The organism is Terriglobus roseus, assembly GCF_900102185.1.
Lineage (GTDB): Bacteria > Acidobacteriota > Terriglobia > Terriglobales > Acidobacteriaceae > Terriglobus > Terriglobus roseus_A.
Map to the genome: position 1 here is coordinate 4316403 of NZ_LT629690.1, position 57671 is coordinate 4374073.

The following is a 57671-nucleotide window of genomic DNA, read 5'->3' on the forward strand; positions in this document are numbered from 1 at the left end:
GCGTCCGGAACGAATCGTTCTGGTGATCCTCGGCGCGCTGTGCGACACATGGGGTGTGATGGCTCCGGCACTGTGGGTGCTCGCATTCCTCAGCACCGTCACTGTGATCCACCGAATCCGTTTCACCTACACAGAAACCGAACGTCGCAAGCTGCAGCCCGCACGCTAACTTACCAATCCGTTAGCGTGCCATCCAGCAGCCGCGCCACGGGTAGATACGCGCGTTGGTACGGATACTTCGCAGCGAGTTCCTCATCAATGGTTATGCCCAAGCCTGGCGCATCGCCGGGGTGCATGTAGCCATTCTCAAACTTGTAGGCATGGGGAAACACTTCGTCTGTCAGCGCGGTGTGCGGCATGTGTTCCTGGATGCCGAAGTTATGAACCGCTAAACCAACATGCAACGCCGCGGCCATCGTCACGGGCGAAAGATCCGTTGCACCGTGATAGCCCGTCTTCACCTGGTACAGGTCGCAGAAGTCGGCGGTCTTCTTCGCAGACGTGATGCCGCCTCCGTGCGATACCGTCATGCGCAAATAGTCGATCCATTGATTGCGTACAAGATCATGCGCATCCCACACAGAGTTGAACACTTCGCCCACAGCCAGAGGTGTGGTGGTGTGCTGGCGAATGATCTTGAAGCCTTCCTGATATTCCGCCGGTGTTGCATCTTCCATCCAGAACAGATCGTAGGGCTCCAGTGATTTGCCAAGGCGTGCGGCCTGAATCGGTGTCAGCCGATGATGCACGTCATGCAACAGATGAACATCTTCGCCAACAGCGTTACGCACTGCGTCGAAAAGCTTCGGCGCAAACCGCAGATACTTTTCTGTGGACCAAAGACTTTCAGAAGGCAGACCACGTTCGGCTGGTTCGTATGGCTTGCCCTTCTTCGGCACACCATAGCTCGAAGCAATCCCTGGAACGCCAGCCTGTGCACGGACGGCAATGTAGCCCTCCGCAAGATGTTTCTGCACGGAGTCTACGGCTTCGGCAATGTCCGCACCATTGGCATGCGTGTACACCATGCATCCATTGCGGCTCGCACCGCCAAGCAGGTTGTAGACAGGCGTGTTCAGCGCCTTGCCCTTGATGTCCCATAGAGCCACGTCGACCGCTGCAATCGCCGCCATCGTAACCGGCCCGCGACGCCAGTACGCACCGCGATAGAGATACTGCCAGATGTCCTCTGTCTGAAATGGATCGCGACCAATCAGGCACGGAATCACGTGCTCCGTCAGATAGCTGGCAACGGCGAGTTCGCGCCCGTTGACCGTGCCATCGCCAAGACCGTAGATGCCTTCATCGGTATCAATGCGCAGCGTGATGAAGTTGCGGTCGGGCGAAGTGATGATGAGGCGTGCGCCTGTGATCTTCATTTGGGCTTCCTATTTTCTGTGAGTTTCTAAACGCGGACGAACCTCAATTTGTACAGGACATTCTCGGTCTTCTTGCAGTCTCTCGATTATCGTTGTGAAGCGTGATGCGGTTTCCTGAGCATCTGGTCCGATGAGATGGGCATTGAAGATAACGATGCGATACGGAACTTCAATGGCATTAATCCCCCCGGTTGAGATGCTGTCTATCAATGCATTGAAATTTCGCCCGTGCCAAGGGGGAGCGCCTACTGCGGCGAAAACAGAGTCATAGAAATCATCTGGCTTGAACCAGTTAGCTCCATCCAGCAAAAGTTCTCGCAATACACTATCTCCCGAAACAATGTCCCTAAATCACTGCGGTGTGATCAGGCCAGCGGGGCCAATCGCGATATAGTCTACCGGCGCAAATTCACGATAGTCGCGCGCGCGGAGCTGGCTGTTGGCTTCGGCAGACGGCATCACGTTCTGCAACTCCGGCCGCATATCTGGAACGGCATGTAGTGTGATGACGGCACCAGGATGCAGCGCCACGTTGTATGCAGTGAAGCGAGTCGCGGTTTGCCCATCGGGGTTTGGATCAAACTGCGCAGGCGGCAACTTGTCATCGGCTGCAAAGGTTGCAATGCTCTTGCCGTCAACCAGTAACTCATACTTTGAAACACCGTTCCACATGTCGTGATAGTTCACGGCAATGTTGTAATGGCCTGCCGCCTGCTGCGCAGTCATCGTAAGCGTGCAGCCCGTGGCTACGTGGCAGTTCACAGCCTTGCCACCCGATGCCGTCTCCCACGGATTCACATCAATGATTTCGAAGCCGGTGAGTTGTGAAGCTTCTGCCTCCACGCGGCCCTTGTCATGCCCCACGCGACCCAGCGCATCTGCAATACCAGAGATGCGCTGGAACCAGTTGTTAATCGCATCGCGCCACACAAGCGCATGGCCTGCCTGAAATTGAAACAGCTTCAATGTCTGTGCATATCGATCTGCATCAACCTTGTCCTTCAACGCACTCCACTGTGGCACGTATTCTGCTGCTGCCAATGCGCTGGCGTAATGCGTGTCGTAAATCGATTGCACGAGTGTCTTGCTGTTGTGCAGTTTGTAGTCGTACGGGACATGGTGAAAGAACAGCAGCAGATCGTCCCCCGTGGCGGCAGGGTTCTCATACTTCGCGGCAAGCTCCGGCGCATACTGTTGCGCGTAGCCGGTTCCGTGCGATGTGCGATCCATACCGATGCCATCCTTCTCACCGCGGAACCACTGTCCCCATCCATTGCGCTCAGCCGATTCAATGCCCGGGCCAAAGTGATAACCAAGAATGTTGGTGAGCGTGCCCATACCGTTCGGGCCGGTATATCCCTCGTACACGCCCCAACTCTTGCCCAGCATTGACGTGATGGTGCCCACCACCAGCGGATCGTTACCCCATGTCATCCGCGTCCATGTGTCAGTGATTTGGCTCAATGGCGTATCGGGGTTCCATGCCAGCTTGCCAAAGCCATACAGATTGGCAAGCGCCATGGGATGATGCAGCCAGTTCGCTTCACTACCTACATTGGTGACCGAAACAAAGCCACTCAAACGTGGCGAGCCATCGGCATTGGGAAACGTATGGCCCGTGACGATCTGCTTTACTGGCGTCGTTTTGCCATTCGCGCGCAGATCGGTATCCAGTACCCACTTCCACATGCTCGGAAGAAACACCATGTGTCGCTGCTGACCTGTGTACTCCTGCGCAGTCTGCAACTCAATCGCGACGTTGCTCTTCTTCAATGCGCTGAAGAGCGGACTCACCGCTTCACGCGCCTGAAAATCGATGGGACCTTCTTTGATTTGAATGACGACGTTCGATTCAAACGTGCCATCGTTCTTCACAAAGTTGTCCACACCCGCTCGTGCGCGGTCCGCCTTCTTATCGTTCCAATCAAGATGGTTGTTGTAAACAAAGCCGCGATACAGAACCACACCGCCATGCGGCTTCAATGCACGCGCAAGAACATTCGCTGCATCGGCAGGCATGCGTCCATATTGCGATGGTCCTTTACGCCCTTCGCTATCGGCCTTCACCGTGAAGCCTGCAAAGTCGGGGATCAGTTTGTAAATCTCATCCACCTTCGATTGCCACCATGCGGCAACCTTCGGATCAAGCGGATCGAAAGTATCGAGTCCACCCACAACCTGCGGACTCGTGAGGTCGACACTCAACGCCAGCTTCACACCCCACGGACGAAACACCTCTGCAACACGTGCAAAGTCACGCAGATTCTGCTCTGACAGCGTTTGCAGATTCGCGTTGACGTTGTTCACATTGCATCCGTTGATGCCCACAGAGGCAAGCAGCCGAGCGTACTCGCCAGCACGCGTAAGGTCCTGCTTTACGTGGCCATTCTCAAAGAAGATGGACGGCCCCGCATAGCCGCGTTCCACCGTGCCATCCATGTTGTCCCACTCGTCACTCCAGCGAATCTGCGCAGCGGGCGATTGTGTTTCGTTGACGATGGGCTTCTGCGACGCGACACGTTCAAGGAAATGAAACACGCCATAGAGTTCTGCTGCGGCCGACGAACCTTCAATGTGTAAGCCGTCCATGCCACGTCTGATGCGGTAAGTCTCGCGTGGCAGAAGGGCGTTGGAGCTGAGCACAATGATCGCTCCGGTGCCAGCATTTGAAACTACAAAGTTTCTGCCAAGCATGGATGTCAGGCCGCGTCGAAGTTCTTCCGCAGCGGCGCTCCCCGTAGGCGAATTGTCCATGGACACAATCCGCGTCGGCAATGTCGCATACAGCTTTGAATCTGTGAGCGGTGCATAACGCAGCCATGCTGCGGCGCCGTCTTCCGCGATGGCACTCAGTGAACTGCAGAATGTTAGAGCAGCAAAACAGATAGTTTTGCGGACGAACTGTTTCGTCATGGCTGCACCGGAAGCGGTCCTGCGGCGCGCCACTTATCGGCCCATTCAATAAAGTACGGAACATTCGGCAAGTCAGTGTGGCCGCCATCATGCTGTCGCCATGCAAGCTGACCATCAAGCAGTCCATGCAGCACCGGTGGCATCTGTACCTTGTCTGCGTGATAGTCGTTGGGAACACCAAGAGTCTTTGCGCCCAGCAGTTGATACACAGGCTGCGCAGCCACTGTGGCCATGAAGCTGCCCTTCTGATCCAACCACTTCGCATCGCCCTTTTCAGGCACGCCATAGCTGATGAACAACAGCCGTGGTGCTGCGAGCGCAATCAAATCATGTGCGTCGACGGGGTTATCGCCCGGTGTCTTGCGACCGAACTTTCCATCCTCCGCGCCATACTTCATGAAGTTGCCAGCCATCCAGTAATACTCGCCACCCGTGAGGCTTTCGACAGCTTCACCAAAGTTGCGACGGCTAAGTTTCGCGCCGCCCTCACCGGATGATCCAATCAATCCCATCGCAAAGCGAGGCTCAAACGCCATTGTCACCAGCGCGGCTTTGCCATAGCGCGAGACACCTTCAATGCCCACCTGCCTTGCATTCACCGAAGGGTCGGTCTCAAGATAATCCAGCACACGAGCCGCTCCCCACGCCCACGCGCGCAACGCTCCCCACTGCTCCGGTGTGCGCGGTTGGCCATGATTTGTAAGGCCAATGATGCCGCGCGTAATGCCCTGGCCGTTGTCGGCCTGAATGCTCGTCGTACTCAGCGCAACATAACCCCATCCCGCCGCAACAAGTTCATTCGTCGCAGGAAGTGTGTCTGCGGTATATGCGGGCAACCCCGGCGCACGACCTGTGAATGGATTCACTGCCTGCGATGCAATCGGGTTGTAAGCCGGATATTTGTCGAAGATTTCCTTAAGTGACGGATCCTGTTGCGCCAGCAGTTTGCGCAACGCTTCATTCACACGTTCCAGTTCCGGCGGAGTAGGCTGCGCAGGCGATGGCAGAACACTTTGCCCAAACATCACCAGCACCGGCACCGGACCTTTCACGTTTACCGGAATCACTTCGGTCGCTTCAATGTCGACGCTGATCGCGGGATATGCAGAGTTATCCACGTGTCCCACAAGCCGCTTTGCGATGACCGGAGTGCGGCCCACAAACTCCTTGTCCGTAAGCACCACGCGCCACGTCACACCGGGAATGTTTTTCGGAAGACGGCCATACATCTCGCGTTCCACATCTTCCACAATCTGCGGACGCCGCTCCGTCCACCACTGCTGCGGTGTGGTCACCTTCTTGCCATTCTTCAGAGTCAACGGATCAGGAAGATCGGGATACGGATTCGCCTTCGACTCATCGTAGTTCGCGTGGTTTGGTGCTTTCTCATCACCGCTCGGGCCGGGACGCAGCGTCTTGATGCCAAGCTGATCCATCATGTTCTGATGGTCCTGTTCGGCGGTGAACGTCACAGGAGCCTGCGCACGCGCAACTGCGCAACCGGTGACCAGCAAGGCAAGTGCGGCCAGACAACGAATCGTCTTCACGAATTTTCTCCTAGGCGTGCTGCGGCATGAATGCGTATTTGGCGCGCTGCGGACGCGAGAGCCACTTGTTCGCCGCGTCGTTATTCAGGAAGCGCTCGTTCACCGGATCCCAGTGCAGATGCTCATTCGGCATGTGCATCGCAATCTGATGCACCAGGCATGTGGAACACGCGCGGTGCCCCATCTCGACGGGCGAAATATTCAACTGCCGTGTGTGAATGCAATCCAGCCAGTTGCCGTGCTGGTCCTCGCTCACATAAAGATGAATCTCATCCGGCCCAATAACCGATGTGAGGATCGCGGGATCACTCGCTTCCAGTCCGGTCGCCTTCACGTCTGCAGCCTTGCCCATGTCGGTTGGCGTCAACTGCTCAGTGCGCGTGACAAACACCCAACCCTTGGTGCCGATGAACTTAATGCCATTGCGGAAATCGCCGGAGATGTCCATCGTTACGCCATTCGCGTAGCGAGCATGTGTCAGGAACTTGCCATGCACATTCCACAGGCCGCTCTTGGGAAACTCTGCAGTACCCCACACTTCCACAGGCCCTGTGTATTCCGTGTTCATGCCCCAGTGCGCGCTGTCAATGTGGTGCGCGCCCCAACCTGTAATCATGCCCGCGCCAAACTGTTCGCAACGCAACCATCCGGGCCTGTCGAAATCCTTCTGCGGATGCACACGCATCTCCGTGTAATACACATCCGGGGTAGTGCCCAGCCACGCGTCGTAATTGAAGCCATCGGGCACAGGCATGTGCGGCGCTTCCGGTCCTGCAGGGTCACCGGGCAGGCCCACTTCCACATGTTGCAAATCACCGATGCGACCATTGCGCACCAGCTCCGCCGCATAACGGAACTGCTTCCACGAACGCTGCTGGCTACCCACCTGCACAATGCGTCCAGTGGTGTTGGCAACATCGGAAAGATAGCGCCCTTCCGCAATCGTCAGCGATGCGGGCTTCTGCATGTAAACGTCTTTGCCCGCATGCACCGCAGCCACGGCGCAGGCCGCATGTTGATGATCCGGCGTGCTGATCACCACGGCGTCAATGTCCTTGTTCGCCAGCAGTTCGTGGAAGTCTGCATAGCCTGTAACGCCGTTGTACGGCGCGCCGCCACGCTTCTTGGAGTACACCCCGTTGATGAGCTGCTTGCCCTCTTCCACGCGATGCGCATCCAGGTCGCAGACCGCCATGATGTTGGCCTTGTCGTACTGCCAGATGCCCGGCAGATCATGTCCACGCGAGATGCGACCCACTCCGATCGCACCTACGTTGATGCGCTTCGACGGAGCGTACTGCCCAAAGACCGAAGAGGGAACAATCGTGGGGAAGCCGACGGCAGCACTTGCGGCTGCGGCACTCTTCAGAAAGCTGCGGCGAGAAACCTGCATGGGCACAACACCTTATCCGTCAGCGTGCGGCATACTGCGTTCTTAAAAGCCGCTCTGACAAGGAATAATCCAGCCCCCGAACTATATCCGTGGATTTCTGTTCCTGTCCAGACAGAGATGCCGCCATTTCAAGGCTTCTTCACACGCATGAGGCTTGTGAGTCATCGGGCCCCGCTGCTGCCATCGCTTCAATAAAGATGCGTGAGAATTTGGAACCATAAGGAACCATTTCGTTTGCGCACCACTTCGTCCGCACGAAATGTTCGAAAACGATAACATTCGACATCACGCACATTTGCAAAAAACATGAGGTGATCCCAACCAGAAAATGACCATGACTCCTGCGCGCAAACTGAAGTTGATCCCACTCCTCGCGGCCACCTATTTCATGGTTTCCGGTGGCCCATACGGGTTGGAAGACATCATCGGCTTTGCCGGTTACGGTCGCGCACTTCTGTTGCTCTTGCTGCTCCCTTTTGTGTGGAGCCTGCCCACCGCACTGATGCTGGGTGAACTGTCCGCAGCCATGCCGGAAGAGGGCGGCTTTTACGTTTGGGTTCGCCGCGCCATGGGGCCGTTCTGGGGATTTCAGGAAGCGTGGCTATCTCTTGCCGCTTCCATCTTCGACATGGCCATCTACCCGACCATCTTCGTCGATTACCTTGGCCGTGTCGCTCCAGCCATGACCAGCGGACACCGAGGCCTGGCGCTTGAGATCGGCGTCGTGCTCCTCTCGGCACTGTGGAATCTGCGCGGCGCAAAGTCGGTGGGCGATGGCTCTGTCTTCATCTGGCTGCTCGCCCTCAGCCCGTTTGTCGCACTGGTTGTTCTCGCCATTTACTCGGGATCGCACACACCGCACGCTGCCATGGGCGCGCCCTCACGCATCGATCTTCCTGCCGCGATCCTCGTGGCCATGTGGAATTACATGGGCTGGGATAACGCAACCACCATCGCCAGCGAAGTGGAAGAACCGCAGCGGGTTTATCCGCGCGTGATGTTGCTGGCCGCGGGCATGGTCATGCTCACGTATCTCATTCCCATCGCAGCGGTGGCATGGGCGGGCATTCCCGCGGATCGCTTCTCCACCGGCGCATGGGCAGATGCAGCGCATCTTCTCGGCGGCACAGCGCTTGCGGTCGGAGTGGTCCTCGCAGGGTCGCTCGACAGCATGGGCACGTTCAACGCGCTCACACTCAGCTACACACGCCTGCCGTATGCAATGGCCTGCGACGGCTTGCTCCCCAGCGTGTTTGCAAAGCGCAATCGTAACGATGTGCCATGGGTTTCGCTGATCGTATGCGCCACATGCTGGGCACTTGCGTTGAAGCTCACGTTTGAACGCCTCATCACCATCGACGTGTTGTTGTGGGGACTATCACTGATCCTGGAGTTCGCCGCGCTCGTCATCCTGCGGCGACGCCAACCGCAGATGCCGCGTCCCTTCCGCGTGCCGGGTCCCACATGGTTTGCCGTGGTCCTGGGGTGCGGTCCCGTTGGCCTGATGCTCTTCGCGCTGTGGGCCGCCCGCGATGAACACGTCGGCCATCTTCCGGCGCTGGCATTCGCACTCATCATCGCGGCCTGCGGTATCCCCTTGTACCTGCTTGCCTCGCGGAGTATGCTGCGTTCGCGTCAACGCAAAACCTCCTGAAAAAATTTCTGCACCCTTTCTTCAAACGTCAGAATCCGATAGATGCAGTTGTTTTGATATCGAATTACTTCACGCAGAGGGACTCGCAATGAAACTCGCAGCAACCATCGCACGTTATCTGCTGGGACTGATCTTTACGGTCTTCGGCCTGAATGGATTCCTGAACTTCATCAAACAGCCGCCACCGGCAGACCCGAACGCCATCCACTTCTTCACCGGTGTTGCCGTTTCGCATTATGCATATATGTTCTTTGGCTTTCAGCTCATCGCGGGATTGCTTCTGCTGAGCGGCTACTTCGTCTCTCTCGCACTGACGATTCTTGCAGCGGAGCTGGTGAACATTCTCACCTTCCACGCCACCATGAACCCGGAAGGTATTGCGCCTGGACTGCTGGCCGCCGTGCTTTGGATCATCGTCTTCCTGCAATACCGCGCCAGCTTCGCCCCGCTCTTCGCCGCGAAGCCGCCAATCGAGTAAGCATCTTTCAAAAGAAACTGTAGATAGCGCATACGTTTCCCGCGTATAGAGAAACGTATGCGCTTCCGTTCGTTGTTCTCTGCCTGTTGTGTTGCCCTTTGCTTTCTTCCGCTACTTGCCTTATCGCAAACGGCGCAGCAGTCTTCGCGTATGCAGCAGATTGTCGAAGGCTACGTTCATGAAAATCACTTCATGGGCGTGGTGCTGGTAGCAGAAGGTGATCGCGTTCTTCTGCAAAAGGCTTATGGCGATGCCGATCTGGAATGGCAAACGCCGCACACACTCGATGGCCGCTTTCGCATCGGCTCGCTTACCAAGCAGTTCACCGCCGCCAGCATTCTTCTGCTGATGCAGCAGGGCAGGGTGCATCTGGATGATCCCATCCGCACCTACTATCCCGAAGCTCCCGCAGCGTGGGACCAGGTCACCATTCGCCGATTGCTGAACCACACCGCAGGCGTGCCAAACTTCACCAGCCTCCCGGACTACTCCAGCACCCAGCGCCTTCCCGTAACACCACAACAGTTGATCGCGCGCTTCCGCGACAAGCCGTTGGACTTCACACCTGGAAGCAAGATGAAGTACAGCAACTCCGGCTACGCGCTGTTGGGATGGGTGATTGAAAAAGCCAGCGGCATGCCCTATCGCGAGTATCTGCAGAAGAGCATCTTCACACCGCTGAATATGACGGAGACCGGATACGACAACCCGGCAACCATCGTCCCCAAGCGTGTTCACGGCTACGCTCTGCAGGATGGCAAGTTCAGCAACGCCGACTTCATCGACATGAGCCTTCCCTACGCCGCGGGTGGGTTCTATTCCACCGCAGGCGATCTGCTCAAGTGGGAGCTCGGCCTTTACGGTGGCAAGGTATTGTCAGCGGAATCGCTGAACATGATGCTCACACCAGAGCCAAAGCAGACCTACGCCTTCGGCATTTCGGAACATACTGTCGCAGGCCACAAGCGCTATGACCACGATGGTGGCGTCGATGGATTCAACGCCGACATGATCTATTACCCCGAGAAGCAACTCAGCGTCATCGCCTTAACGAACGTCGAGGGCATCATCGCAGACCGCGTCGCCGATGCACTCGGTCGCTTTGTCATGGGCGAAAACGTAATTCTGCCATTCGAACGCAAAGAAGTTTCCATCGCGCCGTCTACGCTGAACGAATACGCAGGAACCTACACCGAAGCTGACGGCACACAGGATGGCATCACAGTAGAAGATGGCCACCTGGTGCTGACATCCGGTGCACGGAAGCGGCCTCCGCTCTCTGCAGAGTCGGAGACCCGCTTCTTCTCGCGCACGATGGACTTACAAGTTGAGTTCCAACGCGAGGCAGGCAAAGCCTCTTCCCTCACCATCACGCTCGGCGGCAATCAGACAACCGCCACACGACACTAAGCACTACGTCGTGATGCGCAGCACATAGGCGTAGGGATTCGGCTTGTCCGAAGGCATGGTGACCTCCAACGCATCCGCTGTCTGCGTCCACTTCAGCGGTGCCGCTTTCGGCAGCATCTCCACGCGATGAATCGATGCAGGCGTGTGTTCGCCACCGCGCTTCATCGACTTAATACGCACCTTGCCATCCGTAGGCCACGCCAGCACAAAGGCGTAAATAACATTGCCCTTCTCGGTGAAACGAATGTCCTCCGCTGTATGCGGACGCGTCTTCTCGCTGAAGTTCTTTTCAATCGGCTCCGGCGGCCCCTCACCAAAGACCTTCCAAGGACGCGTGCCGTAAATCGCCTCGCCATGTACAGGAACCCACGAAGCAAGCTGTTGCAGAAACGCGTGCTCGTCTTCATCAAGACTGCCGTCGCCACGCACCGGAACGCTCAGCAGCAGGTTGCCATTCTTGCTGATCACATCAATCAGCAGCGCAATGACGGTATCGGCAGTCTTGTACTTATGCTGCTCAAACAGCGAACGCTTGTAATGCCAATCACCAATGCAGGTATCTGTTTGCCACGGCTCCGCAAGAATCTCTGTAGAGCGTGAGCGTTCAATGTCTAGCGTGAATCCGCCCATGTGGTTCGGGCCGGGCTTCTTCGCAAACACCACAGCCTGCTGCGATCCATGTCGCGCAACGCTGGTGTTGTACAGATGCGCCGTCACACTCAAACCCTTATCGCCAAAGGGCAATTCCTCATCGTCAAAGTACACAAGGTCAGGGTTGTACTTATCGAAGAGTTCTTTGCAACGCAGAAACCACAGCTCTGAAAAGTGAGGATTCTGCGGCGGATCTTCCTCATGCCACTTGCCATCGTGATCCTTGTGCCATGCATTCTGCGCGGCAATGGTGTTCACGCCATCGGGCATCGCGAGATCGGTGCGACCTGCATACAGAGCCTGCGGATCATAGCCCTCCCACCACTTGCCTTTGCCATCGGCCTTGGTCAGTGTGGCTGCGTCGTAACGCTGATTCGCCAACGGCCCAACCGCGTCATATCCATACGCCACCTGGAACCAGTGCCACGCATGCGAGCTGTGGTTTGACACGCCAAACTTCATGCCATGCGCACGCGCTACCTTTTCCCACGTGCCAATAATGTCGCGCTTCGGCCCAATACGTGTTGAGTTCCACGGATGATACGTCGATGCGTAGTTATCAAAGTTGTCGTGATGATTGGCCAGCGCAAAGAAGTACTTAGCACCCGCAGCCTGATAGAGCTGCATCATCTGCTCGGGCTGCCACTTCTCTGCCTTCCACAGATTGTCAATCTCCATGAAGCCAAACTTCGTGGGATGACCATAGTGCTTCACATGCCAGTCGTAGATGGGGTCGCCCTGCATGTACATCTTGCGTGCGTACCAATCGCCCTGCTCGGGCACGCACTGCGCGCTCCAATGCGCCCATATGCCAAACTTCGCATCGCGAAACCAGTCCGGCGTTTTATAGTGCGCCTTCAGCGAATCCCACGTAGGTTGAAACGGGCCGGAAGCAATGCGCATGGCACTCTGAGGCCACATGGAAGCAGCACGTGCAGCAGCCACTGTTGCGGCGCTGCCCTGAAGAAAACGACGGCGAGACAAGTGCGAGAGCATGGCCAACATCCTACTCTCACACCCATCATCGCCGCATGATGACGTTCTGATTGTGTAACTACGAGACGTTAACGATCTTCGTCTTCTTGCCCAGCTTCACCAGCAGTTCAACAGTTCCCGCCGCAATAGCAAGCCGCGCATCGTCCACTGTCACGTTGTCTACCTTCACGGCCTTCTCGGCACGTTTGCGACGCGCCTCACCCATACTCGCGCAGAAGCCTGCAGCCACCATCAACTTGTCTGTGCCAATGGTGTTAGTTGCTTCTTCAAACGCAAGGTCAGCCTTCGCCAGCGACACGCGTTCTGTGTCCTCGCTGGTGCCGCCCTTCTGAAACTGTGTGGACCAGTTCTCTTCCGCACGCAACGCATCTTCTGGTGACGAGAAGCCCGCAGTGATGGTGCGCGCCATGGCCTTCTTCGCATCCATGGGATGCAGAGAACCATCGGCAACCTTCACCTTCATCGTTTCAATCTCGCTGGCCGGAACGTCCGTCAGCAGCGTCCAGTAGCGCCACATCAGATCGTCGCCAACGGTCATCAGCTTGCCGAACATCTCAAACGGCGGCTCATCCACGCCAATGTAGTTGCCCAGTGACTTGCTCATCTTCTGCACGCCATCCAGGCCTTCAATGATGGGCATCATCAGGATGATCTGTGGCTGTTGGCCGAAGTGGCGCTGCAGATCGCGACCACGCATCAGGTTGAATTTCTGATCCGTGCCACCAAGCTCCACATCGCTCTGAAGCGCAACGGAATCGTAGCCCTGCACGATGGGGTAGATCAGTTCGTGCAGCGCAATCGGCTCCTCGTTGTTGAAGCGCTTGTGGAAGTCCTCGCGCTCCAACATCTGGCTCACGGTGAACTGCGCCATCAACCTCACCATCTCAGCGAAGTCAAGCTTGTCCAGCCATTCGGAGTTCCAGCGAATCTCGGTCTTATCGCGATCCAGGATGCGAAAGACCTGATCCTGATATGTCTTCGCGTTGGCTGCAATCTGTTCGCGCGTCAGCGGCTTGCGCGTCTGCGACTTGCCTGTGGGATCGCCGATCAGCGCCGTCGAATCGCCAATGAGGAAGATGACCGTATGGCCAAGCTGTTGAAAGTGGCGCAGCTTACGCATCAGAACGGTGTGGCCCAGGTGAAGATCGGGCGCTGTGGGATCAAACCCGGCCTTAATGCGCATGGGTTTGCCGCTGGCAAGCGAAGCTTCAATGCGCTTCGTCAGTTCGTCCAGCGGGATGATTTCGGCAGCGCCCTTGGTAATAAGGTCAAGCTGCTCATTCAGTGGCGGGAAATTAGCCATAACCATCTAAGTGTAAAAGATGGGAGCCATTTCGCTGTGAAACCGGCTGAAAGCACAATCCGCGCAACCATCGCGAGCCTGCTGAAAGAGCGCGGCCTGGGCAAGACGATCTGCCCCAGCGAAGTGGCACGTGCCATCGCAGGTGACACCCGCCGTGACTGGGAGCCATGGATGCAGCAAGTTCGCGACACGGCCGCTGCCATGGCCGACGAGGGAAGCCTCCAGGTCACGCAGCGCGGTCATGCCGTGAATGCTGCCACTGCAAAAGGCCCCATTCGTTTGCGACTCCGGTAAAAACACCTGCATTTCTGCCGGATTGCGAGTGAACGCGTATAAGCCGTTCCACCTCTAAGGTGGCTATGGCAACTGCGAAGAAATCAGCGAAGCGCGCAACCAAATCCACCAACACGAAAACCGCCGCGAACCGGCGGCACATCAAGGGCGCGGATACGAAGAAGACCCCAGGAAAGAAGTCCGCAGCGAAGAAGGGTGGCAAAAAGACTTCCGCAGCAAACGCATGCTGGCCGGGCTATGAGCCCGTTCCGGGGAAGATGCAGGGAGAGAAGGGGAGCTGTGAGCCGAAGAAGAATCAGACAGCGGCGGAGCGAAAGGGAGACCAGAAGGCCGCAGCAGCGGCTCGCCTAAGCGGCCAGAGAAAGTAAGGTGTCCTGCGAAATCGGCTCTTCGGCGCGGATTTTCTTCGGAACGGCACTGCAAACTACGGGGAAGAAGAGGGGCAGAGCGGCTGCGATACAGCCTGGGGGAGGAGGGGGTTACGCCTGGGACTCTGTGCGGCCGGCAAGGCTGGCAACGACACAAGGAGAGAGAACCATGGCGAAAAAACCGACAGCGACAATCAGATCATGCATTTTTAATACGTCTCACTTCTGTTGGAGAGCGACTGCGGCTCTCTCGACAGATTGAGAATCTCTCCTTTCCGCCGAATGCGATATCCATCGAAAGCTGCTTTGGAAAATCGTTGGTGGAAGACGCGATAACACCCTAGCGGCATTACTGTGGTCCAGCGAGCCAGAGCCTGCGATCCACTGAATCCAGCCGCTCAATCGCATAACGCAAGGCCGTCCGAGGCATCCGGGCGTAGTGCTGCCGCAGAAATGCCATCAGCGCACCATGGTCCACTTTGCCCGCCTCGCGCAGCAGCCATCCCGTAGCTTTGTGGATTAGGTCGTGCCGGTCATCCAGCAGTTTTTCCGCAACCGCAAAAGTGGGCGCAGTCTCCCCTCGTTTCAACGCCGCGAACGTGCTGACCATCGCAATGCGTCTATCCCAGAGGTCTGCTGACTTCGCATAACGCAAAGCAAGGCGGCCCTTCAAGTCGTGTTCGCCAAACAGAGCGCGGGCTGACGTATCCACCAGGTCCCAGTTGTTAACACCAGCGCGATGTTCCACATAGAAGCCATGCAGAGCGGCTCGGTCTTCTTGCGATGCACGGTCATGCTGTGCGATCAGAATCAGCAATGCAATCAAACGATGCTCATGCCATGGCGAAGCCAACAGAATCGCCACATCATGCAATTGCAGACCCGCATAGGCGCGTGCGATCTTTCGCGAATCAGGCACGGTCAAGCCCAGCATCTTGTCGCCTTCCGCATACTCGCCAGTGCCAGTGCGAAAGAACCTCTGCAGAAATCGTGCGCGTTCCGGATCACGCAGGGCATTCACGTCGCGCTTTAACGCGGCAAGTGTGGCCCTGGATTTTGCGGTGGATGGCATCGTGGCATTTCAGGCAAACATTGCATGTTCTTTGTGCAACGCATTCGCCAGCGCATCGCTATCGGCAAAGGTGGTGTACAGGCCCGGCGTCACGCGAATCACAGGACCCTTCGCCACACCCTTCCGCCAAACCGTATGCACGCGATACTTCTCAAACAACATCGTTTGCAGATGCTGCGCCTGTTCGTTCATGTGCATGCCCTTCAAACGAAAACTGGTGATTGCGCAGTAACGGGCAGGATCGTCCGGCACACAGATCTCCACGTTCGGCAGATCAGCCACAGCATGTACCCAGCGGTCGCGCAGACTGCGCAAATGCTTCTCTTTCGCCGCACCACCCACCGCAAAATGAAAATCCGCAGCGGTGGGAATCGACAACAACGCCGCGAAATTCACCGTACCCGCGGGCACACGCGCAGTAATGTCATGCGGCGGAATCTCATGGTTGTCATACGAAATATCAATGTCATCAATGCGCGATTTGCGGATGTACATTGCCCCCGTGCCCAGCGGAGCAGAGGTCCACTTGTGAACGCTCCATCCCGCAAAGTCACAACCCAGATCGGCAATTTGGAAATCAAGGCAAGCCACACCATGCGCAATGTCGCAGATGGTATCCACACCACGCGCGCGCGCCATCGCAACAATCTCTTTCACGGGCGTAACAAGACCAGTCCGGTTCGACACCTGCGTCACCAGCAGCAGCTTTGCATTCGGGGTGCGCTTCAACACATCTTCATACGCGGCAAGAATGTTGGCCGTCGTCGCAGGCTCCGGCATGTCAAACTTCACCACTTGCGCGCCGCGATGATCACCCAGCCAATCCATGCTGGCAATCATCGCGTCGTAGTCCAGATCGCAGTAGATGACGGCATCGCCTGGCTTGATCGCCTTGTAGTTGCAGATCAGCGATTGCAATGCGTCGGAACCGCTGCGTGTAATCGCAATTTCTTCGTGCGACACGCCCACCATCTTCGCAATGGCGTCGCGCGCTTCACGCCCACCCGCTGCAAGGCAAGCACCACCCGGCAACACATTGCGCGCCCAGATGGAGTTGTGGCGATTCACATACGCCGACTGCTCGGCATACACCTGCGCCACTGGACGCGGCATCACGCCCCAATAGCCGTTCTCCAAATTGTGAATGCCCGTCTCCACGTCATAGTGCTTCGGCAGATCGGCAACGGGAATGGAGTTCGGTGTCAGCTTCACGGCAATAGCTGCGGCGGCCTGATCTTCAGCATGCGCCACATTCATCATCGCAACAGGTGCGCAGGCAGCGGCCGACTTCAAAAAGGTACGGCGATCCGGTCTCATCAGGAGTGGAACCTCGAAATGCGTAGCGGTGGCGTTATGCTATCGCACTTCGAGGCCGCTCCATATCAAACTAGGCTTTCTTCGCTGCAGCGTAGATGCGCGCGATGGCTTGCATGTCGCGCAGACCCTCTTCGCCGTTCGGGCCCGGTTCCTTGTTGTCCAGAATGCAGCGCGAGAAGTAATCGCTCTCGACCAAAAACTGATGGGGATCTTTATTCATATCGGGCTGCGGCGCTTCCACCGCTGGCTTCGACCTCAACGACATGTGGATGCCGTCGTATCCATAGCCAAAAATCTCCAGCACGCCTTTGCTGCCGTGCAGCCGCGTGAAGCCTTCCTGACTCGCACCGTACGTCGTGTTGCACGTGGCAATCGCGCCGGAGGGAAACGTCATCACCCAACCGATCGTTTCTTCCACGCCCTTGAAGCGAGGATCAGTGGGGTCAACATAGCTATGCGCGCTAATGTCCTTCGGCTCTTCCTGCAACAGCCAGCGGCACGCGTTCAACGAATAGATGCCGACATCCATCAGCGGCCCACCACCCGCGTACTTCGCGTCGCTGCGCCACTCATTCGGGGCAATGTTGAATCCATTCGCTGCTTCAATGGCCCACACCTTGCCAATCACGCCATCCTGAATCATCTTGCGCGCCTGAATAAAGGTGGGCTCTAATTGGCAGCGATAGCCAATCATCAGTTTGCGATTTGCCTTGTGGCACGCGTCAATCATCGCCCGGCAATCGGCAGGCGTGTTCGCCATCGGCTTCTCGCACAGCACGTGTTTGCCCGCCTGCGCCGCGCGAATGGTGTACTCCGCATGCATGTTGTTCGGCAGGCCGATGTACACGGCGTCAATGTCAGGGTTGTCCTTCATCTGGTCGTACGTTTCGTACGTGTAGATGTTTTTCTGCGGAACGCCATACTCCGCGGCAAACTTCGCAGCCTTATCCGGATGGCCGCTCACCAGTCCGGTGATCTCGCCATACTGTCCCAGCTTGGTACCGGGCATAAAGTGCTGACACGAGATGCGACCCAGCCCCACAGCGGCGTAACGAATCTTCTTCGGAGCCTGGGGAAGCATGGTTGCAGGAAGGGATGTGGCCGCAGAAGCAGCGGCGGCAAGACGAACGAAATCACGACGATTCAGCACGGCGGCACCTCTCAGCAAAGAACCATAGCAGGGTTCGATGGCTGAGAGGATGCGCGTGATTTTCTGACAGCAAGAAAACTTAAGCGGAACGCCGTCTTCTGCCGCTTACCAGGTAGATAGCGGCACGAAGTTCCAACAAAGGATCAGCCGAAGCCTCAATGCCATCCACGCGTGGAATGGGATCAAAGATGATGGTCTTCTGCTCGGCCGCATCATCCGGCACCACTGCGTTGATCTCAAGGGTGCCCAGCGTCAACACTTCGCGCTCCGCAGGCCAATGGATCGTCGCATCGTCAACCACATCACCCTGCTCTGCAAGCTGCACCGCCAGCGTGAACTTGGCAGGTTTCGCCGCAACGCGCGCATGAATCTCATCCATCAGGAAGTTCGCATCCTTCGCAGCAGCTTGTTCAGCGGTCAGGAAGTCATTGCCTTCTTCCGGCACAATGCGATAACGACCAAACCTCGAAGCACCATCCGCATTGATGAACTCCATCGCCGTAACCCCAAAGTAGCTTTCGCGAGCAAAGCTGCTGGGCGCAGGCTTCGGAATCTGTACAAACGCAAGCGCCGCAGGATGCGAACCCAGAAACGCCTCCAGCGGTGATCCCGCAAAGTTCGCCGGATCAGTCGCCTTCACCGCTTTCAGGAAATCAAGAAACTCATACCCGTCACGCGCAGGAAACGCGTCCACAGAGTGCGACACAATATCCGTGTGCTTGTGCTCACCCAGCACAAAACGTACTGCCATGCCGCGCGGATCAGCATTCGCATCGTTATCTGGCAACATGGGTACACCTGTCGAGTTTGAGAAACGAACCCGCACCGGCGTCGATGGCTGATTGAAATGCGGCGCACGCGATAGCTTCGCAGCTTCTGCGGAAGGCGTGAACACACCCGCCATCAATGCGCCCTTGGCATGAGCGGCGCGGAAACCAGGATGAACGCCAAAGATCGCATCGAACTGCGCCAGCAGATCGTTCGCAAGGGCAACAACGCGTTCATCATTCGGCAAGGGCATGTGTGTCTTCTCCAATGTGTTGAGTTCAAGACACTTTCGCACGTCTCAGCTATCGTGTCGACCTGTGCACGATCAATAGTGAGGCGGCGGCTCGGGATCACGGATGGGCTCCGGATCATCCTTCACCGCATGCGGATCCTGGCCAATGTTGTAGATCAGGCCGAAAGGATCACGCATATACAAACGCGGAATCGAAGGATCATCCGCCTTCACAGTGCATCCGCGATCCAACAAATCACGTCGCGCTTCTGCAACGTCATCCACCAGAAACTCCAGCACAGGGCCCAGCGATCCAGCACGATCCAGATACAGCGAGAACGCGCCCGCATCCAGCCCCACCATATCCGGTGTGTTCATGAACACGCGCAGACCCAGCACATCCCGATAGAAGGCCGTGGCCTCTTCAAGATGTGGGGTCTGCAATAGAACGTCTTTTGTAGCGCGTGCCTGCATCCTGCTTCTTAGTTTCCCGCAGGAGCCCCAGAAGTGGAAGTGGGTGCTGCAGGAGTTGCTGGATTTGCAGGTGCGGCAGTCGGTATTGGTGCAACAACCTTCACTGCCAGCCGTGGGAAGGTAAACGTTCCAGCAGTGTCGTCCACCACATTCACCTGGCAGATGTACGTGCCCGGCTTCAGTGTTTCCAACGGCACATCAAAGCTGAAGCCCACCGCACCGCGTTCCGGTTCATTCAGTGTCTCTGCGGCCACCAGCGGAGTTTCAAACACCTTCGCGCCGTTCTGTAGGAATTCGATCGACGTCAGCACATGGATGCCGCCGGACGTAGGCCGTGCCTTCATGCCACTCTGCTTCGCATTCGCTTCGGTTGCAGCCTGTTGTTGCGCCACAGCAGCAGCCTTCGCCGGATCATACAACTCATACAGCAAATACAGGTGCGCATCCTGACGGAATACATGCGGCACATTCGGCACAAACAACTGCCCATCCTGCACCAGCGGATTCACCGGTGCCTGCATCCCCGGAGGCATCGGCCCAGGGTGTCGCGGTTGTTGCGCTGCAGGTGTGCGTTGCGAACTCAACACCACACTTGAAAGTTTGATCGGCTGCTTGCGTTGATCGGGCACCACAAGGTCCGTTTCAAACGAGCCCATGTTGCCCGTTTCATTCTCACGCGCTACAAACTTCACATGATAGTGCCCCGGTGCCAGCGTGAAACCAGTGCTGTATTGAATGTTGCGACGCGCCGCTCCAAGAGTGCCATCCACGGAGAGTTTGATCGTCTCGCGTGCATTGCCCACGGCGATGCCCTGCGCATTCTTCACCTGGCCAACAATGTCCAGAGTCGCCTTGTCCTGATCCTTCGTGCGCGTAAAGGGGATCTGCGAACCCGGCACAATCAACGACATCGGAATGTAGTACTCATTCGGCGAAACCCGGAAGTAGAAAGCCTCCAGATACATCGAGATGTCTACTGCGGGCAGATCGCTCTTCAACTGTTCGTTCAGAGCGTATTCGCGATCCTCAGTCTTCTGATGTTTGAAGTCAGCAGGAGCGTAATAGCCAGGACGATACTCCAGCTTCGCATCCGGATGGTTATTTAACTTAACCGTCAGATGGCGGAACGCGCCATCGCGTCGCTGGTCCGTGGAACGGAATCCAAGGATGTAATACGCCTCAGTATCGTGCTGAATCTGCGCGAATGCAGGAGCAAAATCATTCGAGTCTGAGAAGAACTTGCCGCCTGTATCTGACGCCAGCGTGCCCAGCGTCTCCTGCGATGCGAAGTTCGAATCCAATCGCGATTGCATCGCACGTCCGCTATACGCAGAGGTGCCGCGCAATGATCCGGTAGACGCATCTCCCAACGGCGACAACGCTTCCAGACCACGCGAATCCACGCTGTAGATGGCCATGTTCGCCTTCACCGCTTCATTGGTGGCTGCGCGCATGCTGGCTTGGTTCTCAATGCCCTGCCGCGTCAATCCACCACTGAAATACAGCATGCTCTTATGCTGTTCCAGCTTCTCCAGACTCTTCGCAATCGTCTGAATCGCGTAGAGCTGGCGGTCGGTATTCAGGTTGTTGTACTCGGTGTCATCTGCGGTGAATCCCGTACCGTCTTCACTGGTCACGTCGGTATCTGCAGTAGCGCCGTTTGCAAAGCCCGCGCCCTCATTGGTGCCGTTGAACTTGCTTACCGTACGCAGCAACTGGTCCTTGTCCGCGGTGAAATCATGATCCAGCGAAAGCGATGTGCTCAGACTGGCGACTGCCACCAGATCGGCGGGCGCCATCTTCTTGTTGATGTAATCCTTCGCAGCATCCACTGCGCGATCAATGTCTTCATCCTGCATGCTCGACAGATCGAAGAACATCACAATTAAACGATGATCGCGCAACTGCTTCTGATCCGCCCCCATACTGCGATCCAGAATCTGCGCAATCGTCGGTGCTTTGCCGCTCACCGTGGCTTCGTTCAACCGCGCAGCCTGATCCACAGTCTGATAGTCGAACGAAGAAATCTTCTGCGCCTTATTGTTTTCAAGAATGGTGAAGTCGGAAGCCTTCAAATCCTTGATCACCACGCCTGTCTTCTTGTCGCGCACCACCACATTGGTGAGCACCATGTTCGAATCCACACGCAGCGTAAAGCTCTGCGACGTACTGTCGCCCACCTGTTGAATGCTGGTTCCTGTGGACGCAGGCTGGCCTGGAAGCGGCGCTGGGGCTTGCTGCACGGGCGTGTTCAACTGCACCGGCGGTTGTTGTTGCTGTTGCGCAAGTGCAACACTGGCGCACAACGAAAGGCATGCGAGCGAACGGAGCGTGTGGGCCATTAGAACCGATACCTCGCATCAAAAGTAAGTTTGCGTGGCGCTGCCACAGCCGTAATCTGCCCAAAGGTCGATGAGTTCAACACTGAATTCACACCGCTGTACTGCACCGTGTTGAACACGTTCGATGCCGTGATACGGCCCTCAAAATTACGCAGCTCGCCAAGAGGAATGCTCTTCGAGAGCGACATGTTTACCGATACCGTTCCCGGTAGTTCAATGCTGTTCCGCGATGCCGTACCGAAGACCACGGAAGAAGACGGCGTGGTGAATGCCTTGGTGTTGAACCAACTGCGCAGCGTTCCTGCACCTGCAATCGACTGCGAAAAATCGCGATCCGGACGCAGCGTGAAGTTATTACCCGCAGCAGCCTGTGCCACCGTGTTCTGATACTGCGGCGTGGTGTAAGTGCCGGTGGCAAAGGTAAACGTGCCACTGAAACCAAAGTTATCCAGCGCCTTCGACAGCTTGCCACCCTGGTTCAGAAACGCGCGATTCGGTCCAAAGGGCAGTTCGTACAGGAAGTTCCCCGTCACCTTATGCCGCACATCAAAGCTGCTGTTGCCATACTCCAGGTCAATGCGCTGGTCATTCTGCACAATCGTGTTGTTGCCCACACCGCCAATCGAACTAGCATCGTCAATCGAATGGCCATACTGATACGTGGCTTGCAGCGACACACCCTTCTGCAACCGCTTGCGTGCATTCACGCTCAACGAATGGAAGCGCGAATCACCAATGGAATCCTCATACACAATCGACTGCGCGTTACCAATCACTGATGTTGCAGTGCGGTTCGGCGAGCGACGCAGATCCAGGCTGCTGCCCAGCGATCCGTTGTAGCCAACATTCGTCACAATACCCATTGGGAACGTGTGTTGAATGTCCATGTTGAACACCTGCACGCGGCCCAGGCGATAGTTCTTATTCACTGCAAACGTGTTCTGCAGAATCGAAGACGATGTGCAGTTGAAGCCGTTCGCCAGCGTGAACAAGCTACCAGTAGCGGAACCAGCAGTGGTGATGTTGCCGCAACCCTGATCCGTGCTGCCCACCTTAGCGGTGTTGTTCTGCGATACAGCAAACGGCTGCTGATACGATAGCGAATTCGCGAAGTTCGCATACTGACCCACATTGAAGTTCAAGCCGTAACCCGCACGCACCACCGTGCTCTTGAGATACTTCGGACTCCATGCCACACCAATGCGCGGCGACCACAACGCACGATCCGGATTAATCAAGGAGCGAGGAAACGCGCCCGTAAATGTGCCGGAGCCACCCGCCACCACACGCGCATACTGCGTGAAGTCAGCATTGTGATCAAGGTTTACAAGGCGGTTGTTCTCCTCGATATACGGCGAGAAGTACTCGTAGCGCAGGCCGTAGTTCAGCGTGACATCGCGGCGTACACGATAGTCATCCTGCACATATCCATCGAAGATCCACTCACGCAGATAAATCTTGTTGCTGCCCGCCTGAATGGCCGTGGTCTGCGGCGCACCCAACAGAAAATCTGCAAAGGCTGAACCGCTGGTAGTCCCTGTAGCGTTCGCCCCTGAAGGCGACTGCGTTGCATATCCCGTGAACGAATACGAACCCAAACCGTTGCTGCCCGCAATCATGTCCAGATGCTGGCGACGTCCATCGAATCCAAAGCGGAAGTTGTGTTTGCCATGCCGCCAACTCACCACATCGCTCAGCGTGAACACTTCCTGCAAACGATCGGAAGGCTGCGTATCAGAGATACCAGTGAAGTTAGTAAACGAAAGTCCGGGCACACCGTAATACAAACTCTGTTGCGCTGTGATGGGTTTCGGAATCGTGAGGCCAGCCACACCTGCGGGATCAACTGTTCCGTTGCTGAAATTGTTGCTCGTGATGCCCCGGCTACGATTCCATCCCAGCGTCAGGCTGTTGCTCAGGCGGCCGTAGCTCAACTGGTATCCCGTGCTCAGGCTGTAGCCATTGCTCACGGTCTTGCCATCCAGCGCGGCCATCAACCCACGCGCATCGCTTGCACTGTGCGAGTAAGCAAAGTTCGCGCTCAAATTCTGGCGCAACACCGCAGGACCCTGCTGACGTTGATTGCCACCACCGCCTCCACGAGCTCCACCACCGCCGCGACCACCAAAGCCACCGCCTTGTCCCGCACTGGAACCAAGCTGCCGCGTAAACCGGGCTGAAATTTGCGAGCTGTTATTTCCAATCGTCGCAATGCGTTGGTAGTTGTAGTTTTCGTTTGTGCTGGTGGTTCCGTTGGTCGTCGTGTTCGGTGTGGGAATGTACTGCAGCAACGCCTGCGCCTGCGCACTCAGCGGCGTCGTGATGATGTTGCAGCTTGCATTGCTATACGTGGAGCAGTTGCCATACGTCGTGCCGGTGTACGGGTTGTAGAGAATGACGGGCGTCGTTACACCACTCACTGTCTGCGTCAACCCATTGAAATCACCATTGCGCTGCAGCAGTGTAGGCACCGTGCCATAGATATTGGTCGGCGTTGAAACACGCTGACCAGTCCAGTTCAAAAACAGATTCTGCTTCGTGCTCGGCTTGAACAATCCCGGAATATATGGCGACCCATTCAGCGCCACACCATACCGATTGCTGCTGTACGCAGGCTTCACCGGATTACCAGTAATGGAAAACTGCGTAGCGTCCAGCGCAGCATTGCCAGCGGTGTAATACACGTTGCCATGAATAGCCGTGGGGTTGAAGTTGCGGAACCCACCGCGCCCAAATCCGCCACCGCCACCAAATCCACCGGGACCACCAAACCCGCCGCCGAAGCCACCAGGACCGCCACCTCCAGGTCCACCGCCAAATCCACCTGGCCCACCAAATCCGCCGGGGCCGCCCTGCATCATGCCGCCCACCATGCCCACAATGGCATTGGCAATCTCAGTTTGCCCACCGCCATTGCGTTGCGCATTTGCGATGGCATCCTGAATGCGGTTACGCATCTCGTCTTCGTTAAATCCGGCAAGTCCATTGATCTGGCCGCCCTGACCACTCACTGCAACCGAGTCCGCACCCGTTGCGTCCGCGCCACCAATCGAAGTCAATGTGGGAGCAGCCTCGCCCCCTGTAGACGCATCTTCCGTATCCGCGGCGCCAGCCTGCGCGCCGCGCAATGACTGCAATCCGCGAGTCAACGTCTGCGCCGTCACTCCTGCCACGGCTGTTGTTCCACTTTCCTGCGCGGTACGTGCGGCAACGCGTGAAGCCAGTTCCAACTCCAGCGCAGCTTTGCCTTCGTGCTGTGTGGCGTTCAACACAACTTCCGCCGTGGCCGCTGCAAAAGCAGCAAACTCCGCACGAATCACATAGCGTCCATTGCGCGGAATCGTCATGCGGAAACTGCCGGTAATGTCCGTCGCAGTGGAGTACTTCTTACCCGTAAGTGTGTTCGTGGCGGTAATGGTCACGCCCGGCAGCGGTGTTCCTGCGGCCTTCTTGCCGTTATTGTCCGCAGCAGTAGCAGCTGTTACGGTGCCGGTGATTGTGCCGCCCTGCACTTCTTGTGGAGCAGTTGCAGCCTGTGGCGGCGCATCTGCAGCGGGTGCAGGTGGAGCGGCTGTTTGCGCCTGCAACATGGCCGCTCCAAGAAACGGGGCGGTCAGGGAAAGACGCTGCCATGGACGGCAAATACGCACTAAGAACCCTCGCAGAAATCCGCGAACGGATAAGTAATAATCTGCTCCTAAAGACGCGATGTTGAAAGAAAATGTTTCGTAAGAAATTAGTTAGGAAGGTTAATCGTATTCGATCGGTGATTGAGTCGTTTCAGCATCATGCGCAATAAGCAGCACTGCGCATTGGCCGTTGCTTCACACGCAAGCCACCAACCTGTGTTGCAATAGTCCGCGAAACAAAATCGCGGAGGCAACGCGTCGTGAAACAACTTCTTGCAACACTTCTGCTGGCGGCAACTCCGCTCGCAGCAGTTCGTCCCACACCGGCACAGGAACGCAAGCCGATGGTGGTGGTCATCAGCCTCGACGCATTCGGCGCGTCACTCCTGCACGATCCCGTGCTCCCCGTACCCACTCTGCACAGCCTGATGCAGTCAGGCGCATGGGCCACCAGCATGCAGCCCGTGAATCCCACCGTCACCTGGCCCAATCACACCGCCATGGTCACCGGCGTAACGCCCGCAAAGCACGGACTCATCGCCAACGGCCTCATCCACGGCCAGCGCACTGGCGGCCCCATCGGTGTGGAGTTCCACGCGGACAAATCAAAGCTGGTGCACGTACCCACCGTCTATGACGAAGCCAAAGCCAAGGGCCTCGTCACAGCAGAGATGGATTGGGTCGCCGTAGAAAATGCAGGCATCGATTACAGCTTCTTTGAACAGCCTGTGGAATCCAGCAAGCTGATCCAGGAGATGATTGCCTCCGGCGACCTGAAGCCCGAAGAGCTGAAGAACTTCAATCACGGCCCATCGCAACCCTACCGCGATCGGCTCTACACACGCGGTGCAATCTATGCCATCAAGCACCATCATCCCAGCCTGACGCTGCTGCACCTGCTCACGTTAGACGGCACGGAACACGCATACGGTTACAAGACACAGGCAGGCGATAACGGCGTAGCTTTCCTCGACGATCAGGTGAAGGAAGTCATCAACGCCGTGCGCGAAGCAGGCGATCTTGACCGCACCACCTTCCTCATCGTCAGCGATCACGGCCAGTCCAGCGTGCATCACAGCGTTGACCCCAACGCCGTGCTGAAGAACGCAGGCATTCAACCCAGCGAAGCAGCCGCACTCGCTGAAGGTGGCGCCACCTACATCTATGAAACGCATGCCAACGCAGCGTTAACTGAGAAGATCAAAGCCGCCTTCGCTGCTAGCCCCGCAACAGACACCATTCCTTCCGAGAGTGAAATGGTTGCGCAGGGATGGCCGCGTCCTGCCAACAACGACACCGCACCTGACGTCATCGTCTACGCGAAAGAGGACTGGAAGTTCGGTGGCGTAAGACCGAACGCACCGAACCCGGAACCGCAGACCGGCGCACACGGCTATCCCAACACGCGTCCGCTCATGCAGGAAATCTTCATCGCCAGCGGCGCGGCCATCAAGCCACACGCAGGGGAACAACCATCATTCCCCAACCTTGACGTGGCCGCGACCATCGCAAAGATTCTCGGTCTCTCCTACAGCAACATGGATGGCAAACCGCTCACCAACATCCTGAAGTAAGCGTGAAAGCGGGCGTCGCAAATCAACGACGCCCGCCTTCACAACACATCAATCCACGCGCAGAATCAGGCACTTCAGATAAGCCGTCTCCGGCAGCGTCAGCACCTCCGGATGATCCGGTGCCGCACCGAGCGTCTCCATCAACCGCACATGGCGTCCCGCATCCGCAGCAGCTTCCGCCACCGTGGCGATGAACATCTCGCGGCTCACATGGTGCGAACACGAACACGTCACCAGCACACCACCCGGCTTTAGCATCCGCATCGCGCGCAGATTCAGCTCCTTGTAGCCACGCATCGCGCCCTCGGCTGCACGCTTGGTCTTCGCAAACGCAGGCGGATCCAGAACAATCGTGTCGAACTGCCGCTTCTCCGAGTCATAGGCGCGAAGCAGTTCAAAGGCATCGGCTTCAATCCACTCCACCTCGGCAGCAATCGCATCACGATTCTGCTCCAGGTTCTCTTCCGCGGTCTCCAGCGAACTCCGGCTCTGGTCCACACCCGTAACCTTCGCCGCCACACGCGCCAGATGCAGTGCAAACCCACCCTGATAGGTGCAGATGTCCAGTGCCTCACCGTTGCCGCTGCCATGCGCTTCGGCGTGTGCGGCTGCTGCTGCGGCATAGTTCAATCGCTGATCCAGAAATGCGCCCGTCTTCTGACCGGCATTCGCGTCGTAGTGCAGGTGAAGCCCGTTCAACGTGAACAGCGTCTTCGGCGGCCCACTCACGCCTTCACGTACAAAGAGCGGCTCCGCAGACGGCGCAGGAAGGTTCTCCAACTCACGAATGCGCGGATCGGCCCGCTCCACCACTTGGTTCACACCGTCCACGGCAAGCTCGCGCGCCAGCACCGCGCGCACATCGTCCTGTGCCGTGCCCTGCGTCAGCAACTGCAAAACCACCAGGTTGCCGTAACGATCCGCAACAATACCCGGCAAATCATCAGCCTCTGAGAAGATCAGCCGCGCCGAATCCGTGCTGCCATCTGCCAGCATCTTCTGCCGCAGTGCCAGCGCCGTGCGCACACGCACCGCCATATCTTCTAGATACTCGCCGCGTCCCACGCGCGGTTCCGCGGAAACCTTGCGCAACGCAATCTGCGAAGCCTCGGAATACAGCGCCGACCCCAACGGAATCCGACGGCTATCCATCAGCGTCACCAACCCGCCCGGCACCATCGTGGTGGCTCCCAAAGCCGGAATCAGCGACTCCACATCGCTCCGATACGCCCACAGGTGTCCCGCACGCAGGCGATCCGCAGCCCTCCGCGACAGAATCGCTGCCGGCCCAGCCTCATCTGCTTCAAGCAATTGGGGTTCGGTGGCGACAGGGCGGCTGCCACCGGAAAACTTCTTGCGTGCGCCGGTATCGCGCCGTTCTTTGCGTTTTACAGTCATCCTTCCCATCCTCGCACGGTTGCGCCGTCCGTCAATTTGGTCCAAAGGAACAGATTCTGGGTGATTACCGCGACTTCCATCCCCATATCAGGTCTGATCAAGTTACGGCTCCGGACGCTTCCGGGCTAAGGCGGTCTGATGAAGCGAAGTCTCGCACCGACGGTAGCCGCATCCATACTGATGCTGTTCTTCACCGCAATGGCACCATCGCAGGTAGCTCCGCCCACGCCGCAGCAAGCGCCAACCCCCTCCGCCTCCACCGGAACGGAGCCCCAGCGTTCAGCCGACGGCAGTTACACCCTGCGCCGCAGCGCCCGCCTGGTAGTTCTGGATGTGGTCGTCACAGACCGCAACGACAAGGTCATCACCGGCCTCCCCAAATCCGCCTTCCACGTAACCGAACTCGATCAACCGCAGACGCTGCTGAACTTTGAAGAAGCTGGTGCGCACGCCGTCCCCACCACCGCATCCATCCACTCCACCTCCGAGCTGGATCACGTCGCACCGCAGGCGCCGGTAAACATCCTTCTCCTCGACGAATTCAACACCCGCTTTGAGGACATGGCATTCGCCCGTTACTCACTGAAAAAGATCCTGCAGAAACAGCCTGACAAACTCACCACCCCCACCATGCTGATCGCCGTCAGCCTCAACAACTTCACCGTCTTGCAGGACTACACGCAGGACAAACAGGCGCTGCTCAACGCTCTCGATCACCACTTCGTCGCCTACCCGTGGCAGGTGCATAACGGCGGTTGGGTCGCCGAACGTTTCGCCACCGCCTTCGGCACGCTCACACGCGTAGCAGAAGCTGTCATCGGCCATCCCGGCCACAAAAACATGATCTGGATTGGCCGTGGCTTTCCCGCATACAACTTCGTCAACGGCCCCGTGGACACAGAGAACCGAGTCAACAACGCAGTGCAGCAGTGCGTAAACGAACTGCGCGACGCACGCATCACGCTCTACACCGTGGACCCCGCCGGCCTGAAAGTAGAACCTGGTGGCGGCTACGGCCCTGACGCAGCTTTCAACGACCCCTTCGGCGGCAACTATCAGTTCACCAAGCTCGCAGTAGCAACCGGTGGTCGCAGCTTCTACGGCCGCAACGATGTCGATACCGTCATCGGCGACGGCATCCGCGACGGCGGCAGCTTTTACTCACTTGCTTATCGACCCACCACCACTGCAACCGACCCCAAGAAATTCCGCCGCATCAAGGTCACGCTCGACGACCCCAACATGAAAGCCATCACCCGCGAAGGCTATTACGTTGAGCTACCACCAGCGCGTGTGAATCCTGAAAACCCATCACGCCGCCTCGCGTTTGAAGTGCTCTCCGCAGACACCAGCAACATGGTCTACGACGGCGTGCCCATCACCCTCACTCCCGACCCGCAGAACGCCGACGCCTTCAACATCTTCATCGACGGCAACGGACTCATCTGGTCCAACGCCACCGACACAGATCCACGCCGCGCAGAAGTCGTCGTGGTCGCATCCACCTTCGACAAGAAGAACAAAGAACTGAAGCGCATCTCACGCATCATCCGCGTAGCCGCTCAGGACGTTCCACCCGTAGGCCAGATCCACCACAACATGAGCCTGCACTTCATCCTCGATCACGATCCCAAAGCCGTCCGCGCACGCTTCGTCATCCGCGTCTCAGCAACAGGCCGCATCGGCACCGCCGACGCAAAGCTGAACCAGCCTTCACAGGCACAAACCAAAACTGCAAATTAACAACAAACAAAAACGCGGCCCGCATCAGCGAGCCGCGTTCCATCCGTTGCTTCTCTAAATCTCCTGCGAAGGCGGAATCGCCTTCACATCCGTACCCAGCGATTCATTCGGCGTAGCACTCATCACAAACGTAAGCGTGCCACCATTCGCAATATCGCTATGCCGGAACCACGCCTTGTCCTGCACCGTTCCATTCAGGCGGAACTCCTTCACATAGCAGTCAGCGGCATTCGCACGCTGCACTTCAATCTTCAACACGCGGCCCCTGCCCATATCCAGCGTCGCGCCCGTCGTCACCGGCGAACCCAACACATAAATACCGCTCACCGGATCCACCGGATAGAAACCAAGCGCACTCAGGAAGTACCAGGCCGACATCTGGCCCACGTCCTCATTGCCCTGCATGCCATCCGGCTCTGCCTTGTACATCGTGTCAATCAGGCTGCGCACACGGCTCTGTGTCTTGTGCGGAGCACCCGCATACACATACAGATACGCAATGTGATGCGACGGCTCATTGCCATGCGCATACTGCCCCACCATGCCCGCAATATCCGGCGGCGCATAAGACGGCAGCGTGCTCGGCTGATTAAACAACGCATCCAGCTTCGTCACAAACGGCGCATTGCCACCAATCATCTTGATCATGCCGCCCGGATCACACTGCACCGTAAACGTCGTCTGCCACGCATTGCTCTCCGTGTAGTCCCACCACTTCTCCCAGTGCCGCATTTCAATCGGATCAAACGGCGTGGTCCACTCACCATTCGAAAGCTTCGGACGCAGGAAGCCCACACTCGCATCCCAGTTGTTCAGATATCCCTTTGACATCTTCAACCGCTCATCGCGTTCCGCCGTCATGCCCAACCGCGAAGCAATGTTCGCCATCGCCCAGTCGTCATAGCAGAACTCCACATGCTTCGACACCGATTCGCCTTCAAGATCAGCCGGGATATATCCATGCTCCTTGTGCCACGTCATGCCCTGCACATCATCCGCACGGCCCTTCTGCAACATCGCATACGCACGCTTGTAGTCAGCCGTGAAGCCCTTCTTCTGCGCCTCTGCAATGACAGAAGAACAATGAAAGCCCGTCATGCACTCCGTCTCACGACCCCACAGTGGCCACACCGGCGCACCCGCAGGACTCTCCTCACCCATGCGGATCAGCGTATTCACAAACTGCGGCACACGCTCCGGCTCAATAATCGTGTACGCCGGATGCGCACCACGGAACGTATCCCACAGCGAGAACGTGGTGTAGTTACGCTCGCCCGCCGGCAGCGTCTTCACGGTGTTATCCATCGCCCGATAGCGGCCATCCACATCGTCAAACAGCACCGGCCCCAGGCTCATGTGATACAGCGACGTGTAAAAGATCGTGCGATGCGTCTCGTCAATGAACGAAGCACGCACCTTGCCCAACTGCCTACGCCAAGCCGCCGCCGCCATCATGCGCGTGCCATCAAAGTCGAAGCCTTTGACCTCAGCGGCAATATTCTTCGCAGCACCCGCAGTATCCACCGCGCTGATGCCCGTTTTTACAACGATCGTTTCGTTCGCCTTCGTATCGAAGTACAGAACAGCCTTCAGGTTCACACCCTCAGCCTTCTTGCCACTCACAGGCTGATCGTCTGAAAAGATCTCCACCTTCTTCGGCTTCTTCGAAAACTGCATGGAGAAGTAAGCATGACGCCCGTTGCCCCATCCATTCGTCACATGCCCACCCTGCAACGTATCGCCCGCAAGCTCCACCTCGCTGCTCACAACGGTGGTGCCCCGCTTCGTCAGGTGCGCATGGTGCAGATCAACAATCAGGTAAGCCTCATCACTCTTCGGAAACGTGTAACGATGCACACCCACACGCTCCGTCGCTGTCAGCTCCGCCTTGATCTTGTACGTGTCCAGCATCACCGAGTAGTAGCCCGGCGTCGTCACCTCGGTGCTGTGCGTAAAGCGCGAACGATATCCCTCTTCCGGATTCTTCCGGTCGCCCGGCACCAGCTTCGCTTTGCCCGTACCCGCCATCACCAGAAAGTCCAGCAGATCGCCCACGCCCGTACCGCTCAAATGCGTATGGCTGAAGCCCATAATGCTGTCGTCAGTAATGTGGTATCCGCTGCTCCAGTCCCATCCATCGTTGTACGTATCCGGCGAAAGCTGCACCGCACCAAACGGCATGCTCGCACCCGGATAGCAGTGCCCATGCCCACCCGTACCAATGCGCGGGTCCACCCACTGCAACACATCATCCTTGGCAACAGCCTTTTGCGAAAGCGCCATCATCGAGCGCGATTCCATATGAGCAAGCGTGGCGGCAACAGCAGCGGATTCCAGAAATCTACGACGAGTAATCATGTGACATCTCCAACTGCCGTTCATCCTACCAAGGCAACAGTACAGCTGAAAAAACAAAGGCCACGCAGAAGTTCTCTGCGTGGCCTTTGCTGTTTGCGATTGATTGTTAGAACGAGTACTTCGCCGAAAGCTGCAACATGCGCGGTCCGGAACGCGTCGTGCTGATGCGCCCAAACGTGCCGCTCGCAGAGTCTTGCGCTGTGCCATCCGGGTTACCGTAGCTTGCAATGTTCAGCACGTTCGACGCATCCACACGGAAGCTGATTCTCTGGCTATCCGTAATGTTGAAGTCCTTGAACACTGAAGCGTCATACTGCTGGTAACCAGGCGTGCGCTCCGTGCCAGGGCGCTGCGGGCTGATCACACCATCCGCAGGCAAACCGTACGCACACACACCGTTGTCCACGCCCGCGGTAAGGCAAGGCGTAGCGGAAGCATCGGTACCAAACCAGTGCTGCACGCTGCGATTCACAATCTTCAACGGACGGTACTTCACCATGCGCTGCTGATTGCTGTTCACACCAGAGTTCACGTTGTTGCTGGTGATCGTGATGGGGAAGCCCGTGTACACAAAACCAGAGGCAGCCACACGCCATCCGCCAACAAACTCGTCCACCACGCGTGGCATGTTGCCGCCAAACTTGCGGCCACGGCCAAACGGCAGTTCATACGTCGCCGTGAAGTTCACGTTATGACGAACGTCTGTACCGCTCGGACCGTATTCCAGCGAGTTATTACGAGGATCCGCAGCATACGCGCTCGCTCCGGTAACGTTCGAAACACCATAGAAACCAATGCTGTTCGTCAACGCCTTCGCATACGCGTAGTTCGCCGTGAACTGCAGACCGCCACGCAGCCGCTGACGGAACGTAGCCTGCAGTGCGTTGTAGTTCGCCATCGCTTCCGATGCTGTCAAAGGCACCGTTCCCGACTGACCAACCACCTGGTAGTACGGCGACTTGTTCACCGCAAAGCAGGCAGCCGAGTTATACGCCACTAGCGATCCGTTCACAAAGCATGGCGCAGTCAACTGGTTCGCTGCCACAGCCTGGATCAGGTGATACGCATACTGACCCACGTAGCCCACCTGGAACGACGAGTAGTTGTTCAACTGGTACTCGCTCGTCAGGCTGTACTCCGTCACGGTTGATGGCTTCAGATTCGGAGCCCACGCACGGAACTTCCCACTGCAACTCGGATCGGTTGTGTATGAGCAGGTCGCATTTGCGTTCTGCGTGAATGCGTTCTCAGCCGTGGTGTACGTACCCGCAGCAGAAGCGGTAGGCGCGCCACCCGTGTATGAAATCGACGACTGGAATGGCGGGTTGATCGTCAGGCGAAGGTTCGCGCCCGTGCCTTCCATGTAGGTCGTCGTGCCAAAGCCACCACGCACCACAAGCTTCTGCTTCGGATTCCACGAGAAGCCAACACGCGGCATAAAGTTCGTCCACGTGGGGTTGTACAGCGCGCGGCTATTGCCGTTCTGTCCTGCCAGTTCAATCGCACCGGTTGTCAGGTTCAGGTTGGCTTGCTTGTTGTTCACTTCATAGATTGGCTGGTCGTATTCCCAACGCAGACCCAGGTTCACCGTCAGCGTCGGCATCAGCTTCCAGTCATCTTGAACAAACCACGCATCACGCCACTGGCGCTGGCCCGTGTGTCCTGCCAGCGTGCCGCGGCCTGCGGAGCTCGCACGGTCAAGATAGAAGTCCGCCACACCAAAGCCGCTCGCACCACTCACACCAGTGTTCGCCGTGTACTGGCCGTTGTAGCTGATCTGGCCCTGCGCACCATCGTTGCCCGTGTACAGGCTGTTCTGCTGATAGCGGATGAACTGTGCGCCCATCTTGATAACGTGATTGCCCTTCTGGATCGTCAGGTTATCGCCATAGGTGAAGTTGTTCATCACGTTGTCGGAGTAAATGCCAGAGTTACCAAACGCCGCGCCACCACTGCTCGAGGAAAGGTTGTTGCCATCCGCATTGATGTTCTGCGCTGCAAATCCCGGAACCGGGCTGCCACCGCCAATGCCAACAGTTGCGTTGCCATTCGTACCGAAGACACCGGTTGTATCTGTGGGCACGCCCTGATGCCATGCCGTACGGAAGAAGCCAGCGCGGAACTCATTCTGAATGGTCGGCGTAAACGTGTGAACGTAGTTGATCGCTACGCCCTTCGTCGGATACGTCGAAGCCGTGGGGAACGCCAGCGCAATGGGCGACGTGTTGGTATCGCCCGCCGTGCTCTGGCTGTAGCGCACAAACATCGTGTCCTTGTCGCGGTAGCGGTAGTCCACCTTCGTATCAAACTGATCGTTGTAAATGCGCTGCTTCGTCACGCCACGGAAGTTGCCCGTCGTGATCGTGCCTGCCTGTGCCGCCTGGTTCGGCAACGGATACAGTTCAGGATGCGCAAACAGGTAGCGTGCCACCGGGTTCAGCGCGGTCGTCGGCAACTGGTTATTTACAAACGCGGGCTTGCCTGCTGCCTGCGCGTCATACAACTGGTACGGCACCTCGCCAAAGTCACCCTGACGCATGCGCTGCGTGGCCACGTTCACATCCTGGTAGCCGCCCTTGTGGTATCGGTTGCCGGAGTAATCAGCAAAGAAGAACAGCTTGTCCTTCAACACCGGGCCACCGATGGTTCCACCAAAAATGTTGCTGGTCTCGCTCGTCTTCGGCACTGGCGTCGCACTCAGTCCGTTCGCCCAAGTGTTCGCGTTAAAGCTGTCGTCCGTCACGTAGTAGAAGGCGCTACCGTGGAACTTGTTCGTGCCGCTCTTCAGTAGCGCAATCACGTCGCCGCCGTTCACGTTGCCGTACTCGGCCTGCGCGTTGCTGCTCACGGTGCGGACCTGATCCAGCGCATCCGGGCTCGGGTTGTAGCCAATCGTGTTGTTGATCGTCTCGTTGATCTCAATGCCATCCAGCAGATAGTTGTTCGCCTGCTGGCGGTTCCCATTCACTGAGACCTGCGCACCACCATCCTTACTGCGCTCAATAGCATTCTGTCCGGTGAACACCGTAGGATCGGTCGCCACGGCACCCGGCGTAAAGATCGTCAGAGATGCGAAGTTACGGCCCTGCAGCGGAATGCTGTTGATCGCATGCGTATCCAGCGTCATGCCCAGTTCGCCACTCTCGGTATTCAGCAGCGGCACCAGCGACGCCTGTACTTCAACCGTCTGGTTCGCTCCTTCGGCACTCAGCTTCGCGTCAAACTTCGCGTCCTGTCCCGCCTCCAGGCTGAACGGCCCAAGGGTCTGGGGCGCAAAGCCCTTCGCTTCAATGACTACTTTGTACTGGCCCACCTGCAGGAAGTGGATGTTGTACACACCGCCGCTCGTGCTCTGGGTGGTGCTGCTCACGTTGGTCTGCACATTGGTGACCGTTACCTTTGCATTCGGCAAAACGGCACCCGACGGGTCCGTCACGGTGCCGTTCACACTGCCGGTAATGGTCTGGGCATAGCTACAGGTCGACACCGCCACAAGGGCGACGGGAAGCATTCGGAACAACGACTTCAAATTGGCACTCCTTACAGCGTTGGGGGAGGGGGTGGTGGGGGGAAGAACGTGTGCGCACACGATTTGTTCGGTAGCTCACGTTCACTGCAAACGGCTTTTTGCCGTAAATCCCACGCTAAGCGATAAATGAAGTGTTTCGATAGGGAAATATTTTCCGTCCCGTAACAATTCACGCCAAAGCGCCGCGAAAGGGACGCCAATCTCTGCAAGTGCCATTCCCATCGACCGCTCACTCACCCTTCGCCCCTGAGCTCGGCCCCAAATTCCCAAATCGGAACGCCAAGCACTGCAGAACCCAGCAGATGCCGTCGCATACCCCAAAAGTGTTATCCGCCTAACCCAAGGGGTGTTATTCCTACCCCAGACTTCCGCCGATTAACGTTACGGCAAGAGTTCGCAAGCCCCGAACTCCCGGTCTGTTGCACTACTTTGCTTTTCTGCCTGAAAGGTCTCTCTCATGCTTCTCGGTTCACTCTTCGTAGCTGGATTCGTCATCGCCATCGTGGCTGGTTTCGCCAAGGTGGAAGATAGCTCGTACTAAAACTGGCTTTTAACGCCCTCAACCCTCCCCCAGTTCCACCCCTCTTACCCTCAGTCATTTCCATGCCCCATAGCGACCTCCCTCAATACGAGGGGGTCCACGTCGCGAAAGCGACGTCGAGCACGGCACGAAGTGCCGAAGCACGTAGAATTAAGGGTGAGCATGGACCCCAAGTACATACGTAATTTCGCGATCATCGCGCACATCGACCACGGCAAGTCGACCCTCTCTGATCGCCTCCTCGAACTCACCGGCTCGCTCACGCAGCGAGAGATGCAGGCGCAGGTCCTCGACGCCATGGACCTCGAGCGCGAACGCGGTATCACCATCAAGGCCCACTCGGTCCGCATGATGTACCAGGCCCACGACGGCCAGACCTACCAGCTCAACCTCATCGACACCCCCGGCCACGTCGACTTCAGTTATGAAGTCAGCCGCTCCCTCGCCTCCTGCGAAGGCGCCCTCCTCGTGGTCGACGCCTCACAGGGCGTAGAAGCCCAGACCCTGGCCAACGCCTACCTCGCCATCTCCAACGGCCTCGAGATCATCCCTGTTATCAACAAGATCGACCTCCCCAGCGCCGACATCCCGCGCACCAAGGAGATGATCGAAAACACCGTAGGCCTGCCCGCAGACGACGCCATCGCCGTCTCCGCAAAGACCGGCCTCAACGTAGCCGACATCCTCGAAGCCGTCGTCGCACTCATCCCGCCCCCCACCGGCGACAGCGAGAAGCCGCTCCAGGCGCTCATCTTCGACAGCTGGTTCGACCCCTACAAGGGCGTCATCGTGCTCGCCCGCGTCATCAACGGCACCCTCCGCAAGGGCCAGCGCATCAAGCTCATGTCCAACGGCAAAGTCTTCGACGTGGAATCCATGGGCGTCCTCACCCCCAAGCCCGTCGAAATCGCCGAGCTCTCCGCAGGCGAAGTCGGCTTCTTCGTCGCAACCATCAAAGACGTGGCAGACACCAAGGTCGGCGACACCATCACTGACCCCACCAACCCCGCCACTGAAATGCTCCCCGGCTTCGAAGACATCAAGTCCATGGTCTTCGCCGGCCTCTACACCGTAGAAAGCCACGAGCACGGAGCCCTGCGCGAAGCCCTCGGCAAGCTCAAGCTCAACGACGCATCCTTCTCCTTCGAGCCCGAGTCCTCCGTAGCCCTCGGCTTCGGCTTCCGCTGCGGCTTCCTCGGCCTGCTCCACATGGAAATCATCCAGGAGCGTCTCGAGCGCGAGTTCGGACTCGACCTCATCACCACCGCCCCCGGCGTGGGTTACAAGGTCCACCTCACCGGCGGCACCACGCTTGAAGTGCAAAACCCCTCGCGCTGGCCCGACCCCACGACCATCGACTCGGTCGAAGAGCCCGTCATCATCGCCAAAATCCTCACCAACGAGGAGTACGTCGGCAACATCCTCAAGCTCGTCGAAGAAAAGCGCGGCAAGCAGCAGAACATGGAGTACGTCTCCGCCAACCGCGTCATGATCACCTACGAGCTCCCGCTCAATGAGATCGTGCTCGACTTCTACGACCGCCTCAAGTCCGTCAGCCGCGGCTACGCCTCACTCGACTACCACCTCTCCGGCACCTGGACCAGCCCCATGGTCAAGATGGACATCCTCGTCTCCGGCGAACCCGTTGACGCACTCAGCATCATCGTCCATCGCGACTTCGCCTACGAACGCGGCAAAGCCCTCGTCCACAAGATGAAGGAGCTCATCCCCCGCCAGATGTTTGAGGTCGCCATCCAGGCCGCCATCGGCAGCAAGATCGTAGCGCGCGAAACAGTAAGTGCCATCAAAAAGGACGTACTCGCCAAGTGCTACGGCGGCGACATCAGCCGAAAGCGCAAACTCCTCGACAAGCAAAAAGAGGGCAAAAAGCGCATGAAGCGAATCGGCAAAGTAGACATCCCCCAGGAAGCCTTCCTCGCAGTCCTAAAAGTCGGGGAGTAAGTCTTATTCACTTATCGCGGACAGTAGGTGATCGGCGGAGCAGTTGGGACTAATTAGCTTTAGGCGAGGGGATCGTCCGAGAAACATTCGAAATCGGCCCTAGTTCCTGCCAACTGTTTTCGTTGTATCGGAAAAGAAGCTCAGTACTGCATCCATCCTCCGGGATAAATACCTCAAAAGAGGGTTCCCCTCTCTTTACGAGAATTTGCCCCCTGCAGCCAGAGTGCGTTGTTCGACCCTGCGGTTGAAAAACATTAGACGTCTGATGCTCATATGTTTCAAGCCAGGTTCCATCCGCGGCTCGGATCCAAAGCCTTGGTTTCGGTTTCTGGAACTGTATGTAGCTCGACTCGAACGAAACTGGCAGCGAATCACCCTGCGAAGCAACCTCTGCTCTAGTGATCACATTCTCGGATGCAACCTCATTCTTTCGAATGCTTGCTTCCTGGTGTGACGAAAGCGCCGACAAAATGCCGATCAATGCACTGAAGACGGCTGTAACAGCAAACCCCCACTCGAGGTAGCCGGGGAGTTTTGCGGAATCTGTTTTTGAAGCAGCCTCCAGCTGGCGCTTGTAGAGATTCGGCCTGATAAAAAACCACAGTATGCTGATGGCAAATCCCGCGGAAGCGAGGAGAAGGACAGCAAGTTTGTTAAAGGCAAGAATTGTCATCCATCTACTCCAGTGTCGCTTCCAGATATTGTGGATAAATCATCTTTTATCTGTTTGTTGGGAGTAGAAGGAGCGCTCTCGATCTTAGGATTAGTCAATACACTAAGCGCACCGACCCAACCAAAACCCGCCGAAAGACTCTGGAGTGCGTCCTGAGGGTGAAAAAAAATTGTCCCGATCACGGAACCAGTAAAAGCAACGACTACAAAATCAAGCCGGTCATAGAAAACGTCTGGCTTTCCTGGGAAAAGACGGCGGAGAGCAGGTGTCGTCCCCGCAAAACCTTTGTAGAGCGAGAACATATACATGGCGACAGAACCGAAAGCTGTGACGACAAAGTTGAGCTTGCCTGGAGTTGCGAACCGGAGGGTGGCGTCAACTAAAGGCGACCACATAAGATTTGTTCCCTTCAGCCCGGCCGGCAATCTGCAATGCAGCAAATGGTACCACTGCTTCAACGGCAATCAAGAATAATGTCGACGTGACTCACTATCCGAAAATGCAAACTGCTCGCCAAACAAATGAGGGCAGGGAACGAACCTGCAAAGTAGACATCTCCCAGGAAGGCTCTCTCGCCGCCCTAAAAGTTGGAGAACTTTTTTTACGAGCGCGCGATGGCAAAGATTGAAGTCGTTGTATTTCTCACCTGTGAGGAGCTGACAGGTAAAGCTGTCGTTGAGGCTGACTTTATCGCCTCGCTCCGGCGCTTCAGCCGAGACTCGATACTTCGGTTATGTTCGTTCATAGCACTCGTACTTGAGACCTATAAACGAGGTTCGAAAACAGAGAATGTCCAAGCGTCGCTGCTGTACGACTTCTTTCCTCCGAAAGTAGCGGCGGAATTTGTTTGTTTGCTTTGGGCGTCTTCCGAACGACGTCGATTACTCTTTCACCGACGCCAGCTTCTCTTGCTAGCAAAATACGCAGTTACACACTGTCCTTCGAATGGGATGAACGCGGTCGGAAACATGCTCTTTGGGGTTCTGCTCATTCAAGCGAATGATCTCTTAGACAACCCTACTCCGATGACATCTACCGTATTGAGCAGTCGGGAAGACATGGCTGCGTTCATTACAACTATGGTGTCTGCAGGCGAATATGCGCATCGAATGCCCGCACAGACATTCGCAAGATCTAGGAAATTGCTTGTAGATATTCCAAAGAAGTTATTCCCTACCCTCGATCTCAATTGTCAATTCGAAAGCGTAACAGGGCTATCCCTAGAACTTTACTTAGGGCTATCCGTTACAGCTCTGGCCAAATTTTTCAGGTACCAAGACAGCGATTGGTTGAAACATGCCGATGAAGCTACTTTGCTGGCAAACAATCTCATAGTTGAAGGGTCCTCGGCAAGAGACGTAAATATCCTCCTTAACATCATCGCTGCGTCTCCCTCTAAGCTCAAAGCCCTTTACGCAGGGCGGACAGCACGCAAGAACGACAGCACGATGTTTCGAGATTTTCCGTTTGTCGAATCAGTGGCAAATTTTGGTCTTATCAATCAGACGCAGGTGTTCTTACCCATTGACTTGGAATTCATGATGGACAAGTTGTTAGGCGGACCTTTTTGGACATTGAAGGCCACAGTTCCACAATTCGAGTCGCTTTATTGGGGGAAAATCTTTGAAGCGTACACGCAGGATATTTTGACTCGCGCTTCTTCAGGGACAAATCAGTCCGTATATTGCAACCCTGTATATGCAGATAATCCTTTGGAAGAAATCTGTGACGTCCTCATTTTGTGCGGCGAAACGGTAGTCCTTCTAGAAACCAAGACATGTATGCTTGATGCTTCCTCGAAATATGAGGGAAAGCCTGAACTATTACTGGCAAAGCTAGAGAAGCTTCTGGTTGGCTCACCAGAAAAGCCCAAGGCCGTGAGGCAATTAGCCAAGGCGGTTAGAAATCTCTTTCAGGAAGGAAATCAACGTCTGGCGAAGGATATTGATCTTTCTCAGGTGAAGAGTTGCTTCTGTTCGACTGTTACGTTGGATTACATCGGCGGCGCAGCGGGAGTGGCAACACTTCTTTCGAGCTTCATGGACGAAATCTTGGACTCTGAAAAGCTTCGTGTTCAGTTCGAAGGCCATTACACCACTAACATCGATGAGCTGGAAACAATGACTGGCTTTCTAAAATCGACAAATATTGGAGGCCTGCTCAATCTTTGGAAGATACAGAATCCAGCCCTTGGACGGCCTTTCGGAGCTCAGGATATTCAGTGCCTGAAGTGGGAGTACCCGCAATGGTTGGAACAAGACTTCCGCTCCATATTTGACAAGGCTCTTCGTCATGTTCTTCCGAAACAGTACGAAAAGCGGGGATTGTCGCTTCCCGAAAACCAACCTATGCTCAAGAGTTAGGCCACCATCGATTATTGCTGAGCATCGTCACCTGTCCCCTTCGACGGGCTGTTACCGCCGGAAATCTTTGTCAAGTACGCGATCCGCTTATGTGTAACAAACCAAAGGAAATACGGTTGGCATGGTATTTCCTCCAGATCGCTACAATAGAAGTAGGGCTTTTTAGTGGCGTTGGTGCCCTAGCCGTAAGTCCAATAGAAAGACGATTTTGCCTCTAACCCCAATGGTTAGACGATTTTGCGGGATACCCCGCAGCTAAGTCCTTTCAAAAGACGATTTTGCAAAAACAGGGGGAGGGGGTACCCTCCCCATCCCATTGCCGAAAGGTTCAGCGCAAGAGCAAATGGCCGCTCCAGAAGGAGCGGCCATTTGTTGTAGTGATTGTGTTGCAAACGGGTTTAGTGCGCGGGTGCGTCGCCGTCCATGTGGCCGGGCTTGGGCACAATCCACACCAGCGGAACCATGATGGCCGTGAACACTGCCAGCACCGCGATGATGTCCAGATAAGCCAGCATCGACGCCTGGTTATGCAGCATGTTGTAGACATTGCCCTGCGCTGCGGAGATCGCATCGGCATGGTTGCCGCCGCCCGGACCGCGACTGCCCTGCAGGAATCCCGCAACGCTGTTCACACGGTCGTTGAAGGCCTGGCTTGATGGTGTAAGGTTGCGGATCATGTAACCCTGATGCGCCTGCGAGCGCCGCGACAACATCGTCGCCACGAACGCCGTACCCACCGACCCACCCACATTACGAGCAAGATTTGAAAGTCCGCTGACATCGTTGTTCTGTGATCGCGGAATGTTGTTGTACGCAATGGTGTTGATGGGAATGAACAGGAACGCCAGCGAAGCAGCCTGCACAATGCGCAGCCACATAATATCCGCGAACGACGACCCAAGATTCATGTGCGAGTGCATCAGGTAAAGCGAATACGTCAGCAGCGCAAAGCCGAACGAGATCATCACACGCGGATCAAGACGCGTGATGAGAATGCCAACAACAGGCATCATCAGCATGATCGTCACGCCGCCCGGCGAGATCACCAGACCCGCAAGCTCCGCCGTATAACCCAACAACGTCTGCACATACTGCGGAATCAACACAGTCGACGCATACAGCGAGAAGCCCAGCACAAACAGCAGCGTGAACGACACCGCAAAGCTACGCTGCTTGAACAGTGTCAGGTTCAGGATGGGTTTATCACCCTTCTTCAACCGCCACAGCGACCAGATGATCAGACCAATCAGCGACACTGCGCACACAATGGCAAAGGCCGTGATCACAGAGGAACCGAACCAGTCATCTTCCTGGCCCTTATCCAGCACAAACTCCAGCGACCCGAAGCCAAGCGCCAGCAGACCAAACCCGATGTAATCCAGGTTCAACCCCTTCCGCTTGTTTGCCTCCACTTCCTTGATGATGTGCGGAGGATCCTCCACCATACGAGTCGTCAGCACCAAAGACAGGATCGCAACCGGGACGTTGATGAAGAATATCCATCGCCAGTCATAGTTGTCGGTGATCCATCCACCCAAAGTCGGCCCAATCGCCGGAGCAGCAACCACCGCCAGCCCATACAGCGCGAACGCCTGCCCTCGCTGCTTAGGCTCGAAGGTGTCCGCAAGGATGGCCTGCTCACTCGGCCCAAGTCCACCACCACCCGCACCCTGGATCAACCGGAACAGGATCAGGATAGGCAGGGTAGGCGCCAGCCCACACATAGCCGACGAGATACCAAAGATGACCACGCAGATCATGTAGAACTTCTTGCGCCCGATGAACGTGGTCAGATACGCAGAAGCCGGAAGGATAATGGCGTTCGCCACCAGGTAACTGGTGATGACCCAGGTAGCTTCGTCCTGCGAGGCACCCAACCCACCCGCAATGTGCGGCAGGGCCACATTCGCAATAGAGGTATCCAGTACCTCCATGAAGGTAGCCAGGGTCACTGTGAGGGCAATCAGCCAGGGGTTATGCTTCGGTCGCCACGGCTGTTCTGCCGCGTGCGCTACCTCGGCCGGTTGGCCAGTCTCTTCCATTGTGGTTGCAGCCATACCCGATTTCAGATGGCGGATTCCGACATGGGATGCAGAGAGTTTGCGTATGCACTGTTTACGGTGCAGGAACGCGACATGCTAGGGTCGATTCATGGCAAGAATCGCAGTTGATATGGATGAGGTGATGGCGGACACCGTTGCGGAACACATCCGCCGCTACAACGCTGACTTCCGCAGCGAGCTTTCCAAGGAAGATATGGATGGCAAATGGTTGTGGCAGTGCGTGCCAGATGCACACCATGAAGCGCTGGTCGGCTATCTGAATGAACCGGAGTTCTTTCGCAATCTTGAATTGATGCCAGATTCGCAGCGTGTGCTGGAGCGACTGAACCGCGACCACGAAGTGTTCATCGCGTCAGCGGCGATGGAAGTGCCTATGAGCTTCGCGGCCAAGTTTGCATGGATGGAAGAGCACTTCCCCTTCATCCGTCCTTCGCACATGGTCTTCTGTGGCGACAAGAGCATTCTCGCTGCCGATTACCTCATCGACGACAACCCTCGGCAACTCCGAGCGTTTCGTGGCAAAGGATTGCTCTTCTCAGCGCCGCATAACAAGCTTGCGAAGGAATGGACGCGCGTCGAAGACTGGAACGCGGTTGAGAAGTTCTTTTATCCGGAAGGATGACGCCGACTAACGCGCGGCAGTGCTCTCGTTTGATCCGCGCGTCTTTCCGTTGCCATTCGGTAGTCCGCCGCCATTGTGTGAAGACGCGTTGCCTTGCAGCGTGACGATAAGCGCCTTAGCAGGGGTCTGTCCGGCGTTCGCATAGCTGTGCGGCGTATTCGCGTCGAAATACACAGCATCGCCAGCTTCAAGTCGGTGTGTCCCGTCTCCATGAGTGATATCCATTTCGCCTTCCAGAACGTATAGAAACTCAGAGCCGGGATGCTGATGCGCGCGTCGCGGCGTTACGTTCGGAAGAAACTCTGCGAAGTAAGGATCAAGCTGGCGATCCGGAATTAGGTAGCCTAACGATTCAAAATAGTAGGCAGGATCATCCGTTCCGCTCTGTGGAAGGCGAATGCGGTCCTTGCCACGCTGCACGCGGAAAAGCGTCTTCGGTTCCGGCTCAAAGAAGTAGCTTAGGTCCTTTGAAAACACCAACGAGATGCGTGCGAGGTTGCGCAGCGTAGGCACCACGCGGCCTGTTTCAAGCTGTGACAGAAAGCTGGCGCTGAGGCCGGTGTGACGGCCAAGTTCAACCAGTCCCATACCTTTTTTCAGACGTAGCTGCTTAATGCGCTCGCCCAGTTTCTTTTCCGCGATGAAATTTTCAGCGGCTTCGCCAGCTATCGGATCGCCCGTATTCGTAGGCGGAGACGGACGGTCCGTGATGCTCGCGTCCTTCGTTTCCGCAGATGATGACATTGCCCTATCTCCCAGTGTCGTGACACTTTACGTAGGCCAAAAGATGTCGAATTTTGGCGGAAAGATGTCCGCGCGCATAGAAGTAAGAAAATCTGTGTTTTGCAAAAGGTTGTCTCTGGACTTTAGGCTCGTGAATGTGATCCCGGCTTTGCTGCATGACAAACAAAGAATTGCACCTGTGATGGTGCTGTGGTTTCTGATGGCTGGCTGCGCCAGCCAAGGGCCAGTGCGTCCTCCATCGCTGCATTTGCCTGCCGCTGTGCATGGCCTGACCGCGACGCGTGTCGGGGATGCGATTGATCTGGCGTGGACGAATCCGACGCGCACCACGGACGGCGTTTCATTGACGGCAAAGCATAGCGCCGGTGCGATGCAGGCAGAGGTCTGCCGTGCCGAAGCATTCACGACTGCTAACTGCACGCCGATTGCGCATCTTCCGGCAACCGCTGGCGGATCCGGTGGTTATCACGATGTACTGCCATCGTCGTTTGCCGAAGGCAATGTACGAACGATTGTGTATCGCGTTCGGCTCGTGAACTCCGCTGGAAACGGTGCGGGATGGACTGAGGTGAAGAGTCTTGCTGGAGTTGCTCCCGCAATCATCACTGGTCTCCGGGCGCAGCCGGTGGCGCAGGGCATTCTCGTGCAATGGCAACCGGGAGAAGACGGAGTGATGTTGCGGGTGTCTCGTGGAAAGGATGCCACCCATTCCACGTTGCTCGCGGCGTCGGATGCGTCCACGGGTAAGCAGTCACAGAAATCTTCCAGCGGAACAGTCGATACTGGCGGGCACGTGGGGGAAGAGCAGCGTTACACCGTCTTCCGCCGATGTACTGTTTCGCTGGGTGGGGAATCGTTCTTGATGGACAGTGATCCGGCCAGCGTGACCGTTACTGCCTCAGCAAAACTGCCGCTGCCGCTACCTCCGACAAGTCTGGAAGCGCTGGCCAACACACTTTCCACACCGGAAGTTGACCTCGTTTGGCAACCGCCGGACGATGCAGGCGTTACAGGCTATCGTGTCTATCGGGAGGAGTCCGGAGCGACTACGTTGCTGACGCAGGAGCCACTCCGCGGATTTACCTACGCTGACAAGTCTGTCTCAAACGGGCATAGCTATCGGTACTGGGTAGCTTCGATGAATGGCACCGGCGAGCAGCGCAGTTCGGCTGTCAGCGTCACACTTCCTTAATCTGTGACTCGTAAGCTGGGCAATCTTATGAGAAATGCAGTGATTACTCCGTCGCACGGCATCTGAATGAGTGCCGGGACAGGCGTAAAATAATCAATGAAACGATTTTGCTCAGGGACATCGAAGGAGAACGCAAATGGCGACGCTTTTGGATCAGCTTAAGCAGTACACCACCGTGGTGGCCGACACCGGCGACATGAAGTCGATGGAGAAGTTCAAGCCGACAGACGCGACCACCAACCCGTCGTTGATCACCGCTGCCGCAAACATGCCGGAATACAGCCACATCGTGGATGATGTGCTGAAGACCGCGAAGCAGAAGGCCGGCGCGAACTCTGACGACAAGGCTGTTGCCGCAGAAGCCTTCAAGACGCTGGCTGTCGCCTTTGGCCGCGAGATCCTGAAGATCGTTCCGGGCCGCGTTTCCACGGAAGTGGACGCCCGCCTCTCCTACGACACCGAGAAGACGATCGAAGTGGCGAAGGACATCATTGCGCAGTACGCTGCCGCCGGTGTCAGCAAGGACCGCGTTCTGATCAAGATTGCCTCCACCTGGGAAGGTATCAAGGCTGCTGAGCAGCTTGAGAAGGAAGGCATTCACTGCAACCTGACGCTGCTCTTCGGTCTGCACCAGGCCATTGCCTGCGCTGAGGCGAACGTAACGCTGATCTCGCCGTTCGTGGGCCGCATCCTGGATTGGTACAAGAAGGACACGGGCAAGGACTACACCAGCGCGGAAGATCCCGGTGTTATCTCCGTCACCAAGATCTTCAACTACTACAAGAAGTTCGGCTACAAGACCCAGGTGATGGGTGCTTCGTTCCGCAACATCGGTGAGATTGAAGAGCTGGCCGGTTCTGATCTGCTGACCATCGCACCCAAGCTGCTGGATGAGTTGAACAGCAAGGAAGGCACGCTGGAGAAGAAGCTGGACGCCGACAAGGCAAAGTCCATGGACATCGAGAAGATCTCGATCGACAAGGCGACCTTCGACAAGATGCACGCAGAAGACCGCATGGCACACGACAAGCTGAAGGAAGGCATCGAAGGCTTCTCCAAGGCTCTGGAAGAGCTGGAAGCTCTGCTGGAAAAGCGTCTCAAGGAAGTAGCCGAGCCGGTGGGCGCGTAAGTCCACCGCTTGGAAAAGCAATGCAAGAGGGAGCCTTCGGGCTCCCTCTTCTGTTTGCGAGTCGCGATTTATAACAAGAAAGAGGTGGATTCCCATATGAGAATCCACCTCTTGTGTTTTGATTTGGTTTGCTACTGCGGTAGCGCGAAAGTGTAGAGCGTATCGGCTGCGCCGAAGACTACGTACTGCTGACCGTTGCGTTCGAAGGTCATAGGGCCGTTGGTTAGGTTGGTGCCAGGACGTGCATGCCACAACGCTTTGCCCGTCGCCGGGTCAAGCGCGAAGATGTTGCCATACGCGTCGCCGCCGAAAAGCAGGTGTCCCGCTGTGGTCAGCAGGCCGCTATAGTTGCGCGTGTTGCGGCCGGTGTCTCTGCGCCAGACTTCTTTGCCGGTCTTAGGATCAAGCGCCAGCAGGATGCTGTTTTCTTCCAGCGAAATGCCCGATCCGCCCTGATGATCTTCAGGCTTGCCACTAGCGTCCAAAGCGGAGTACCAGTACGACCATCCTTCTTCTGCATTCACGTAGAACAGGCCTGTCTGCAAACTGAATGCAGGCGGAGGCCAGTTGGCGCTGCCGTTGGCCACACTGTGAAGCAGAACACCGCCGGGAGTTTCTTCCTTGGCGGGATCAGGAATCGGCTCACCCTTGGCATTGACTCCCTTGGCCCAGTTCTGTGGGACAAATGGCGTCGACACAAGCGACTCGCCCGTGACGCGGTCCAGCAGGAAGTAGTAGCCATTGCGGCTGGCATGCGACAGCAGCTTGCGAGGCTTGCCATTGATGGTGGCGTCGAACAGGATGTTGGTTTCCACCGCGTCCCAGTCACGCGTGTCGTGCGGGCTGGGCTGGAAGTACCACTTGATCTTGCCGGTGTCGGGGTCGATCGCGAGGATGGTGCAGGTGTACAGGTTCGCGCCCTCGCGAACATTACCCGCCAGCACTGGATGCGGATTGCCCGTGCCCCAGTACATCAGGTTCAGTTCCGGATCGTACGTGCCGGTGACCCACAGCGGTCCACCACCCTGCTTACGTGCAGCTTCGCTGGGCCATGTATCCGCGCCGGGTTCGCCCGTGGCAGGAATGGTGTTCAGCTTCCACAGTTGTTTGCCGTTGGCGGGGTCCAGAGCATAGAGCGCGTGAGGTACATCGGATACGTCACCGCTGGTACCCACAATGAGCTTGTCCTTCACCACGAGCGGCGCAACGGCAATGTAATAGCCGAAGGTGACATCGCCCACTTCCTTGTCCCACGCAACTTTGCCAGTCTTCGCATCCAGCGCGATGACATGCGCGTCGGGTGTGCCAAAGTAGACCTTGCCGTTCAGGTAGGCCACACCGCGGTTGGCAATCATGTTGCCCGGCGACTTGCGTTCGTAGCTCCACAGCTTCAGGCCAGTAACAGCATCCACTGCCCATACATGGTTGGGTGACGTGACATACAACACGCCGTCCACAACAACGGGCGTTCCCTTGATTGCGAGTCCCTTCGTTGGCAGTGTCCATGCCAGCGTAAGGTTCTTTACGTTGGTGCTGTTGATCTGTGTCAGCGAGGAGTAGCGACGGCCAGAGCTATCACCGTTGTATTGCGACCACTCAGCGCCCACACTGGGCAAGCTCTGCACTGCGGCAACGGGAGATGCTGCAGGCTTCTTCTGCGCACCTGCGGTCAGGCACGCCAAGGTAAAAACGACGGCGCTACTTGAGCGTTTCCAGGTACGAGAAAACATCATGGATTTCCTTATCGGTGTAGGTGGGCAGTAGCGCCTTGTGTCCCTTCAGCGGATCGGGGACGTTCACAGTCACGTGATCGGTCTCCCACGTATGCGAAACGCCGTCGGCGGTCTGCAGCGTCACGGTAAAGCCGTCGCGATGCAGGAAGCGCCCTTCATACTTCTTGCCTGCGGCTATCACGGAACCTGTCTCGGGCTTTGCCTTTGGCAGCAGGATCGACTGCTCCAGTTCTGCGGGATCGCGCTTGGTGGCAATGCCCTTCAGGTCGCCTGTAACGGAGTGGCAGGTGGCGCACTTCGCGGCAAAGACAGCCTTGCCTGCATTGGCATCACCCACGTTCAACGAACCGGCAAATGCGCTGGCGCCAAGAGCTGACGCACGTGTGAAAGCGTCGATGCGCGCATGAAGAAACGCTGCAATGTCGGATACCTGCTCCGGCGTGATCTGTGGGAAGGCTGGCATACCCTTGTCCATGCGGCCTTCGTGGATCACTGTGCCAATGTCCTTGCCGCCCGCGTCGTGGCGCACCAGCGACGACATGGTCAGGTTTGGTCCCATTCCGCCTGTTGCGTTCGCCCCGTGACATGCGGCGCAGTTCTGGCCAAACAGCTTCTGACCGCGGATGACGTTGTCCTGCTTGAGGACGTTCTCCTTGGAGACAGGAACTTCCTGTGCCGGAAGCGTTTCCGGAAAATAGGCAAGTAGAGTCCCGAGGACCAGAGAGGCGGAAATGAAGGGAAGGCGTTTCATCTGACCCCACCTTTGTAACAAAAAGTGGTCGGACCATGCACTGCCGCTTTAGCGATTGGATTTCTTGCTGGCCAACGGCGCCGGGTACGCGCTCTTGTGTTTGCGCGGCGCAGGTGCAGGCGGTGGAAGCAGATCAATGCCCTTGCGATGTTCTTCCACAGCCTTACCCAGAGCGAATTTCAGCGCCTCAATGCCCTCGCCTGTGACGGCAGAGATGGCATAGAAGGGCAGCTTGCGACGCTTCGCGTAGGTCTGCAGTTTCTTCAGCTTGTCCGGATTGGCAGCATCGATTTTGGCTGCAACGACAATGACAGGTTTGTCTTCCAGGTTGTGGCCGAACTCTTCCAGCTCGCCGGAGATCACCTTGAAATCTTCCACCGGATCAGGGCGTCCACTGCCGTCGGAAACGTCGACGAGGTGGGCCAGCACGCTGGTGCGCTCAATATGGCGAAGGAACTGGATACCTAAGCCCGCACCTTGGCTGGCACCTTCAATCAGTCCTGGCATATCCGCAATCACGAACGACAGTTCATGCGGAAAATCGCCAACCTTGACCACACCCAGGTTCGGTTCCAGCGTAGTGAAGGCATAGTTCGCAATCTTGGGGCGAGCTGCAGAAAGACGCGAAATCAGCGTCGATTTGCCCACATTGGGGTAGCCCACAAGGCCGACATCAGCGAGCAGCTTCAGTTCCAGCCGCAGGTGCTTCTCTTCGCCGGGACGACCCAGCTCGTGTTCGCGAGGAGCCTGATGGGTGCTGGTGGCAAAGTGCTGGTTGCCGCGGCCGCCACGTCCACCTCGAGCCACCACAATCTGTTCGTCCGGGTAGCGGAAGTCATGGAGCAAATCGCCGGTCTCTTCGTCAAAGACCTGTGTCCCGACCGGTACGGCCAGAATGGTGTGCTCGCCACTGCGACCGCTCATATTGGAGCCTTCGCCGTGGGTGCCGCGGTCTGCCTTGTGTTCCGGATTGAAGCGGAAATGGACCAGCGTGTTGTGCTTCTCGCTGGAGCGCATGAGGATGTCGCCGCCGTGGCCACCGTCGCCGCCGGACGGACCGCCGCGCGGAACGAACTTTTCCCGGCGGAAGGCCATGCAGCCATTGCCGCCGTCCCCTGCCTTTATCCGGATTCTTGCCTCGTCAATAAACATCTGTGCCTCTACCAGTTTAGTGGATCGCCGCTTTCCGTGCCGAAATGGAACCCGTTTCCCACATCCGTTGCAGACGGAAGGCCTTTTTTTGTGCCTGTTAATGGGAGAAAATGGAGGCGCTGGACTACAAACAGCGTCCCCCGCGCGTTCACGTTCCATTGACAGTGATCTGCCAGACTCAGAGGGGACTTTTCGCAGAGGGCCTCAGAGTTCCACTTACGCCCCGCAAAATCATCCGCAAGACCCTGCCGGCAACCGATTCGGTGGGTACATTAACGGACCAATTTTCAGGAGACTTTTCGATGCAAATGAATCCCCTCCGCAGCCTTGCGCTCGCGGCAGTACTTATGTCTGGAACGGTGATTGGCGCTTTTGCGCAGTCGGCCGTCGACGGCGCAGTAGGCGGAATTATCCATGACCCCAGCGGCGCAGTTGTTCCCGGGGCAGAGATTACCGTCACCAACAACGGCACTTCAGCCGCGCAGACCGTCAAGGCTGACGATCAGGGCTACTTCCGCGCAATCCATCTTCAGCCCGGCACCTACACAGTGGAAGTCACCTCCGCAGGCTTCGGCGCATATAAGTCAACAGCCGTCGTGGTGCAGGTTGGTCTGTTGACCAATGTGGATGCAAGCCTTGCTGCTGCGGGCACCAGCACTGAAGTGACAGTGACCTCGGAAGTTCCGGCCATCAACACCACCTCGCCGGACTTCAACAGCGTCATCGAACAGCACGTTCTGCAGAACCTGCCGGTGAACAACTATCGCTGGTCCAGCTACGCTGCTCTCACGCCGGGCGTGGTTTCGAACTCTGACGGCTTCGGTCTGTTGAGCTTCCGCGGCCAGAGCGTATTGCAGAACAACATCACCATTGACGGCGCTGACGACAACCAGGCCTTCTTCGCGGAAGAGCGCGGACGTACGCGTGCTGGTTACTCCACGGCGCAGAGCGCAGTGCAGGAATTTCAGGTAAACACCTCTAACTACACGGTGGAATACGGCCGTGCGGTGGGTGGCGTAGTTAACTCCGTCACCAAGAGCGGTACGAACCAGTTCCACGGCGAACTGTACTTCCGCGATCGTGACGCTGGTTGGGGTTCGAAGTCCCCGACGACGCAGCTCACCACCGTCACCTCCTCTGGCCCTGTCACGAACGTGATCAAGCCGAAGGATTGGCGTAAACAGTTTGGTGGCGCCGTAAGCGGTCCCATCATCAAGGACAAGCTGTTCTTCCTGCTTGCCATCGATAAGTTCAAGCGCAACTTCCCCGGAACGGGCGTTGCCAGCAGCCCCGCTACGTTCTTTGCGACTCCTGATGCAGCTCTGCCCACCGGCAAGACCTGCAATGGCACAGGTACTGCGGCTCCCAGCGCGGCAGATGCCAGCAACTGCACCCTGGCGCTGAACTACCTTGGTAGCTACACCCAGTACGCAAATGCAGTCCCGCTGTACAACAGTGGTCTCACGGCGCTGAACACCATGCTCGGCCCTGTGCCCCGTACTGGCGATCAGAACATCTTCTTCCCGAAGATCGATTGGCAGATCAACGGCCGTAACCATGCCACTTTTGAAGTCAATCGCCTGAACTGGGCGTCTCCCGCCGGCATTCAAACGCAGGCCACCAACACCTACGGCACGCGTTCCTTCGGTGATGACTTTGTGAAGCTCACCTTCGGCGTGGCCAAGCTGGACACCACCATCACTAGCAACCTCGTCAACGAAGTGCGTTACCAGTACGGCCGCGACTTCGAGTACGAGTTTGCTCAGACTCCAGCTACAAGTTACGAGCAGAACTACATCAACCGCGCTCGTGGCGGCAGCTATACCAACCCGTTTGGCCTGCCCCCGAACGTCTTCATCACCAATGGCTTCAACTTCGGTACGCAGACCTTCCTGCAGCGTCAGCGCTATCCCGATGAGCGCCGTTGGCAGGTGGCCGACACCGCCAACTGGACACACGGTTCGCACAACGTGAAGTTCGGTATGGATTATCTGCACACCTACGATCTGAGCCAGAACCTGCGCAGCCAGTTCGGTAGCTACAGCTACTCCACCGTGGGCCAGTACCTGGGCGATTGGTACAACGGTCAGAGCACCGACCCCACCGTCTACAACAAGGCGAAGAACTACTCGTCCTACCAGCAGGCCTTTGGTCCCACGGCATTCGACTTCGTCACGCACGACATCGGTATCTTCGCGCAGGATGAGTGGAAGGCTACTCCGAACCTCAGCATCACCTATGGCCTTCGTTACGAGCTGCAGCTCTTCCCACAGCCCTATGCAGGTCTTCCTGTCACGGGTGGCAGCTTTGGCACCAACGCCATCGCCCAGACCGGTGTAATGCCGTCGGATAAGAACAACATCGCTCCGCGCGTTGGCTTTGCATGGGATCCGTTCGGTGACGGCAAGACCAGCGTGCGCGGTGGATTCGGCCTCTTCTTTGGCCGCACCATCAACTCCACCATTTACAGCGCGCTGACCTCCACGGGTAATGCAACGCAGATAAATGGTGTGCCGGCATCGCAGCTCACCTTCAACTACACCTCCACGCAGAGCGGTGCACCGTCTTACCCGGCGGTCATCTCCAGCGTAGGTTCGGCTGGTGCAGCTCCTGCTTCCACCTACTTCGCAAAGGGATTCCAGAACCCCTACTCGGAGCAGTTTGATCTCTCCATCCAGCGCACGATTGGCTGGAGAACGACCATCGGCGCCAGCTACATCGGTGCACTTGGCCGCTCGATGCCGAACTTCGTGGATGCCAACCTGCCCACTCCGACAACGACTGTGACTTACACCGTTGCGGACACCACCGGCAAGGGACCCTTGCCGAACGGCAGCAAGGTCACCACACGCTTCTATGCCAAGGGTGCTACGGGCACTGTGGCAGCGGGCGTGAATGGTCCTAACGCTTACGCAAGCAGCCAGCGCCCCAACCCCGTGTTCGGTGCGGTGACGGCGATTGTCAGCAATGCCAGCTCCAGCTATCACGGTGTGGTTCTGGAAGCGAAGCATCAGCTCACAAACGGTCTGTCGTTCAGTGTGAACTACACCTACTCGCACGCGTTGGATAACGGTGTGAACGGCACCACGTTCACCAGCGCAAACGCTTACACCGATCCGTTGAACCCATCAGCTGACTACGGCAACTCTGATAACAACGTGCCTCAGCGTCTCGTGATGTACGCCGTCTATCAAACGCCGAAGTTTGTTCACGGTCCCCTTGGTCTGCTCACGAACGCATGGGAAATCTCCCCGAGCTTCGCAGCGCAGAGCGGTCTGCCTTACTCGCTGGCAAGCAGCGGTACGCCGACCACAGCACTGGGCGATAACGGTTCCTCGCTGTCAGCTATCGGTGGTGGTATCAACGGTTCCAACGGCGCGTTCCGTATCGCGAACATTGGACGCAATACTTACAAGCTTCCCCGCACCATGGTGGCTGACCTTCGTCTGAGCAAGCGCTTCGTGATCCACGAAGGCATGGATGTTGAGCTGCTGGGTGAGAGCTTCAACATCGCGAACCACTACAACATCACCGGCGTAACCACGACCGGCTACACCATCGCCACCAGTGCAACGGCCAACACGCTGACCTACAGCTCCGCGTTTGGTACCCGCACCTCGGTGAACAGCAACCTGGCTTACAGCCCGCGCCAGATCCAGTTGGGAGCGAAGTTCCACTTCTAACGCTGGATCGTTGTATGCGAAGGGGCGACGGTGAGAACCGTCGCCCTTCATTTTTGCCCGCACTATTTTGCGTTTTAACGATAAAACCGCTACGCTGCGGAAATCCGAATTTTGTTATGTAGACGCTCCTCCAGACAAGACAGGAGGAGCTCAGCAGTAGTGCCTTTGTTCTCGCAGTAGTGTGTTCCGAAGAAGATGACCGTATGCTTCAGCGTGCGGTTGCGGAGTACTGTTTCGTTTGCTCGGTTTGTCTCGCATCACTGCCCTCCTCCATCCACGCCAAACGTTCACCGCGTTGCTGCTGAGTCTCGCCACCGTCCCTATTGCCATGGCGCAGGACGCATCCACCGGCGCATTGAACGGCAGTGTGCACGATCCCTCTGGCGCCGCGATTTCCGCCGTTACGATCACTTTGCGCGATGTACATACGGGCCAACAGCGCACATTGCAATCGGATCGTCTGGGTGAGTTTTTCTTTCCATCGCTCACACCCGGAAGTTACGTGCTTTCCGCTGCGGCTACAGGATTCAATCCTTTGCAGATCAACGCGGTGGATGTAGCTGTCGGCAAGACAACCCGCCTCATTCCGCAAATGCAGATTGGTCGAGTGGTTCAGACAGTGGAAGTCACCGCATCTCCTGCGCTGGCGTTTGATTCTCCATTGAATGCAAATCTGTCACCGCAACAGTTGCAGATGCTTCCGCTGGATGGGCGTAGATTCCAATCACTGGCAGTACTCACACCGCTGGTCGCAGCGGAAGATGCGGATGTAGTGCTGAATCCCGCAGAAGAGAGCGCCCCTGAAGCAATTGGAGACACCGACAACGCGCGGCTTTCCATTCGTGCTCAAGACCCTGCGCTGAACCGCTTCACTCTGGATGGTGCGGACCACACACGTCAGTTTGATATGCAGCCACGGGGTGGCAGCGCGCTTCCTTTCACCATCACGCAGGAAGCAGTGCAGGAGTTCGGCGTGCGCGCCGTGGCCGATGCAGATTCCTCGCAACCTCATGGAGCGGGCGGAGCACTGCGAACCATCACACGTCGCGGTGGTGAGAAGATTCACGGCTCAGCGTTCTTCCTGATACGCAACAGCGCGGGCAATGCAGCGAACCCCTTCAGCACCACGACTCGTTATAACAATGGATTACCCACGACGACGTTGGTGAAACCGCGCGATCAACGTGAACAATTCGGTGGCTCCCTCGGCGGAAAACTGGGGCTCCGTGGCGTGTATGGTTTCGTCGCAATGGATGGCCAGCGCAGAAGCTTCCCTGCGATCTCCAGTCCGTCAGACAGCGTGTTTTACTCGCTGACAGCGGTGCAACTCGCTTTGTTAGCGAACCGTGGCGTCAGCACGACTGCGATCACGAAAGGTCTTGCGTACATCGACAGTCTGAGCGGCACGCTGGATCGCCACGCGAATGAGGTGTCACTCTTTCCCCGGCTGGATTGGGATACGGCACGCAGCAACACCTCGGCGCAGTGGAACCGCGTGCGTTTCGATTCTGCTGCAGGACAGAACGCTTTGCCGGTAGTGGCTCGTGGACGCGGCAGCATCGGCAGTGTTCGCACCGAAGGCGATGACGTTCTGCTACACACAACCGTGATGCTGCATCCGCGATGGAGTGTGGATGCGCGCATCGGCTACAGCCGCGACGTGACCTACGCCGAATCACCAACACCATTGCCACAGGAACCGCACACGGGCCCAGGCGGTAGCGCTCCGCAGGTGGATCTGTCTGATGCGTTCTCGTTTGGCAGCGCGCCTGTAACGGGCCTGCGCAGACTTCCTGATGAACGCAATGCAGAGGCCGGAATTGCATTGCAATTCCATGGACGTGCGCACCAGGCGAGTGTGGGCACATCGCTGATTGCATCGGACGAGCGCATCGCTGGAAGCGAAGCGAACAACGGTCGCTATCTCTATGCCAACTCCACCGCATCGGGACACGCGGGTTCGCTGGTGGATTTCCTCACGGACTACACTTACAACTCTGCCAACTATCCGAATGGCGGCTGCCCATCGGTCTATTCGCAGCCGCATTACTTCTGCTTCTCCAACTTCACGCAGACGTTCGGCAATGTTCCAGAAACGCATTTCCATACAGCGGAGTGGAGTGCGTTTGTTTCGGATCGCTGGCGTGTGACACCACGACTGCACATCAATGCAGGTGCGCGTTACGAGTGGAATCGCCTGCCTCCGCCACAGCATCCGAATGCAAGCATCGACGCGGTCTTCGGCGGCTTTGCAGCTACCCAGACCATGCCCTCAGACACCAACAACCTCGCGCCATTCGCAGGCATCTCGTATGCGCCCACTAGCAGCACGGTGGTGCGTGTGGCGTATGGATTTCAGTTCTCCAGCATCCCCGGCACCACGATTCAGCGTGCGCTTGCGAACACGGCACAGACCGCAAGCCAGACACAGCTTCGCATCACCCCGCGCACCATCATTGATCCAGCGTGCGCTTCGTATGGAACGAACTTTGGCTATCCCGCAACCTACACTTGCACGCCGTTCGGGCCATTAGCGAGTGTTGGTGCAGCGTGGGTCTTTTCACGTTCGTTTCAGATGCCCGCAGCTCAGACAGCAGAGTTGTCAGTATCTCAGCAACTAGGTATTCGAACGAATATCTCTGGCAGCTACATCCTTGCATTGAGCCGCGAACTGACGGACACCGTCGATCTCAACATCGCTCCGTCAACATCCAATCTTGCATTCCGCATTGTGCGCAATGGCGGCGAAGCGGGCGTAAGTGGTGGGGAGGTGTTTCATGTGCCGCTGTACACCGCGCGCAAGACATCCGCATTTGGTCCGGTGACCGGAATCCTGTCAGATGGCAACGGAACGTATCACGCGATGGCGTTGACGCTGCAGCACCAAACACCGCGCACACTTACACTGCGCGCGTCTTGGACGTACAGCAAATCATTGGACACAGTGCGCACTGGCCCAACGGCCAGCAATGAGAATGCGCACTTCGATCCGTACAGCCCGTTGTACGATCGTGCACCATCGAACTTCGATCATCGTCATCGCGTAACGATGCTCGCGGTGTGGCAGCCGCGCGTAAACAGCACTCATGCA

General features: G+C 57.0%; 39 protein-coding genes (2 of these 39 cut by a window edge). 15 read left to right on the forward strand and 24 right to left on the reverse strand.

All coding sequences use genetic code 11. The annotated features are described in order from the left end of the window. Positions 1 to 169: the final stretch of a CDP-alcohol phosphatidyltransferase family protein gene (locus BLT38_RS21225; RefSeq protein ID WP_083347183.1), read on the forward strand. It extends 476 nt beyond the left edge of the window; only the last 169 of its 645 coding nucleotides appear in the window; its start codon lies off the left edge, out of view; its stop codon occupies positions 167 to 169. A gap of 1 nt (position 170) precedes the next feature. On the opposite strand, the gene manD is transcribed toward BLT38_RS21225, so the two are convergent. From manD to BLT38_RS18085, 5 genes are read right to left on the reverse strand one after another with little or no spacing between them, the layout of a single operon-like run. After that, the gene (gene manD / locus BLT38_RS18065) at positions 171 to 1379 is read right to left on the reverse strand and encodes a D-mannonate dehydratase ManD (protein ID WP_083346431.1); all 1209 of its coding nucleotides are present in this window, start codon (positions 1377 to 1379) and stop codon (positions 171 to 173) included. A gap of 9 nt (positions 1380 to 1388) precedes the next feature. Further along, a complete protein-coding gene (locus BLT38_RS18070) occupies positions 1389 to 1700 on the reverse strand; it encodes a barstar family protein (RefSeq protein ID WP_172838340.1) in 312 nt (103 codons plus the stop codon). Between the two features lie 30 nt (positions 1701 to 1730). Continuing rightward, complete coding sequence (locus BLT38_RS18075; RefSeq protein WP_231966606.1) at positions 1731 to 4325, reverse strand: alpha-glucuronidase family glycosyl hydrolase; 2595 nt, start codon at positions 4323 to 4325, stop codon at positions 1731 to 1733. Then, the gene (locus BLT38_RS18080) at positions 4289 to 5839 is read right to left on the reverse strand and encodes an acetylxylan esterase (RefSeq protein ID WP_083346434.1); all 1551 of its coding nucleotides are present in this window, start codon (positions 5837 to 5839) and stop codon (positions 4289 to 4291) included. The genes BLT38_RS18075 and BLT38_RS18080 overlap by 37 nt, the downstream gene beginning before the upstream one ends. A gap of 10 nt (positions 5840 to 5849) precedes the next feature. After that, positions 5850 to 7232: a Gfo/Idh/MocA family protein gene (locus BLT38_RS18085; RefSeq protein ID WP_083346435.1), complete on the reverse strand. Its 1383-nt coding sequence runs from the start codon at positions 7230 to 7232 to the stop codon at positions 5850 to 5852. Positions 7233 to 7566: 334 nt separating this feature from the next. Here BLT38_RS18085 and BLT38_RS18090 point away from each other — a divergent pair, with 334 nt between their 5' ends. From BLT38_RS18090 to BLT38_RS18100, 3 genes are all read left to right on the forward strand, one after another. After that, complete coding sequence (locus BLT38_RS18090; protein WP_172838341.1) at positions 7567 to 8886, forward strand: APC family permease; 1320 nt, start codon at positions 7567 to 7569, stop codon at positions 8884 to 8886. 88 nt (positions 8887 to 8974) lie between these two features. Continuing rightward, complete coding sequence (locus tag BLT38_RS18095) at positions 8975 to 9364, forward strand: hypothetical protein (protein ID WP_083346437.1); 390 nt, start codon at positions 8975 to 8977, stop codon at positions 9362 to 9364. A gap of 150 nt (positions 9365 to 9514) precedes the next feature. Further along, a complete protein-coding gene (locus BLT38_RS18100) occupies positions 9515 to 10774 on the forward strand; it encodes a serine hydrolase (protein WP_172838342.1) in 1260 nt (419 codons plus the stop codon). A gap of 3 nt (positions 10775 to 10777) precedes the next feature. Here BLT38_RS18100 and BLT38_RS18105 read toward each other — a convergent pair whose 3' ends face one another. Then, a complete protein-coding gene (locus BLT38_RS18105; RefSeq protein ID WP_231966607.1) occupies positions 10778 to 12421 on the reverse strand; it encodes an alpha-L-fucosidase in 1644 nt (547 codons plus the stop codon). Between the two features lie 58 nt (positions 12422 to 12479). Beyond that, positions 12480 to 13724, reverse strand: coding sequence for a tyrosine--tRNA ligase (gene tyrS, locus BLT38_RS18110; RefSeq protein ID WP_083346440.1), 1245 nt, complete (start codon positions 13722 to 13724; stop codon positions 12480 to 12482). 36 nt (positions 13725 to 13760) lie between these two features. Between tyrS and BLT38_RS18115 the strand changes: the two genes are divergently transcribed. Continuing rightward, complete coding sequence (locus BLT38_RS18115) at positions 13761 to 14018, forward strand: DUF3253 domain-containing protein (protein ID WP_083346441.1); 258 nt, start codon at positions 13761 to 13763, stop codon at positions 14016 to 14018. A gap of 65 nt (positions 14019 to 14083) precedes the next feature. After that, a complete protein-coding gene (locus BLT38_RS18120) occupies positions 14084 to 14386 on the forward strand; it encodes a hypothetical protein (RefSeq protein ID WP_083346442.1) in 303 nt (100 codons plus the stop codon). A 349-nt stretch (positions 14387 to 14735) separates the two neighbouring features. Here BLT38_RS18120 and BLT38_RS18125 read toward each other — a convergent pair whose 3' ends face one another. The 7 genes from BLT38_RS18125 to BLT38_RS21060 form a co-directional block, all read right to left on the reverse strand. After that, positions 14736 to 15458 (reverse strand): DNA alkylation repair protein, encoded by a 723-nt coding sequence (locus BLT38_RS18125; protein ID WP_083346443.1) that lies wholly within the window; start codon positions 15456 to 15458, stop codon positions 14736 to 14738. 9 nt (positions 15459 to 15467) lie between these two features. After that, positions 15468 to 16775, reverse strand: coding sequence for an aminotransferase class V-fold PLP-dependent enzyme (locus BLT38_RS18130; protein WP_083346444.1), 1308 nt, complete (start codon positions 16773 to 16775; stop codon positions 15468 to 15470). Between the two features lie 70 nt (positions 16776 to 16845). Then, entirely contained in the window at positions 16846 to 17925 is a 1080-nt protein-coding gene (locus BLT38_RS18135) for a Gfo/Idh/MocA family protein (protein ID WP_083346445.1), read from the reverse strand. Positions 17926 to 18004: 79 nt separating this feature from the next. Continuing rightward, complete coding sequence (locus BLT38_RS18140) at positions 18005 to 18946, reverse strand: catalase family peroxidase (protein WP_083346446.1); 942 nt, start codon at positions 18944 to 18946, stop codon at positions 18005 to 18007. Between the two features lie 72 nt (positions 18947 to 19018). Continuing rightward, positions 19019 to 19399 carry a VOC family protein gene (locus tag BLT38_RS18145; RefSeq protein ID WP_083346447.1) on the reverse strand — a complete coding sequence of 127 codons (381 nt, stop codon included), beginning with the start codon at positions 19397 to 19399 and terminating at the stop codon, positions 19019 to 19021. An 8-nt stretch (positions 19400 to 19407) separates the two neighbouring features. After that, complete coding sequence (locus BLT38_RS18150; RefSeq protein ID WP_083346448.1) at positions 19408 to 21741, reverse strand: VWA domain-containing protein; 2334 nt, start codon at positions 21739 to 21741, stop codon at positions 19408 to 19410. Next, positions 21741 to 25331 (reverse strand): TonB-dependent receptor, encoded by a 3591-nt coding sequence (locus BLT38_RS21060; RefSeq protein WP_172838343.1) that lies wholly within the window; start codon positions 25329 to 25331, stop codon positions 21741 to 21743. The genes BLT38_RS18150 and BLT38_RS21060 overlap by 1 nt, the downstream gene beginning before the upstream one ends. Before the next feature lie 299 nt (positions 25332 to 25630). On the opposite strand from BLT38_RS21060, the gene BLT38_RS18160 reads away from it, so the two are divergent. Beyond that, positions 25631 to 26944 carry an alkaline phosphatase family protein gene (locus tag BLT38_RS18160; protein WP_231966609.1) on the forward strand — a complete coding sequence of 438 codons (1314 nt, stop codon included), beginning with the start codon at positions 25631 to 25633 and terminating at the stop codon, positions 26942 to 26944. A gap of 48 nt (positions 26945 to 26992) precedes the next feature. Here the strand turns inward: BLT38_RS18160 and BLT38_RS18165 are convergent, their stop codons facing one another. Then, a complete protein-coding gene (locus BLT38_RS18165; protein ID WP_083346450.1) occupies positions 26993 to 28342 on the reverse strand; it encodes a class I SAM-dependent rRNA methyltransferase in 1350 nt (449 codons plus the stop codon). A 138-nt stretch (positions 28343 to 28480) separates the two neighbouring features. Between BLT38_RS18165 and BLT38_RS18170 the strand changes: the two genes are divergently transcribed. Then, positions 28481 to 30085 carry a VWA domain-containing protein gene (locus tag BLT38_RS18170; protein ID WP_083346451.1) on the forward strand — a complete coding sequence of 535 codons (1605 nt, stop codon included), beginning with the start codon at positions 28481 to 28483 and terminating at the stop codon, positions 30083 to 30085. A 54-nt stretch (positions 30086 to 30139) separates the two neighbouring features. Here the strand turns inward: BLT38_RS18170 and BLT38_RS18175 are convergent, their stop codons facing one another. Both BLT38_RS18175 and BLT38_RS18180 read right to left on the reverse strand, forming a co-directional pair. Further along, positions 30140 to 32443, reverse strand: coding sequence for a GH92 family glycosyl hydrolase (locus BLT38_RS18175; protein WP_083346452.1), 2304 nt, complete (start codon positions 32441 to 32443; stop codon positions 30140 to 30142). Positions 32444 to 32549: 106 nt separating this feature from the next. Beyond that, a complete protein-coding gene (locus BLT38_RS18180) occupies positions 32550 to 35954 on the reverse strand; it encodes a TonB-dependent receptor (protein WP_083346453.1) in 3405 nt (1134 codons plus the stop codon). Positions 35955 to 36675: 721 nt separating this feature from the next. Between BLT38_RS18180 and lepA the strand changes: the two genes are divergently transcribed. Continuing rightward, entirely contained in the window at positions 36676 to 38475 is a 1800-nt protein-coding gene (lepA, locus tag BLT38_RS18185; RefSeq protein ID WP_083346454.1) for a translation elongation factor 4, read from the forward strand. A gap of 49 nt (positions 38476 to 38524) precedes the next feature. Here the strand turns inward: lepA and BLT38_RS18190 are convergent, their stop codons facing one another. After that, positions 38525 to 39148, reverse strand: coding sequence for a hypothetical protein (locus BLT38_RS18190; protein ID WP_083346455.1), 624 nt, complete (start codon positions 39146 to 39148; stop codon positions 38525 to 38527). Further along, positions 39145 to 39543, reverse strand: a complete 399-nt coding sequence (locus BLT38_RS18195) for a hypothetical protein (RefSeq protein ID WP_083346456.1) — start codon at positions 39541 to 39543, stop codon at positions 39145 to 39147. Before BLT38_RS18195 ends, BLT38_RS18190 begins: the two co-directional genes overlap by 4 nt. A gap of 219 nt (positions 39544 to 39762) precedes the next feature. On the opposite strand from BLT38_RS18195, the gene BLT38_RS18200 reads away from it, so the two are divergent. Further along, positions 39763 to 41511: a hypothetical protein gene (locus BLT38_RS18200; RefSeq protein ID WP_083346457.1), complete on the forward strand. Its 1749-nt coding sequence runs from the start codon at positions 39763 to 39765 to the stop codon at positions 41509 to 41511. Positions 41512 to 41909: 398 nt separating this feature from the next. On the opposite strand, the gene BLT38_RS18205 is transcribed toward BLT38_RS18200, so the two are convergent. Then, entirely contained in the window at positions 41910 to 43568 is a 1659-nt protein-coding gene (locus tag BLT38_RS18205) for a DHA2 family efflux MFS transporter permease subunit (protein ID WP_083346458.1), read from the reverse strand. Positions 43569 to 43662: 94 nt separating this feature from the next. On the opposite strand from BLT38_RS18205, the gene BLT38_RS18210 reads away from it, so the two are divergent. After that, positions 43663 to 44196 carry a 5' nucleotidase, NT5C type gene (locus tag BLT38_RS18210; protein ID WP_083346459.1) on the forward strand — a complete coding sequence of 178 codons (534 nt, stop codon included), beginning with the start codon at positions 43663 to 43665 and terminating at the stop codon, positions 44194 to 44196. Between the two features lie 6 nt (positions 44197 to 44202). Here BLT38_RS18210 and BLT38_RS18215 read toward each other — a convergent pair whose 3' ends face one another. After that, a complete protein-coding gene (locus BLT38_RS18215) occupies positions 44203 to 44940 on the reverse strand; it encodes a helix-turn-helix domain-containing protein (RefSeq protein WP_083346460.1) in 738 nt (245 codons plus the stop codon). A gap of 130 nt (positions 44941 to 45070) precedes the next feature. On the opposite strand from BLT38_RS18215, the gene BLT38_RS18220 reads away from it, so the two are divergent. After that, positions 45071 to 46132, forward strand: a complete 1062-nt coding sequence (locus tag BLT38_RS18220) for a fibronectin type III domain-containing protein (RefSeq protein ID WP_083346461.1) — start codon at positions 45071 to 45073, stop codon at positions 46130 to 46132. 136 nt (positions 46133 to 46268) lie between these two features. Then, positions 46269 to 47261 carry a transaldolase gene (locus BLT38_RS18225; protein WP_083346462.1) on the forward strand — a complete coding sequence of 331 codons (993 nt, stop codon included), beginning with the start codon at positions 46269 to 46271 and terminating at the stop codon, positions 47259 to 47261. 131 nt (positions 47262 to 47392) lie between these two features. Here BLT38_RS18225 and BLT38_RS18230 read toward each other — a convergent pair whose 3' ends face one another. From BLT38_RS18230 to obgE, 3 genes are read right to left on the reverse strand one after another with little or no spacing between them, the layout of a single operon-like run. Beyond that, positions 47393 to 48994: an acido-empty-quinoprotein group A gene (locus BLT38_RS18230; protein ID WP_083346463.1), complete on the reverse strand. Its 1602-nt coding sequence runs from the start codon at positions 48992 to 48994 to the stop codon at positions 47393 to 47395. Continuing rightward, positions 48960 to 49745: a c-type cytochrome gene (locus BLT38_RS18235; protein ID WP_083346464.1), complete on the reverse strand. Its 786-nt coding sequence runs from the start codon at positions 49743 to 49745 to the stop codon at positions 48960 to 48962. Before BLT38_RS18235 ends, BLT38_RS18230 begins: the two co-directional genes overlap by 35 nt. Before the next feature lie 48 nt (positions 49746 to 49793). After that, complete coding sequence (gene obgE, locus BLT38_RS18240; protein WP_083346465.1) at positions 49794 to 50897, reverse strand: GTPase ObgE; 1104 nt, start codon at positions 50895 to 50897, stop codon at positions 49794 to 49796. A gap of 302 nt (positions 50898 to 51199) precedes the next feature. Here obgE and BLT38_RS18245 point away from each other — a divergent pair, with 302 nt between their 5' ends. Together BLT38_RS18245 and BLT38_RS18250 are read left to right on the forward strand one after the other, a co-directional pair. Further along, positions 51200 to 54580: a TonB-dependent receptor gene (locus BLT38_RS18245; RefSeq protein ID WP_231966611.1), complete on the forward strand. Its 3381-nt coding sequence runs from the start codon at positions 51200 to 51202 to the stop codon at positions 54578 to 54580. A 238-nt stretch (positions 54581 to 54818) separates the two neighbouring features. Then, positions 54819 to 57671, forward strand: the 5' portion of a protein-coding gene (locus BLT38_RS18250) for a carboxypeptidase-like regulatory domain-containing protein (protein ID WP_083346466.1). The gene runs 483 nt beyond the window's last position; the window shows 2853 of its 3336 coding nt (coding positions 1-2853); the start codon lies at positions 54819 to 54821; its stop codon lies off the right edge, out of view.

Excerpts from the sequence above, each read along its gene's own strand:
- manD (WP_083346431.1), bottom strand. The coding sequence starts at position 1,379 with ATGAAGATCACAGGCGCACGCCTCATCATCACTTCGCCCGACCGCAAC.
- BLT38_RS18085 (WP_083346435.1), bottom strand. The coding sequence starts at position 7,232 with ATGCAGGTTTCTCGCCGCAGCTTTCTGAAGAGTGCCGCAGCCGCAAGT.
- BLT38_RS18090 (WP_172838341.1), top strand. The coding sequence starts at position 7,567 with ATGACTCCTGCGCGCAAACTGAAGTTGATCCCACTCCTCGCGGCCACC.
- BLT38_RS18095 (WP_083346437.1), top strand. The coding sequence starts at position 8,975 with ATGAAACTCGCAGCAACCATCGCACGTTATCTGCTGGGACTGATCTTT.
- BLT38_RS18100 (WP_172838342.1), top strand. The coding sequence starts at position 9,515 with ATGCAGCAGATTGTCGAAGGCTACGTTCATGAAAATCACTTCATGGGC.
- BLT38_RS18105 (WP_231966607.1), bottom strand. The coding sequence starts at position 12,421 with ATGCTCTCGCACTTGTCTCGCCGTCGTTTTCTTCAGGGCAGCGCCGCA.
- tyrS (WP_083346440.1), bottom strand. The coding sequence starts at position 13,724 with ATGGCTAATTTCCCGCCACTGAATGAGCAGCTTGACCTTATTACCAAG.
- BLT38_RS18120 (WP_083346442.1), top strand. The coding sequence starts at position 14,084 with ATGGCAACTGCGAAGAAATCAGCGAAGCGCGCAACCAAATCCACCAAC.
- BLT38_RS18125 (WP_083346443.1), bottom strand. The coding sequence starts at position 15,458 with ATGCCATCCACCGCAAAATCCAGGGCCACACTTGCCGCGTTAAAGCGC.
- BLT38_RS18130 (WP_083346444.1), bottom strand. The coding sequence starts at position 16,775 with ATGAGACCGGATCGCCGTACCTTTTTGAAGTCGGCCGCTGCCTGCGCA.
- BLT38_RS18140 (WP_083346446.1), bottom strand. The coding sequence starts at position 18,946 with ATGCCCTTGCCGAATGATGAACGCGTTGTTGCCCTTGCGAACGATCTG.
- BLT38_RS18145 (WP_083346447.1), bottom strand. The coding sequence starts at position 19,399 with ATGCAGGCACGCGCTACAAAAGACGTTCTATTGCAGACCCCACATCTT.
- BLT38_RS18150 (WP_083346448.1), bottom strand. The coding sequence starts at position 21,741 with ATGGCCCACACGCTCCGTTCGCTCGCATGCCTTTCGTTGTGCGCCAGT.
- BLT38_RS21060 (WP_172838343.1), bottom strand. The coding sequence starts at position 25,331 with ATGTTGCAGGCGCAAACAGCCGCTCCACCTGCACCCGCTGCAGATGCG.
- BLT38_RS18165 (WP_083346450.1), bottom strand. The coding sequence starts at position 28,342 with ATGACTGTAAAACGCAAAGAACGGCGCGATACCGGCGCACGCAAGAAG.
- BLT38_RS18170 (WP_083346451.1), top strand. The coding sequence starts at position 28,481 with ATGAAGCGAAGTCTCGCACCGACGGTAGCCGCATCCATACTGATGCTG.
- BLT38_RS18175 (WP_083346452.1), bottom strand. The coding sequence starts at position 32,443 with ATGATTACTCGTCGTAGATTTCTGGAATCCGCTGCTGTTGCCGCCACG.
- BLT38_RS18180 (WP_083346453.1), bottom strand. The coding sequence starts at position 35,954 with ATGCTTCCCGTCGCCCTTGTGGCGGTGTCGACCTGTAGCTATGCCCAG.
- lepA (WP_083346454.1), top strand. The coding sequence starts at position 36,676 with ATGGACCCCAAGTACATACGTAATTTCGCGATCATCGCGCACATCGAC.
- BLT38_RS18190 (WP_083346455.1), bottom strand. The coding sequence starts at position 39,148 with ATGACAATTCTTGCCTTTAACAAACTTGCTGTCCTTCTCCTCGCTTCC.
- BLT38_RS18195 (WP_083346456.1), bottom strand. The coding sequence starts at position 39,543 with ATGTGGTCGCCTTTAGTTGACGCCACCCTCCGGTTCGCAACTCCAGGC.
- BLT38_RS18200 (WP_083346457.1), top strand. The coding sequence starts at position 39,763 with ATGGCAAAGATTGAAGTCGTTGTATTTCTCACCTGTGAGGAGCTGACA.
- BLT38_RS18205 (WP_083346458.1), bottom strand. The coding sequence starts at position 43,568 with ATGGCTGCAACCACAATGGAAGAGACTGGCCAACCGGCCGAGGTAGCG.
- BLT38_RS18210 (WP_083346459.1), top strand. The coding sequence starts at position 43,663 with ATGGCAAGAATCGCAGTTGATATGGATGAGGTGATGGCGGACACCGTT.
- BLT38_RS18215 (WP_083346460.1), bottom strand. The coding sequence starts at position 44,940 with ATGTCATCATCTGCGGAAACGAAGGACGCGAGCATCACGGACCGTCCG.
- BLT38_RS18225 (WP_083346462.1), top strand. The coding sequence starts at position 46,269 with ATGGCGACGCTTTTGGATCAGCTTAAGCAGTACACCACCGTGGTGGCC.
- BLT38_RS18230 (WP_083346463.1), bottom strand. The coding sequence starts at position 48,994 with ATGATGTTTTCTCGTACCTGGAAACGCTCAAGTAGCGCCGTCGTTTTT.
- BLT38_RS18235 (WP_083346464.1), bottom strand. The coding sequence starts at position 49,745 with ATGAAACGCCTTCCCTTCATTTCCGCCTCTCTGGTCCTCGGGACTCTA.
- obgE (WP_083346465.1), bottom strand. The coding sequence starts at position 50,897 with ATGTTTATTGACGAGGCAAGAATCCGGATAAAGGCAGGGGACGGCGGC.
- BLT38_RS18245 (WP_231966611.1), top strand. The coding sequence starts at position 51,200 with ATGCAAATGAATCCCCTCCGCAGCCTTGCGCTCGCGGCAGTACTTATG.